General features: G+C 42.8%; 62 protein-coding genes, 5 tRNA genes and 1 pseudogene (2 of these 68 running past the window's edge). 6 read left to right on the forward strand and 62 right to left on the reverse strand.

Going from position 1 to position 57,671, the window contains the following annotated elements; translation table 11 throughout:
- The 32 genes from rpsC to A391_RS0112820 all read right to left on the reverse strand — a co-directional run.
- A protein-coding gene (rpsC, locus tag A391_RS0112665) for a 30S ribosomal protein S3 (protein ID WP_019899751.1) crosses the window boundary here: on the reverse strand, positions 1 to 629 show its 5' portion. It extends 94 nt beyond the left edge of the window; 629 of the gene's 723 nt are visible here — the first part of the coding sequence; its start codon is at positions 627 to 629; its stop codon lies beyond the left edge, outside the window.
- Between the two features lie 9 nt (positions 630 to 638).
- Positions 639 to 968 (reverse strand): 50S ribosomal protein L22, encoded by a 330-nt coding sequence (gene rplV, locus A391_RS0112670; RefSeq protein ID WP_013147044.1) that lies wholly within the window; start codon positions 966 to 968, stop codon positions 639 to 641.
- 10 nt (positions 969 to 978) lie between these two features.
- The gene (gene rpsS / locus A391_RS0112675; RefSeq protein ID WP_015831300.1) at positions 979 to 1,254 is read right to left on the reverse strand and encodes a 30S ribosomal protein S19; all 276 of its coding nucleotides are present in this window, start codon (positions 1,252 to 1,254) and stop codon (positions 979 to 981) included.
- A 4-nt stretch (positions 1,255 to 1,258) separates the two neighbouring features.
- Positions 1,259 to 2,092 (reverse strand): 50S ribosomal protein L2, encoded by an 834-nt coding sequence (gene rplB, locus A391_RS0112680; RefSeq protein WP_015831299.1) that lies wholly within the window; start codon positions 2,090 to 2,092, stop codon positions 1,259 to 1,261.
- An 11-nt stretch (positions 2,093 to 2,103) separates the two neighbouring features.
- Complete coding sequence (rplW, locus tag A391_RS0112685) at positions 2,104 to 2,418, reverse strand: 50S ribosomal protein L23 (RefSeq protein ID WP_019899752.1); 315 nt, start codon at positions 2,416 to 2,418, stop codon at positions 2,104 to 2,106.
- Entirely contained in the window at positions 2,415 to 3,041 is a 627-nt protein-coding gene (gene rplD, locus A391_RS0112690; protein WP_019899754.1) for a 50S ribosomal protein L4, read from the reverse strand. Before rplD ends, rplW begins: the two co-directional genes overlap by 4 nt.
- Positions 3,041 to 3,709 (reverse strand): 50S ribosomal protein L3, encoded by a 669-nt coding sequence (gene rplC, locus A391_RS0112695; protein WP_019899755.1) that lies wholly within the window; start codon positions 3,707 to 3,709, stop codon positions 3,041 to 3,043. The genes rplD and rplC overlap by 1 nt, the downstream gene beginning before the upstream one ends.
- A 117-nt stretch (positions 3,710 to 3,826) precedes the next feature.
- The gene (gene rpsJ, locus A391_RS0112700; RefSeq protein WP_015831295.1) at positions 3,827 to 4,135 is read right to left on the reverse strand and encodes a 30S ribosomal protein S10; all 309 of its coding nucleotides are present in this window, start codon (positions 4,133 to 4,135) and stop codon (positions 3,827 to 3,829) included.
- 64 nt (positions 4,136 to 4,199) lie between these two features.
- The gene (gene tuf / locus A391_RS0112705) at positions 4,200 to 5,390 is read right to left on the reverse strand and encodes an elongation factor Tu (protein ID WP_019899756.1); all 1,191 of its coding nucleotides are present in this window, start codon (positions 5,388 to 5,390) and stop codon (positions 4,200 to 4,202) included.
- Positions 5,391 to 5,434: 44 nt separating this feature from the next.
- A complete protein-coding gene (gene fusA, locus A391_RS0112710) occupies positions 5,435 to 7,525 on the reverse strand; it encodes an elongation factor G (protein WP_019899757.1) in 2,091 nt (696 codons plus the stop codon).
- 56 nt (positions 7,526 to 7,581) lie between these two features.
- On the reverse strand, positions 7,582 to 8,052 hold the full coding sequence (gene rpsG / locus A391_RS0112715; RefSeq protein ID WP_019899759.1) for a 30S ribosomal protein S7: 471 nt from the start codon (positions 8,050 to 8,052) through the stop codon (positions 7,582 to 7,584).
- 99 nt (positions 8,053 to 8,151) lie between these two features.
- The gene (gene rpsL, locus A391_RS0112720; RefSeq protein WP_015831292.1) at positions 8,152 to 8,538 is read right to left on the reverse strand and encodes a 30S ribosomal protein S12; all 387 of its coding nucleotides are present in this window, start codon (positions 8,536 to 8,538) and stop codon (positions 8,152 to 8,154) included.
- 147 nt (positions 8,539 to 8,685) lie between these two features.
- Complete coding sequence (rpoC, locus tag A391_RS0112725; protein WP_019899762.1) at positions 8,686 to 12,942, reverse strand: DNA-directed RNA polymerase subunit beta'; 4,257 nt, start codon at positions 12,940 to 12,942, stop codon at positions 8,686 to 8,688.
- A 17-nt stretch (positions 12,943 to 12,959) separates the two neighbouring features.
- Positions 12,960 to 17,132: a DNA-directed RNA polymerase subunit beta gene (gene rpoB, locus A391_RS0112730; protein ID WP_019899763.1), complete on the reverse strand. Its 4,173-nt coding sequence runs from the start codon at positions 17,130 to 17,132 to the stop codon at positions 12,960 to 12,962.
- A 214-nt stretch (positions 17,133 to 17,346) separates the two neighbouring features.
- Positions 17,347 to 17,721, reverse strand: a complete 375-nt coding sequence (rplL, locus tag A391_RS0112735) for a 50S ribosomal protein L7/L12 (RefSeq protein WP_019899764.1) — start codon at positions 17,719 to 17,721, stop codon at positions 17,347 to 17,349.
- Positions 17,722 to 17,774: 53 nt separating this feature from the next.
- A complete protein-coding gene (rplJ, locus tag A391_RS0112740) occupies positions 17,775 to 18,266 on the reverse strand; it encodes a 50S ribosomal protein L10 (protein ID WP_019899765.1) in 492 nt (163 codons plus the stop codon).
- A 315-nt stretch (positions 18,267 to 18,581) separates the two neighbouring features.
- Entirely contained in the window at positions 18,582 to 19,268 is a 687-nt protein-coding gene (rplA, locus tag A391_RS0112745; RefSeq protein WP_019899766.1) for a 50S ribosomal protein L1, read from the reverse strand.
- Between the two features lies 1 nt (position 19,269).
- The gene (gene rplK, locus A391_RS0112750; RefSeq protein WP_015831286.1) at positions 19,270 to 19,701 is read right to left on the reverse strand and encodes a 50S ribosomal protein L11; all 432 of its coding nucleotides are present in this window, start codon (positions 19,699 to 19,701) and stop codon (positions 19,270 to 19,272) included.
- A gap of 76 nt (positions 19,702 to 19,777) precedes the next feature.
- Complete coding sequence (gene nusG / locus A391_RS0112755) at positions 19,778 to 20,314, reverse strand: transcription termination/antitermination protein NusG (RefSeq protein ID WP_019899767.1); 537 nt, start codon at positions 20,312 to 20,314, stop codon at positions 19,778 to 19,780.
- Positions 20,314 to 20,661: a preprotein translocase subunit SecE gene (gene secE / locus A391_RS0112760; RefSeq protein ID WP_019899768.1), complete on the reverse strand. Its 348-nt coding sequence runs from the start codon at positions 20,659 to 20,661 to the stop codon at positions 20,314 to 20,316. Before secE ends, nusG begins: the two co-directional genes overlap by 1 nt.
- A gap of 125 nt (positions 20,662 to 20,786) precedes the next feature.
- A tRNA-Trp gene (locus A391_RS0112765) sits at positions 20,787 to 20,862 on the reverse strand.
- A 62-nt stretch (positions 20,863 to 20,924) separates the two neighbouring features.
- Positions 20,925 to 22,115 carry an elongation factor Tu gene (gene tuf / locus A391_RS0112770; RefSeq protein WP_019899756.1) on the reverse strand — a complete coding sequence of 397 codons (1,191 nt, stop codon included), beginning with the start codon at positions 22,113 to 22,115 and terminating at the stop codon, positions 20,925 to 20,927.
- Between the two features lie 171 nt (positions 22,116 to 22,286).
- Positions 22,287 to 22,361, reverse strand: a tRNA-Thr gene (locus tag A391_RS0112775).
- Positions 22,362 to 22,386: 25 nt separating this feature from the next.
- Positions 22,387 to 22,462: transfer RNA gene (locus A391_RS0112780), tRNA-Gly, on the reverse strand.
- A 61-nt stretch (positions 22,463 to 22,523) separates the two neighbouring features.
- Positions 22,524 to 22,608: transfer RNA gene (locus A391_RS0112785), tRNA-Tyr, on the reverse strand.
- 72 nt (positions 22,609 to 22,680) lie between these two features.
- Positions 22,681 to 22,756 (reverse strand) — tRNA-Thr (locus A391_RS0112790).
- 46 nt (positions 22,757 to 22,802) lie between these two features.
- Positions 22,803 to 23,231 carry a ClpXP protease specificity-enhancing factor gene (locus A391_RS0112795; RefSeq protein WP_019899769.1) on the reverse strand — a complete coding sequence of 143 codons (429 nt, stop codon included), beginning with the start codon at positions 23,229 to 23,231 and terminating at the stop codon, positions 22,803 to 22,805.
- A 105-nt stretch (positions 23,232 to 23,336) separates the two neighbouring features.
- Positions 23,337 to 23,936 carry a glutathione S-transferase N-terminal domain-containing protein gene (locus tag A391_RS0112800; protein ID WP_019899771.1) on the reverse strand — a complete coding sequence of 200 codons (600 nt, stop codon included), beginning with the start codon at positions 23,934 to 23,936 and terminating at the stop codon, positions 23,337 to 23,339.
- 3 nt (positions 23,937 to 23,939) lie between these two features.
- A complete protein-coding gene (locus A391_RS0112805) occupies positions 23,940 to 24,647 on the reverse strand; it encodes a cytochrome c1 (RefSeq protein ID WP_029144182.1) in 708 nt (235 codons plus the stop codon).
- A 5-nt stretch (positions 24,648 to 24,652) separates the two neighbouring features.
- The gene (locus A391_RS0112810; RefSeq protein ID WP_019899773.1) at positions 24,653 to 25,951 is read right to left on the reverse strand and encodes a cytochrome b; all 1,299 of its coding nucleotides are present in this window, start codon (positions 25,949 to 25,951) and stop codon (positions 24,653 to 24,655) included.
- A gap of 2 nt (positions 25,952 to 25,953) precedes the next feature.
- Entirely contained in the window at positions 25,954 to 26,592 is a 639-nt protein-coding gene (gene petA, locus A391_RS0112815; protein WP_029144183.1) for a ubiquinol-cytochrome c reductase iron-sulfur subunit, read from the reverse strand.
- 249 nt (positions 26,593 to 26,841) lie between these two features.
- Positions 26,842 to 27,591, reverse strand: a complete 750-nt coding sequence (locus tag A391_RS0112820) for a Nif3-like dinuclear metal center hexameric protein (protein ID WP_019899775.1) — start codon at positions 27,589 to 27,591, stop codon at positions 26,842 to 26,844.
- 138 nt (positions 27,592 to 27,729) lie between these two features.
- Here A391_RS0112820 and A391_RS0112825 point away from each other — a divergent pair, with 138 nt between their 5' ends.
- On the forward strand, positions 27,730 to 28,902 hold the full coding sequence (locus A391_RS0112825; RefSeq protein ID WP_019899776.1) for a Do family serine endopeptidase: 1,173 nt from the start codon (positions 27,730 to 27,732) through the stop codon (positions 28,900 to 28,902).
- Between the two features lie 8 nt (positions 28,903 to 28,910).
- On the opposite strand, the gene tatC is transcribed toward A391_RS0112825, so the two are convergent.
- The 25 genes from tatC to A391_RS0112950 all read right to left on the reverse strand — a co-directional run bounded on the left by tatC (position 28,911) and on the right by A391_RS0112950 (position 46,719).
- Positions 28,911 to 29,651 (reverse strand): twin-arginine translocase subunit TatC, encoded by a 741-nt coding sequence (tatC, locus tag A391_RS0112830; protein WP_019899777.1) that lies wholly within the window; start codon positions 29,649 to 29,651, stop codon positions 28,911 to 28,913.
- Between the two features lie 8 nt (positions 29,652 to 29,659).
- On the reverse strand, positions 29,660 to 30,016 hold the full coding sequence (tatB, locus tag A391_RS0112835) for a Sec-independent protein translocase protein TatB (protein ID WP_019899778.1): 357 nt from the start codon (positions 30,014 to 30,016) through the stop codon (positions 29,660 to 29,662).
- A gap of 51 nt (positions 30,017 to 30,067) precedes the next feature.
- Positions 30,068 to 30,418, reverse strand: coding sequence for a Sec-independent protein translocase subunit TatA (gene tatA / locus A391_RS14775; protein ID WP_019899782.1), 351 nt, complete (start codon positions 30,416 to 30,418; stop codon positions 30,068 to 30,070).
- Positions 30,419 to 30,446: 28 nt separating this feature from the next.
- Positions 30,447 to 30,785 carry a histidine triad nucleotide-binding protein gene (locus A391_RS0112845; protein WP_019899783.1) on the reverse strand — a complete coding sequence of 113 codons (339 nt, stop codon included), beginning with the start codon at positions 30,783 to 30,785 and terminating at the stop codon, positions 30,447 to 30,449.
- 80 nt (positions 30,786 to 30,865) lie between these two features.
- Entirely contained in the window at positions 30,866 to 31,189 is a 324-nt protein-coding gene (locus tag A391_RS0112850) for a phosphoribosyl-ATP diphosphatase (RefSeq protein ID WP_029144184.1), read from the reverse strand.
- 4 nt (positions 31,190 to 31,193) lie between these two features.
- Entirely contained in the window at positions 31,194 to 31,580 is a 387-nt protein-coding gene (hisI, locus tag A391_RS0112855) for a phosphoribosyl-AMP cyclohydrolase (RefSeq protein ID WP_019899785.1), read from the reverse strand.
- A gap of 92 nt (positions 31,581 to 31,672) precedes the next feature.
- Positions 31,673 to 32,440, reverse strand: a complete 768-nt coding sequence (hisF, locus tag A391_RS0112860) for an imidazole glycerol phosphate synthase subunit HisF (protein WP_019899786.1) — start codon at positions 32,438 to 32,440, stop codon at positions 31,673 to 31,675.
- A gap of 10 nt (positions 32,441 to 32,450) precedes the next feature.
- On the reverse strand, positions 32,451 to 33,191 hold the full coding sequence (hisA, locus tag A391_RS0112865) for a 1-(5-phosphoribosyl)-5-[(5-phosphoribosylamino)methylideneamino]imidazole-4-carboxamide isomerase (protein ID WP_019899787.1): 741 nt from the start codon (positions 33,189 to 33,191) through the stop codon (positions 32,451 to 32,453).
- Between the two features lie 79 nt (positions 33,192 to 33,270).
- The gene (hisH, locus tag A391_RS0112870; protein ID WP_019899788.1) at positions 33,271 to 33,933 is read right to left on the reverse strand and encodes an imidazole glycerol phosphate synthase subunit HisH; all 663 of its coding nucleotides are present in this window, start codon (positions 33,931 to 33,933) and stop codon (positions 33,271 to 33,273) included.
- Positions 33,934 to 33,982: 49 nt separating this feature from the next.
- Positions 33,983 to 34,570 (reverse strand): imidazoleglycerol-phosphate dehydratase HisB, encoded by a 588-nt coding sequence (hisB, locus tag A391_RS0112875; RefSeq protein WP_019899789.1) that lies wholly within the window; start codon positions 34,568 to 34,570, stop codon positions 33,983 to 33,985.
- A gap of 147 nt (positions 34,571 to 34,717) precedes the next feature.
- Positions 34,718 to 35,395, reverse strand: coding sequence for a 3-hexulose-6-phosphate synthase (gene hxlA / locus A391_RS0112880; RefSeq protein WP_019899791.1), 678 nt, complete (start codon positions 35,393 to 35,395; stop codon positions 34,718 to 34,720).
- A gap of 259 nt (positions 35,396 to 35,654) precedes the next feature.
- Positions 35,655 to 36,716: a histidinol-phosphate transaminase gene (hisC, locus tag A391_RS0112885; RefSeq protein ID WP_019899792.1), complete on the reverse strand. Its 1,062-nt coding sequence runs from the start codon at positions 36,714 to 36,716 to the stop codon at positions 35,655 to 35,657.
- A gap of 142 nt (positions 36,717 to 36,858) precedes the next feature.
- Positions 36,859 to 38,154, reverse strand: coding sequence for a histidinol dehydrogenase (hisD, locus tag A391_RS0112890; RefSeq protein ID WP_019899794.1), 1,296 nt, complete (start codon positions 38,152 to 38,154; stop codon positions 36,859 to 36,861).
- 24 nt (positions 38,155 to 38,178) lie between these two features.
- Positions 38,179 to 38,823 carry an ATP phosphoribosyltransferase gene (gene hisG / locus A391_RS0112895; protein ID WP_019899795.1) on the reverse strand — a complete coding sequence of 215 codons (645 nt, stop codon included), beginning with the start codon at positions 38,821 to 38,823 and terminating at the stop codon, positions 38,179 to 38,181.
- Positions 38,824 to 38,836: 13 nt separating this feature from the next.
- On the reverse strand, positions 38,837 to 40,102 hold the full coding sequence (murA, locus tag A391_RS0112900; RefSeq protein ID WP_019899796.1) for a UDP-N-acetylglucosamine 1-carboxyvinyltransferase: 1,266 nt from the start codon (positions 40,100 to 40,102) through the stop codon (positions 38,837 to 38,839).
- Positions 40,103 to 40,414 (reverse strand): Grx4 family monothiol glutaredoxin, encoded by a 312-nt coding sequence (grxD, locus tag A391_RS0112905; protein WP_019899797.1) that lies wholly within the window; start codon positions 40,412 to 40,414, stop codon positions 40,103 to 40,105.
- Positions 40,415 to 40,468: 54 nt separating this feature from the next.
- The gene (locus A391_RS0112910; protein WP_019899798.1) at positions 40,469 to 40,720 is read right to left on the reverse strand and encodes a BolA family protein; all 252 of its coding nucleotides are present in this window, start codon (positions 40,718 to 40,720) and stop codon (positions 40,469 to 40,471) included.
- 48 nt (positions 40,721 to 40,768) lie between these two features.
- On the reverse strand, positions 40,769 to 41,569 hold the full coding sequence (locus tag A391_RS0112915; RefSeq protein WP_019899799.1) for an ABC transporter permease: 801 nt from the start codon (positions 41,567 to 41,569) through the stop codon (positions 40,769 to 40,771).
- The gene (locus A391_RS0112920; protein WP_019899800.1) at positions 41,562 to 42,503 is read right to left on the reverse strand and encodes an ABC transporter ATP-binding protein; all 942 of its coding nucleotides are present in this window, start codon (positions 42,501 to 42,503) and stop codon (positions 41,562 to 41,564) included. Before A391_RS0112920 ends, A391_RS0112915 begins: the two co-directional genes overlap by 8 nt.
- A gap of 213 nt (positions 42,504 to 42,716) precedes the next feature.
- Positions 42,717 to 43,007, reverse strand: a complete 291-nt coding sequence (locus tag A391_RS0112925) for an STAS domain-containing protein (protein ID WP_019899801.1) — start codon at positions 43,005 to 43,007, stop codon at positions 42,717 to 42,719.
- Positions 43,004 to 43,621, reverse strand: a complete 618-nt coding sequence (locus tag A391_RS0112930) for an MlaC/ttg2D family ABC transporter substrate-binding protein (protein ID WP_019899802.1) — start codon at positions 43,619 to 43,621, stop codon at positions 43,004 to 43,006. The genes A391_RS0112925 and A391_RS0112930 overlap by 4 nt, the downstream gene beginning before the upstream one ends.
- Positions 43,622 to 43,692: 71 nt before the next feature.
- Positions 43,693 to 44,232, reverse strand: coding sequence for an outer membrane lipid asymmetry maintenance protein MlaD (gene mlaD / locus A391_RS0112935; protein ID WP_019899804.1), 540 nt, complete (start codon positions 44,230 to 44,232; stop codon positions 43,693 to 43,695).
- 31 nt (positions 44,233 to 44,263) lie between these two features.
- Positions 44,264 to 45,067 carry a lipid asymmetry maintenance ABC transporter permease subunit MlaE gene (gene mlaE, locus A391_RS0112940; protein WP_019899806.1) on the reverse strand — a complete coding sequence of 268 codons (804 nt, stop codon included), beginning with the start codon at positions 45,065 to 45,067 and terminating at the stop codon, positions 44,264 to 44,266.
- Positions 45,068 to 45,106: 39 nt separating this feature from the next.
- Positions 45,107 to 45,901 (reverse strand): ABC transporter ATP-binding protein, encoded by a 795-nt coding sequence (locus A391_RS0112945; RefSeq protein WP_019899808.1) that lies wholly within the window; start codon positions 45,899 to 45,901, stop codon positions 45,107 to 45,109.
- 170 nt (positions 45,902 to 46,071) lie between these two features.
- The gene (locus A391_RS0112950; protein ID WP_019899809.1) at positions 46,072 to 46,719 is read right to left on the reverse strand and encodes a prepilin-type N-terminal cleavage/methylation domain-containing protein; all 648 of its coding nucleotides are present in this window, start codon (positions 46,717 to 46,719) and stop codon (positions 46,072 to 46,074) included.
- A gap of 242 nt (positions 46,720 to 46,961) precedes the next feature.
- On the opposite strand from A391_RS0112950, the gene A391_RS0112955 reads away from it, so the two are divergent.
- Positions 46,962 to 48,686, forward strand: coding sequence for a sensor histidine kinase (locus A391_RS0112955; protein ID WP_036317316.1), 1,725 nt, complete (start codon positions 46,962 to 46,964; stop codon positions 48,684 to 48,686).
- Between the two features lie 93 nt (positions 48,687 to 48,779).
- On the opposite strand, the gene ccsB is transcribed toward A391_RS0112955, so the two are convergent.
- The 3 genes from ccsB to A391_RS0112970 all read right to left on the reverse strand — a co-directional run bounded on the left by ccsB (position 48,780) and on the right by A391_RS0112970 (position 52,676).
- Positions 48,780 to 49,922: a c-type cytochrome biogenesis protein CcsB gene (gene ccsB, locus A391_RS0112960; RefSeq protein WP_019899813.1), complete on the reverse strand. Its 1,143-nt coding sequence runs from the start codon at positions 49,920 to 49,922 to the stop codon at positions 48,780 to 48,782.
- Positions 49,923 to 49,932: 10 nt separating this feature from the next.
- A complete protein-coding gene (locus A391_RS0112965) occupies positions 49,933 to 51,846 on the reverse strand; it encodes a cytochrome c biogenesis protein ResB (protein WP_029144187.1) in 1,914 nt (637 codons plus the stop codon).
- A gap of 218 nt (positions 51,847 to 52,064) precedes the next feature.
- Complete coding sequence (locus tag A391_RS0112970) at positions 52,065 to 52,676, reverse strand: c-type cytochrome (protein WP_019899817.1); 612 nt, start codon at positions 52,674 to 52,676, stop codon at positions 52,065 to 52,067.
- 206 nt (positions 52,677 to 52,882) lie between these two features.
- Here A391_RS0112970 and yihA point away from each other — a divergent pair, with 206 nt between their 5' ends.
- The gene (gene yihA, locus A391_RS0112975; RefSeq protein WP_019899818.1) at positions 52,883 to 53,533 is read left to right on the forward strand and encodes a ribosome biogenesis GTP-binding protein YihA/YsxC; all 651 of its coding nucleotides are present in this window, start codon (positions 52,883 to 52,885) and stop codon (positions 53,531 to 53,533) included.
- Between the two features lie 84 nt (positions 53,534 to 53,617).
- On the opposite strand, the gene trmB is transcribed toward yihA, so the two are convergent.
- Both trmB and A391_RS0112985 read right to left on the reverse strand, forming a co-directional pair.
- The gene (gene trmB, locus A391_RS0112980) at positions 53,618 to 54,337 is read right to left on the reverse strand and encodes a tRNA (guanosine(46)-N7)-methyltransferase TrmB (protein ID WP_019899819.1); all 720 of its coding nucleotides are present in this window, start codon (positions 54,335 to 54,337) and stop codon (positions 53,618 to 53,620) included.
- Between the two features lie 96 nt (positions 54,338 to 54,433).
- The gene (locus tag A391_RS0112985) at positions 54,434 to 55,597 is read right to left on the reverse strand and encodes a class I SAM-dependent methyltransferase (RefSeq protein ID WP_019899820.1); all 1,164 of its coding nucleotides are present in this window, start codon (positions 55,595 to 55,597) and stop codon (positions 54,434 to 54,436) included.
- A gap of 40 nt (positions 55,598 to 55,637) precedes the next feature.
- On the opposite strand from A391_RS0112985, the gene A391_RS0112990 reads away from it, so the two are divergent.
- The 3 genes and pseudogenes from A391_RS0112990 to A391_RS0113000 form a co-directional block, all read left to right on the forward strand.
- Positions 55,638 to 56,387 carry a pteridine reductase gene (locus A391_RS0112990; RefSeq protein WP_019899821.1) on the forward strand — a complete coding sequence of 250 codons (750 nt, stop codon included), beginning with the start codon at positions 55,638 to 55,640 and terminating at the stop codon, positions 56,385 to 56,387.
- Positions 56,388 to 56,453: 66 nt separating this feature from the next.
- A pseudogene (locus tag A391_RS14475) lies at positions 56,454 to 56,600 on the forward strand (tRNA 2-thiocytidine(32) synthetase TtcA); the annotation flags it as partial.
- Positions 56,601 to 56,744: 144 nt separating this feature from the next.
- On the forward strand, positions 56,745 to 57,671 hold the 5' portion of the coding sequence (locus A391_RS0113000) for a site-specific integrase (RefSeq protein ID WP_019899823.1). The gene runs 366 nt beyond the window's last position; 927 of the gene's 1,293 nt are visible here — the first part of the coding sequence; it begins with the start codon at positions 56,745 to 56,747; its stop codon lies off the right edge, out of view.

Consider the following 57,671-nt stretch of genomic DNA (forward strand, 5'->3'; position numbering starts at 1 on the left):
CCTGCAAAAATTTCACCTTTGAATACCCATACTTTGATACCAATGATGCCGTATGTTGTTGAAGCTTCAGCTACACCGTAATCAATATCAGCACGCAATGTATGTAATGGCACACGACCTTCACGATACCACTCAGTACGTGCGATTTCGATACCATTCAAACGACCTGAACTCATGATTTTGATACCTTGTGCACCTAAGCGCATTGCATTTTGCATAGCACGCTTCATAGCACGACGGAACATCACACGTTTTTCAAGTTGTTGCGCAATTGATTGTGCAATCAAAGTAGCATCAAGCTCTGGCTTACGCACTTCTTCAATGTTCAAATGAACTGGAACGCCCATCAAACCTTGCAATGAAGCACGTAATGACTCAATGTCTTCACCTTTTTTACCGATAACAACGCCTGGGCGTGCACTGTAAATAGTGATCTTTGCATTTTTAGCTGGGCGCTCAATCATAATACGACTAACTGCAGCACTTGCTAGCTTCTTATTCAAAAACTCGCGCACTTTGATGTCGCTTTGCAACATCGCAGGGAAGTTCTTACTATTGGCATACCAACGTGAGGCCCAGTTCTTTTGAACGCTCAGACGGAAACCAATTGGATTAATTTTCTGACCCATGATTATCCCTTAGTTACCGACAGTCACATGAATGTGACAGGTTGGTTTAGTAATACGACCCGCACGACCTTTTGCACGCGGACGAATACGTTTAAGCACAATGCCTTTATCAACATAAATTGAAGTAACTTTCAATTCGTCGATATCAGCGCCATTGTTATGTTCAGCATTAGCGATTGCAGACTCAACAACTTTCTTGATGATCTCAGCACCTTTTTTAGGTGTGAAATTCAAAATGTTAAGTGCGTGATCCACTTTCTTGCCACGAACAAGGTCTGCCACCAATCTAGCTTTTTGCGGAGAGAGATGCACACCTTTTAATATTGCAGATACTTGCATAATTCAGCTCCTACTTCTTAGCTTTCTTGTCGGCTGCATGCCCTTTGAATGTACGTGTTAACGCAAATTCACCAAGCTTGTGACCTACCATGTTTTCAGAAATCAACACTGGAATGTGTTGCTTACCATTATGAATTGCAATAGTAAGACCGATAAAATCTGGGAAAATTGTAGAACGACGTGACCAAGTTTTAATTGGTTTACGATCGCGAGTTGCCGCAGCAACTTCTACTTTTTTCGCCAAATGACCATCAATAAATGGACCTTTTTTAAGTGAACGTGCCATATGATTACCTTACATTCCTTGGACGACGACTAACGCGCATATTATCCGTACGTTTGCTGCTACGTGTACGGTAACCCTTAGTTTTAACACCCCATGGGCTCACTGGATTCATACCAGCAGCTGTTTTACCTTCACCACCACCGTGAGGGTGATCAACCGGGTTCATTACCACACCGCGTACGGTTGGACGAACACCACGCCAGCGCATCGCACCAGCCTTACCGATTGAACGTAGTGAATGCTCTTCATTGCCCACTTCACCTAAAGTTGCTTTGCAATCTACGTGTACGCGGCGAACTTCACCAGAACGTAAACGTAATTGAGCGTAGCTACCTTCACGTGCAAGTAATTGCACAGAAGTACCAGCTGAACGCGCCAACTGCGCACCTTTACCAGGTTGCAACTCGATACAATGGATCGTGCTACCAACTGGAATGTTACGCAATGGCATTGCGTTACCCACTTTAATAGGTGCATCTGAACCACTGATTAATTGCGCGCCTGCAGCAATGCCGCGTGGTGCAATAATATAACGACGCTCACCATCAGCGTAACAAAGCAAAGCAATGTGTGCTGTACGATTTGGATCATATTCAATATGCTCCACTTTCGCCGGAATGCCATCTTTATTACGACGGAAGTCGATTAAACGGTAATGCTGTTTATGACCACCACCTTGATGACGCGTTGTAATATGACCGTTGTTATTACGGCCTGCGTTTTTGCTTTGACTTTCCAACAGCGGTGCGTGAGGTTTACCCTTGTACAAATCAGGTGTAACCACCTTTAGTACACCACGACGGCCGGGGGAAGTTGGTTTGACTTTAACTAATGCCATATCTTCTCTCCTTATTCGCCCGCTGCGAAGTTAATTTCTTGGCCTGGTTTCAAGCTCACATAAGCTTTTTTCCAGTCTTTACGCTTGCCCATATTTTTGCCAGCGCGTTTAGTTTTACCGCCAACATTAATAACAGCAACACTAGCAACTTCAACTTTAAAAACAAGCTCAACAGCCGCTTTGATTTCTGGTTTAGTTGCATCAGTACGCACTTTAAATGCGATTTGCTGATGCTTGTCAGCAATGTAAGTTGCCTTTTCGGTGATTTGCGGAGCTAAAATCACTTGCAATAAACGGTCTTGAGTTTTAGTAATAGCGCTCATCATGCTAGCATCTCCTCAAGTTTCTTCACTGCAGCTTCTGTAGCAACTACATTAGGGAAGCGAACCAAGCTAACTGGGTCAGCAAATTGCGCTTCAACCACCATTACGTTAGTTAAGTTACGTGAAGATAAATATAAGTTCTCATTAAAGCTATCAGTTAGCACTAACACGCCACCTGCATAACCCATACCCTTGATTTTCTCTGCCAACGCTTTTGTTTTTGGCGTATCAACAGAAAACTCTTCAACTACACTTAAACGCTCTTGACGAACAAGTTCAGACAAGATTGTTTGCATGCCAGCACGGTAAGCCTTACGGTTTACTTTATGGCTGAAGTTTTCATTAGGTGAATTAGGGAATGCACGACCACCTCCGCGCCAAATAGGACTTGAGCTCATACCTGCACGAGCATTACCAGTACCTTTTTGTGCATAAGGTTTATGTGTCGTATGCGCAACTGTGTCACGGCCCTTTTGAGCACGTGTAGCAGTACGAGCATTAGCCATGTAACCAACCACAACTTGATGAACCAACGCTTCATTAAATTCGCGACCAAATGTATCTTCAGATACAGTCACGCCTTTTTTAGCTGGCTTACCATTTTTATCTATTAGCTTAAGTTCCATTATTTAGAACCTCCCTGTGCTTTAGTAGCCTTCTCTTTAATGGCTGGACGTACAACAACGTCACCACCTTTAGAGCCAGGGATTGCACCTTTAATCAATAGCAAGTTACGCTCTACATCAACGCGAACGATTTCTAGATTCTGCGTAGTCACCTTAACAGCACCCAAATGACCAGGCATACGCTTACCTGGGAAAACACGACCAGGATCTTGCGCCATACCGATAGAACCAGGTACGTTATGTGAACGTGAGTTACCATGAGAAGCACGGTTAGAACTAAAGTGGTGACGCTTAATCGCCCCAGCAAAGCCCTTACCTAAAGATGTGCCAGTAACGTCAACTTTCTGACCCACTTGGAAAATATCAACTGTGATATTTGCACCAGGTGTGTAATTAGCTAGAACGTCGTCACCGACTGAGAATTCATGAATACCAGCACCTGCAGCAGAGCCTGACTTAGCATAATGCCCAGTCAAAGCTTTGTTGATACGGCTGGCACGACGTGTGCCGTAAGCTACTTGAAGGCCAGTATAGCCATCGCTTGCGGTCGTCTTGATCTGTGTCACGCGGTTAGGTACAACTTCCAACACGGTTACCGGAACGCTTGCGCCATCCTCAGTAAACACGCGGGTCATACCCACTTTGCGACCAATAAGCCCTAAGCTCATGATCGTTTCCTTATATTTTAGTTAAAAAGTCGATTACAATTGACCGACTTCTGTGAAAGAGGCCGGATTATACCGAACCTCAGTTTTTTTTACAACAAGATTTTACTACTTAAGTTTTTACAACTTAATTTCAACATCCACACCAGCAGGCAAATCTAACTTCATTAATGCATCTACTGTTTTATCAGTTGGATCCACAATGTCCATTAAACGTTGATGGGTACGAATTTCGAATTGGTCACGTGAAGTTTTGTTTACGTGTGGTGAACGTAAAATATCAAAACGCTCGATACGTGTTGGTAATGGCACTGGACCTTTTACAACAGCGCCAGTACGTTTGGCAGTTTCTACGATTTCTTGAGCTGACTGATCAATCAAACGATAATCAAAAGCTTTAAGACGGATACGGATTTTTTGGTTTGTCATTTTACTGCCTTTCAAAAGAGCGAAACGGCAGGGTTCACCCTGCCGTTTGATTTAACTACAAAAATTACTCGATAATCTTAGCTACCACACCAGCACCAACAGTACGACCACCTTCACGGATAGCGAAGCGTAAGCCTTCTTCCATCGCGATTGGGGCAATCAATGTTACTGTGATTGATACGTTGTCGCCTGGCATTACCATTTCTGTACCTTCTGGCAATTCAACTGCACCAGTAACGTCTGTGGTACGGAAGTAGAATTGTGGACGGTAACCTTGGAAGAATGGTGTGTGACGACCACCTTCATCTTTACCCAACACGTAGATTTCTGCTGTGAATTTTGTGTGTGGTTTGATAGAACCAGCTTTTGCCAATACTTGGCCACGTTCAACTTCTTCACGTTTTGTACCACGTAGCAATACGCCTACGTTGTCGCCTGCTTGACCTTGGTCTAGCAATTTGCGGAACATTTCCACGCCTGTACATGTTGTTTTTAGTGTGTCTTTGATACCTACGATTTCGATCTCGTCACCAACTTTAACGATACCGCGCTCGATACGACCTGTTACCACAGTACCACGGCCTGAGATAGAGAATACGTCTTCTACTGGCATTAGGAATGTGCCGTCGATTGCGCGCTCTGGCATTGGGATGTAGCTGTCTAATGCTTCTGCTAAGCGGAAGATTGCTGGTTCGCCGATTTCTGATTGGTCACCTTCAAGGGCTAGTTTTGCTGAGCCTTTGATGATTGGTGTGTCGTCGCCTGGGAAGTCGTATTTGCTTAGCAAGTCACGCACTTCCATTTCAACGAGTTCTAACAATTCAGGATCATCTACCATGTCTGCTTTGTTTAGGAACACTACGATGTATGGTACGCCAACTTGACGTGCTAACAAGATATGCTCACGCGTTTGTGGCATAGGGCCGTCAGCTGCTGAACATACCAAGATCGCGCCGTCCATTTGTGCTGCGCCTGTGATCATGTTTTTAACATAGTCAGCATGGCCTGGGCAGTCTACGTGTGCGTAGTGACGTGTTGCTGTTTCGTACTCAACGTGTGCTGTGTTAATGGTAATACCACGTGCTTTTTCTTCTGGTGCTGCGTCAATTTGGTCGTACGCTTTAGCTTCGCCGCCGTATTTTTTTGTCAATACAGTGGTGATCGCTGCTGTTAGTGTTGTCTTACCATGGTCAACGTGGCCAATCGTGCCTACGTTAACGTGCGGCTTGGTCCGCTCAAATTTACCTTTTGCCATGATTATTTCCTTTTATCTAAACTTTAAAATTAATTAGTGATGGACTATTTTTTATTAATAATGGCATCAGCCACGTTTCTTGGTGCTTCTGTGTAGTGCTTGAATTCCATGCTGTAACTAGCGCGACCTTGTGAAAGTGAACGCACAACAGTTGAGTAACCGAACATCTCTGCCAACGGCACTTCTGCACGAATCACTTTACCTGATGCAGTATCTTCCATGCCTTGAATCATACCGCGGCGTGAAGACAAGTCACCCATTACATCACCCATGTAGTCTTCAGGCGTTTCCACCTCAACAGCCATCATAGGCTCAAGCAAGATCGGGTCAGCTTTACGCATACCATCTTTGAAACCGATTGATGCAGCCATCTTAAACGCGTTCTCGTTAGAGTCAACGTCATGGTATGAACCATCAAACAAAGTAACCTTAACGTCAACCACTGGGAAGCCAGCCAAGATACCTGAAGGAATTGTCTCACGTAAACCTTTTTCAACCGCAGGGATGAATTCACGTGGCACAGTACCGCCTTTAATTTGGTCAATGAACTCAAAGCCTTTACCAGCTTCATTTGGTTCCATTTTCAACCAAACATGACCATACTGACCTTTACCGCCAGATTGTTTAACAAACTTACCTTCAACCTCAACAGATTTCTTAATCGCTTCACGATAAGCAACTTGTGGTGCACCAACGTTAGCTTCAACGTTGAACTCACGACGCATACGGTCAACCAAAATCTCCAAGTGCAACTCACCCATACCAGAAATAATGGTTTGGTTAGTTTCCTCATCAGTTTTAACACGGAATGAAGGATCTTCTTGTGCCAAACGGTTCAAAGCAACACCCATTTTTTCTTGGTCAGCTTTAGTTTTTGGCTCTACAGCAACGTGAATCACTGGCTCTGGGAAAATCATACGCTCTAGGATAATTTCAGTACCTAACGCACATAAAGTATCACCAGTCGTCGCTTCTTTCAAACCAACCGCAGCTGCAATGTCACCTGCGCGAACCTCTTCAATAGGCACACGGTTGTTAGCATGCATTTGCACGATACGGCCGATACGCTCTTTTTTACCTTTGAGTGGGTTGTACACTGTATCACCAGCATTAACCACACCTGAGTACACGCGGAAGAAGATCAATTGACCAACAAACGGGTCAGTCATGATTTTGAATGCTAATGCTGAGAATTTCTCATCATCTGAAGCCTTCAAACGGATTTCATTACCATCTTCGTCTTCTGCTTTTGTGTCTGGAATATCAGTTGGCGCAGGCATCAATTCGATCACCTTATCCAACATCGCTTGCACACCTTTGTTTTTGAATGCTGAACCACACATCATCGGTACGATTTCAGAAGCAATAGTACGTGTACGCAAACCTAACAGAATGTCAGCTTCAGACAACTCACCCTCTTCAAGGTATTTGTTCATCAGCTCTTCACTGGCTTCAGCCGCAGCTTCAACCATGTTTTCGCGCCATTTGTCGCAATCAGCCTGCAAATCAGCAGGGATATCACGGTAATCAAACTTCATACCTTGAGATGCTTCGTCCCAGAAGATAGCTTTCATTTTGATTAAGTCAACAACGCCTTCGAACTTTTCTTCAGCACCGATTGGCACTTGTAAAGGCACAGGGTTAGCTTTCAAACGTGCACGCATTTGATCATACACTTTGAAGAAGTTAGCACCAGCACGGTCCATTTTGTTAACGAACGCTAAGCGTGGCACCTTGTACTTGTTAGCTTGACGCCATACAGTCTCTGATTGTGGCTGCACACCACCTACCGCACAGTAAACCATACATGCACCATCAAGCACACGCATTGAACGCTCTACTTCAATCGTAAAGTCAACGTGGCCTGGGGTATCAATAATGTTGATGCGATGTTGATCAAATTGACCAGCCATACCTTTCCAGAAGCAGGTAGTAGCAGCAGAAGTAATGGTAATACCACGCTCTTGTTCTTGCTCCATCCAGTCCATGGTTGCAGCGCCATCATGCACTTCACCAATCTTATGATTAACGCCTGTATAAAATAAAATACGCTCTGTCGTAGTTGTTTTACCTGCATCGATGTGAGCAGAAATACCAATGTTACGATAGCGATTAATAGGGGTTTGACGAGCCACGTTTATTACCTTTACTTAATTTTCTTAAAGAGCGATTCTGTTAGTTAAATAACTAATTAGAAGCGGAAATGTGAGAACGCTTTGTTAGCTTCAGCCATACGGTGAACTTCTTCACGCTTCTTCATCGCTGAACCACGGCCCTCTGAAGCCTCAACCAATTCGGCTGCTAAACGCAAGCCCATTGACTTCTCACCACGCTTACGCGCTGCATCACGCAACCAACGCATCGCCAACGCGCTACGACGGCTAGGACGCACTTCTACTGGCACCTGGTAGTTTGCACCACCAACACGGCGACTCTTAACCTCAACCAATGGGCGTAGGTTAGATAACGCAAGCGTAAACACTTCTAAAGCATCTTTGCTTGTTTTGCTGGTCACTTGATCAAATGCACCATACAAAATACGCTCAGCAACAGATTTCTTACCACCTGTCATTAGTACATTTACAAATTTAGACACCTCTTGGCTACCAAATTTTGGATCTGGCAGAATGTGGCGTTTGGGGACTTCTCTACGTCTTGGCATAATCTTCTCTATTCTCTTTTATGTTTTGCTAGCAACTGCTCAGCAAGGCTTTTGGTTAGCCGCTACATTAACAAAACCGATGACCGGTTATAATTTATATTACTTAGCTTTAGCTTCTTTAGGACGCTTAGCACCGTATTTAGAACGTGATTGCTTACGATCTTTAACACCTGCAGTATCCAAGCTACCGCGCACCATATGGTAACGCACACCTGGTAAGTCTTTTACACGACCACCGCGTAACAATACCACGCTATGCTCTTGCAAGTTATGGCCTTCACCACCGATATAGCTAATTACTTCATAGCCATTGGTTAAGCGAACTTTAGCCACTTTACGCAAAGCTGAGTTTGGCTTTTTAGGTGTTGTAGTGTAAACGCGAGTGCAAACACCACGTTTCTGCGGACAAGCTTCAAGTGCAGGCACTTTGCTCTTCGTGACCACTTTAACGCGTGGTTTACGTACTAACTGATTGATGGTTGGCATTGCCTGTAACCTCTAATGATGTTCTCTAAAATTAATTTCAAAATCTACAAAATAGATTAGGATGGCGTTATAGACAATAACACCATCCTGAAAAACCCAACATTCTATTTAGCCTGACTTTTATTGTCAAGACTTAATTATTTGGTTCTATTCTGCATCTATCTCACTACTTACTTCTACTGTTGTATTTACTACCACTTCTTCTGCTTCTGCAACCGCTTCTACTACTGGAGTTTCATTTCTTGGAACTCCGCCAGCAACCGCAGCACGCTTACGCGCTTCGTGATATGCAAGACCGGTACCTGCTGGAATCAAGCGACCAACAATTACGTTTTCTTTCAGACCACGCAAGTCATCACGCTTACCTAAGATTGCTGCTTCTGTCAGTACGCGCGTTGTTTCTTGGAACGACGCTGCTGAGATGAATGAGTCTGTTGATAATGAAGCTTTAGTAATACCAAGCAATACATATTCAAACATTGCAGGACGTTTGTCTTGGGCAATCACCACTTCGTTTTCTGCTAACAAATCAGCACGTTCAACTTGCTCACCTAGAATGAAGCTTGTATCACCAGCATCCGTTACACGTACACGACGCAACATTTGACGTACGATGACTTCAATATGTTTGTCATTAATCTTAACGCCTTGCAAACGATAAACGTCTTGCACTTCGTCAATGATGTAACGCGCTAAAGATTCGCGACCTTGTAAACGTAAAATGTCTTGTGGATCAGCTGGGCCGTCAACAATTGTTTCACCTTTAGTCACCACTTGACCGTCATGCGCAGTCACGTGCTTATCTTTTGGAATCAAGTATTCATTTGAAATACCGTCCAAATCAGTAATCACTAAACGTTGTTTACCTTTAGTATCTTTACCGAATGAAACAGTACCCGTTACCTCAGCCAACATACCTGCATCTTTTGGTGAACGCGCTTCGAACAACTCAGCCACACGCGGCAGACCACCGGTAATATCACGTGTTTTAGATGACTCTTGTGGTACACGAGCCAATACTTCACCCACACCCACTTCTTGACCATCTTTCACGGTAATAATACAACCGATTTGGAACGTTACGTTAACTGATTGATCACCACCAGCAAGCTTCACTTCATTGCCATTTGCATCTAACAATTTAACTTGTGGACGCAAGCCTTTAGTTTGGCCAGCACGTTGTTTAGGATCAATAACCACCAATGATGACAAACCAGTTACGTCATCGATTTGTTTAGCAACGGTGATACCTTCTTCAACGTTTTCGAATTTAACGAAACCAGCGTACTCAGTAATGATTGGACGCGTATGCGGATCCCAAGTTGCAATTGCCTGACCTGCTTTGACAGTTTTACCATCAGTAATTTGCAAAGTAGCACCGTATGGCACTTTATGACGCTCACGCTCACGGCCATTTTCATCAGCAATAATCACTTCACCATTACGTGAAATCACCACTTGCTCATTACGTACGTTAGTTACGTAACGCATGGTTGATGTGAAGTTTAATACACCGTTAGATTTACTTTCAACTTGTGACACTGAAGCCGCACGTGATACCGCACCACCGATGTGGAACGTACGCATCGTTAACTGTGTACCAGGTTCACCAATAGATTGCGCAGCGATTACACCCACTGCCTCACCCATGCTAATGAGCTTGCCACGACCTAAGTCACGACCATAACATTTAGCACAAATGCCGTAGCGCGTGTCGCAAGTAAGTGCAGTACGCACTTTCACTTCATCGATACCTAAAGCGTCGATATGCTCTACTTCATCTTCTGTCAGCAATGTACCCGCTGGGTAAATCACTTCTTGTGTTTCTGGATTGATCACATCTAAAGCTGCTGTACGGCCCAAGATACGGTCGTGCAATGGCTCGATCACTTCACCACCCTTAACCAAGGCTTTAGTCACCAAACCGTCGCTAGTACCGCAATCGTGCTCAGTGACTACTAAGTCTTGTGTTACGTCCACTAAACGACGTGTCAGGTAACCTGAGTTCGCTGTTTTCAACGCAGTATCGGCTAGACCCTTACGAGCACCGTGGGTTGAAATAAAGTATTGCAACACGTTCAAACCATCACGGAAGTTAGCTTTAATCGGCGTTTCAATAATAGAACCATCCGGTTTCGCCATCAAGCCACGCATACCTGCCAACTGACGTACCTGCGCTGCAGAACCACGCGCACCTGAGTCGGCCATCATGTAAATCGCATTGAAAGATTCTTGACGGATTACTTTACCGTTAGCATCTTTCATTTGATTGCCATCAGCATCTAATACGTCTTCTTCTTTCAGCTGCTTCATCATCGCATCAGCGACTTTATCACCAGCACGACCCCAGATATCCACTACCTTGTTATAACGCTCGCCCTGAGTGACTAAACCAGAGACGTATTGGTCTTCAATTTCTTTCACTTCAGCATCAGCTGCAGCAATTAACTGCTCTTTTTCTGCAGGCACCAACATATCGTTAATGCTGATAGAGATACCCGCTTTAGTTGCATATGAGTAACCAGTATTCTTCAACTGGTCAGCAAAGATAACTGTTTCACGAATACCAACTTTACGGAACGAAGCATTGATTAGTTTTGAAAGCTCTTTCTTCTTCAAGGCTTTATCAATGTGGCTGAACGGCAAGCCCGCTGGTAAGATGTCTGACAGCAATGCACGGCCCACCGTTGTTTCGTAACGTGTTGTTTTCTCGGTTTTTACACCATCTAAATCAACGTCGTATTCTTTAATACGCACAGTCACTTTAGCGTGTAGATCAATCAATCCTTGATCAAACACACGTTGCACTTCTTTTACGTCTGAGAAGCGCATGCCAGTACCGCGTGCGTTAACTTTCTCACGTGTCATGTAGTACAGACCCAACACGATATCTTGTGAAGGCACGATGATTGGCTCACCGTTAGCTGGTGACAATACGTTGTTTGAAGCCAACATCAAGGTACGTGCTTCCATTTGCGCTTCTAAGCTCAATGGAACGTGAACCGCCATTTGGTCACCGTCAAAGTCGGCGTTGAATGCCGCACAAACTAACGGGTGTAACTGGATCGCTTTACCTTCGATTAAGATAGGTTCGAACGCTTGGATACCCAAACGGTGCAATGTAGGCGCACGGTTCAATAGTACTGGATGCTCGCGGATTACGTCCTCGAGGATATCCCATACTTCTGGTCCTTCTTCTTCTACTTTTTTCTTCGCCGCTTTAATGGTTGTCGCTAGACCTAACACTTCCAGTTTATGGAAAATGAATGGTTTGAACAATTCCAACGCCATTTTTTTCGGTAAACCGCATTGATGCAGTTTCAATTGCGGACCAACCACAATGACTGAACGACCTGAATAGTCGACACGCTTACCAAGCAAGTTTTGACGGAAACGACCGCCTTTACCCTTGATCATGTCAGCTAATGATTTCAATGGGCGCTTGTTAGCACCAGTCATCACCTTACCGCGACGACCGTTGTCTAATAATGAGTCCACTGCTTCTTGCAACATACGTTTTTCGTTACGTACGATGATTTCTGGCGCTTTCAACTCTAACAAGCGTTTCAAACGGTTGTTACGGTTAATGACGCGACGATATAGATCGTTCAAGTCAGACGTTGCGAAACGGCCGCCATCCAATGGTACCAATGGACGTAGCTCTGGTGGCAATACTGGCAAGATTTCAAGAATCATCCACTCTGGTTTAATGCCAGATTTTTGGAACGCTTCTAACACTTTTAAGCGTTTAGCGATTTTCTTGATTTTAGCTTCTGAACCCGTTGCGCCTAAGTCTTGACGTAGCGTTGTAATTTCACGCTCAATGTCCATTGTACGTAACAATTCGCGTACCGCTTCAGCACCCATCACCGCGTTGAATTCATCACCGTACTCTTCTACTTTTGCCAAGTAGTCATCTTCAGTCAACAACTGACCGCGTGTAAGCGGCGTCATGCCTGGGTCAACCACGATAAATGCTTCAAAGTACAATACACGCTCGATATCACGCAAAGCGATATCCAATACCATACCTAAACGGCTTGGTAATGATTTCAAGAACCAGATGTGTGCGACTGGTGATGCTAAGTCGATATGACCCATACGCTCACGACGTACTTTTGACAATGTCACTTCAACGCCGCATTTTTCACAAATCACACCACGGTGTTTTAAGCGTTTGTATTTACCGCATAAGCACTCGTAATCTTTGATAGGGCCAAAGATTTTTGCGCAGAACAAACCATCACGCTCAGGTTTGAAAGTACGGTAGTTAATGGTTTCTGGCTTTTTTACTTCGCCATATGACCATGAACGGATTTTTTCAGGTGAAGCTAACGCAATCTTAATTGCATCAAACTCTTCTTCTTGCGTTACCTGTTTAAATAAGTCTAATAGAGCTTTCATGTGAATTCTCTCCTGAATTAGTTGCGATCTAGGTCGATGTCGATAGCGAGTGAACGAATTTCTTTCACTAACACGTTAAATGACTCAGGCATGCCTGCATCAATTTTGTGTTCGCCTTTAACGATGTTTTCATACACTTTGGTACGGCCAGTTACGTCATCAGACTTCACTGTCAGCATCTCTTGCAAGGTATATGAAGCACCATAAGCCTCTAACGCCCAAACCTCCATCTCACCGAAACGCTGGCCACCGAATTGCGCTTTACCGCCTAATGGTTGTTGCGTTACTAATGAGTATGGACCTGTAGAACGAGCATGCATCTTGTCATCAACCAAGTGATGTAGTTTCAACACGTGCATATAACCTACAGTCACAGGACGCTCAAATTTGTCGCCAGTACGGCCGTCAAACAAGGTCACCTGTGTTTTACCTGCATGGAACTGCAATTGTTTAGTACGTGCATCATCATCTGGGAACGCCAAATCAAGCATCGCTCTAATATCAGATTCAGCTGCGCCATCGAACACTGGTGTTGCAAATGGCACACCTTGTTTAAGGTTTTGCGCTAAATCTAAAATCTCAACATCGGTGAAAGATTTAATATCTTCATGCTTACCAGTGCTATCGTTATAGATCTTTTCCAAGAACTTACGGATATCAGCTACTTTGGTTTCTTCACGTAACATTTCTTCGATACGTAAACCCAAACCTTTAGCAGCCCAACCTAAGTGCACTTCCAAAATCTGACCGATGTTCATACGTGACGGAACGCCTAGTGGGTTCAACACGATGTCCAATGGGGTACCGTCAGCCATATGCGGCATATCTTCTACTGGACAGATTTTTGAAATCACACCCTTGTTACCGTGACGACCAGCCATCTTATCGCCTGGTTGGATACGACGTTTAACAGCCAAGTAAACCTTAACCATTTTTTGTACGCCTGGTGGCAATTCGTCACCTTGCGTCAATTTACGTTTTTTCTCTTCAAAGCGATTATCAAACTCAATACGTGCTTGTGACAAGCTGTCTTTCAACTGTTCTAACTGACGTGCTGCTTCTTCATCTGACAAACGAATATCGAACCAATCGTAACGACCTACAGACTCTAAGTACTCAGCAGTCAATGCTTCGCCTTTTTTCAGTTTGTTAGGACCGCCAGTAGCCACTTTACCTTCAATCAAGCGACGGATACGACCGAATGCATCGTCTTCCACGATACGCATCTGATCAGCCAAATCTTGTTTGTAGTGTGCTAATTGGTCATCAATAATTTGTTGTGCACGTGCATCACGGTCAATACCTTCGCGCGTGAATACTTGTACGTCAATCACGGTACCACTCATGCCAGAAGGCACGCGCAATGAAGTATCTTTAACATCAGATGCTTTTTCACCGAAAATCGCACGTAACAATTTTTCTTCTGGTGTTAGTTGTGTTTCGCCTTTAGGCGTTACTTTACCAACCAATACGTCACCAGCTTCAACTTCAGCACCAATATGAATGATACCTACTTCATCCAGACGCGCTAACATGCGCTCACTCAAGTTTGAAATATCTTGTGTGATTTCTTCTGCACCAAGTTTTGTATCACGTGCAACCACTGACAACTCTTCAATATGAATAGAGGTGTAACGATCATCAGCCACTACGCGCTCAGAAATTAAGATCGAGTCTTCGTAGTTATAACCGTTCCATGGCATAAAGCCTACCAACATATTTTGGCCAAGCGCTAGCTCACCCATATCTGTTGACGCACCATCCGCAATCACATCGCCGCGTGATAATTTATCACCGACTTTTACCAATGGACGTTGGTTAATGTTCGTATTTTGGTTAGAACGCGTGTATTTAGTTAAGTTGTAAATATCCACACCAACTTCACCAGCTTGTGCTTCTTCATCGTTTACACGAATCACAATACGTGCAGAATCCACATAATCAACCAAACCACCACGACGTGCAGTTACGACAGTACCAGAGTCAACTGCCACTGTACGCTCAATACCTGTACCTACCACGGCTTTTTCAGCACGTAGACATGGCACTGCTTGACGCTGCATGTTTGCACCCATCAATGCACGGTTCGCATCATCGTGTTCCAAGAATGGAATCAATGATGCCGCCACAGATACAATCTGACCTGGTGCAACGTCCATATATTGAACGCGCTCTGGTTGTGTCATTGTAAACTCGTTGTGATGACGTGATGAAATCAAGTCATCCACAAATAAGTTCTTAGTATCTAAATCAGTGTTCGCTTGCGCGATCATGTACTGACTCTCTTCAATCGCAGATAGATAGTCAATCGTGTCTGATACTTTATTAGCTTCAACACGACGATATGGTGTTTCTAAGAATCCATATTCATTGGTACGTGCATATAAAGCTAAAGAGTTGATCAAACCAATGTTTGGACCCTCTGGCGTTTCAATCGGACACACACGACCATAGTGAGTTGAGTGCACATCTCGCACCTCAAAGCCAGCGCGCTCACGTGTCAAACCACCAGGGCCAAGTGCTGAAATACGGCGTTTATGCGTAATTTCAGACAAAGGATTCGTTTGGTCCATAAATTGTGACAATTGGCTTGAGCCAAAGAACTCACGAATCGCACTAGACACCGGCTTCGCATTAATCAAATCATGCGGCATCAAGTTGTCAGACTCAGCTTGTGATAGACGCTCTTTAACAGCGCGCTCTACACGAACTAAACCAGTACGGAATTGATTCTCTGCAAGCTCACCCACTGAACGGATACGACGATTACCTAAGTGGTCAATATCATCGATCTCGCCGCGGCCATTACGCAACTCTAGCAATACACCGATTACTGCCAAGATGTCATCATTGGATAGGATGTTTGCACCTTCGTCACCTTGAGGACCCACTGACTCGTAAAACTTACGAATCCAGTTAGATTGACGCTCTTCTGCTTTTTCAGGGAAGGCACGACGATTAAACTTCATACGACCTACACGTGATAAGTCATAACGATCTTCATTGAAGAACAAGCCTTGGAACAACGCTTCAACTGACTCTTCAGTTGGCGGCTCACCAGGACGCATCATGCGGTAAATAGCAACACGTGCACTATATTGATCTGGGATTTCATCAATACGCAATGTTTGTGAAATGTAGTCGCCATGATCCAAATCGTTTGAATACAATGTGCTTACTGTACGAATGTTTGCATCAACCAACTTATCTAATAAAGACTCAGTGATTTCGTCGTTTGCGTTGGCAACAACTTCGCCAGTTTCTTGATCAACGATTGTGTTTGCTAATGCGCGTCCAAGAATGAAATCTTGTGGTACTGCGATTTCGCTAACGCCAGCTTTTTCCATATCACGGATATGCTTAACGGTAATACGCTTATCTTTAGCAACAATGACTGATCCGTCTTTAGCAACGATATCAAATTTAGCCACTTCACCACGTAAGCGCTCAGGCACTACTGTAAATTCAACACCAGTTTTACTAATGTGGAATGTATCAAAATCATAGAATGTTGAAATGATTTGCTCTGGTGTATAACCAAGGGCTTTCAACAAAATAGTCACTGGCATTTTACGACGACGATCGATACGGAAATACAAGTAATCTTTTGGATCAAACTCAAAGTCCAACCATGAGCCACGGTAAGGAATAATACGAGCTGAGAATAATAATTTACCTGAGCTGTGTGTTTTACCACGATCATGCTCAAAGAACACGCCTGGACTACGGTGCAATTGAGACACGATCACGCGCTCAGTACCGTTAATCACAAACGAACCATTTTCAGTCATCAAAGGCAACTCGCCCATGTACACTTCTTGTTCTTTCACTTCTTTAACCGTCGGTTTTGAAGCTTCTTTGTCCATAATGGTTAAACGTACGCGCACACGCAAAGGTGCAGCATAAGTTAAACCACGTTGTTGACATTCTTTAACGTCAAATGGCTCAGCACCAAGTTGATAGCTCACGTAATCTAAACGTGCGTTACCTGAATGACTAACGATCGGAAAAACAGAACTGAATGTTGATTGCAGACCTGATTCTGTACGTTGATCAGCAGGTACATTAGACTGCAAAAATGCAGCATATGACTCTAATTGCATTGCCAGCAAATAGGGAATTTCTTGAACGCTTTCTCGCTTGGCAAAACTTTTACGAAGGCGTTTCTTTTCGGTGAAGGAATAGCTCATTGCATCTCCTAGATATTTTGAGGGCAGAAATTAAAATACTTTTTTGCACTACATCCATTACGTAAGTATTTTCACCTCTAACCTCAGTTACTGTTGAACTGAAGGCTTGTTGCAGCACTAACACGACAAATTACATTTTGTTACATCACATACCATTACAAATGGCGAAGGCTGACGGTCTCCCGTCAGCCTAATTTATACACTTAAAGATGTATTATTTGATTTCGCCAGTTGCACCAGCTTCGATCAATTTTTTCAACGCTGCATCAGCATCAGCTTTTGAAACGCCTTCTTTAATTGCTTTAGGTGCGCCGTCAACTAAGTCTTTAGCTTCTTTCAAGCCTAAACCTGTCAATTCACGAACCGCTTTAATTACAGCAACTTTTTGTTCACCAGCGCCTAAAAGCACAACGTTGAACTCAGTTTGCTCAGCTGCTGCAGCTGGAGCTGCACCACCTGCTGCTGACGCTACTGCAACTGCTGCAGCTGATACGCCAAATTTTTCTTCGATTTCTTTAATAAAAGCTGTCAAGTCTAAAACTGACATTGAACCAACTGCTTCTAAAATATCTGCATTTGAAATTGCCATTTGAATATTTCCTAAAATAAAATAATGTTGCTTTAAATAAGCGATCTGATGAATTAAGCTGCTTCTTTAGCGTCACGGATAGCCGCGATCGCACGAGCAAACTTAGTAGGCACTTCGTTAAGCGTACGCGCAAATTTAGCAAGTAACTCTTCACGACTTAATGTAGATGCCAACGCCTGAACACCAGCAACATCCATCAATTGATTTGGCACCGCACCTGCTTTAATAACGAACTTGTCGTTAGTTTTAGCAAAATTGTTCAGCACTTTAGCTGCCGCTACTGGATCAGCAGAAATGCCGAACACCAACGGACCAACCATTTCGTTTGCTAATGCTGCAAATGGTGTACCTTCAACCGCACGACGTACCAACGTGTTTTTCAACACGCGTAAGTACACGCCTGATTTTCTGGCATCTGCACGCAATACCGTCATATTGGCTACGCCCATACCACGGTACTCAGCAAGAACAATCGCTTGTGCTTGTGCAACTTGCGCACTTACTTCAGCAACAACCGCTTTTTTCTCTGTAAGATTTAGACTCAAGGTCTTTCTCCTTCCGTTAAAATCTCCGCTTTATTTCTAAAGCAGAATCAGCTCTTATAATTAATATTATAAAAACCACTTTTACGGCGACCTTTTATCAGGAATTAACCTGTTTTAGGGATGCGCCATCTGCGTAGGCATGATATTTATTACAACCATTAAAACCAAAGTTTTAAGACCTGCATAAAAATCACATTAAATCGAAACGACACCTACGGTCTTTGATAACCTCATATCTGCACAACCTTAGTTAGCCGATAATGAGCCCAAAGCACTATATGAGTGAGGTGAAAATTACCCCACTCATTATTCTAATTAAGCAACTAAACTTGCTTGATCAACACGCACACCTGCACCCATCGTACTAGATACAGATAATTTTTTCAGGTAAACACCTTTACTTGCAGCTGGTTTAGCTTTGTTTAAAGCATCAACTAATGCAGCCAAGTTACCTTGCAATTGTTCAACTGTGAAAGAAGCACGGCCGATTGTGCAATGAACAATACCACCTTTGTCTGTACGGTATTGCACTTGACCAGCTTTAGCATTTTTAACTGCAGTAGCAGCATCAGGAGTCACAGTACCCACTTTTGGGTTTGGCATCAAACCACGTGGGCCTAACACTTGACCTAAAGCACCAACGATACGCATTGCATCAGGTGTAGCGATCACAACATCAAAGTCCATCACACCAGCTTTAACTTGCTCAGCCAAGTCTTCAAAACCAACGATGTCTGCACCAGCAGCTTTAGCAGCTTCAGCTTGTGCGCCTTGTGCGAACACAGCAACACGTGTAGTTTTACCTGTACCGTTAGGCAACACAATAGCACCACGTACTAGTTGGTCAGATTTACGTGCATCAATACCTAAATTGATCACTGCATCCACAGATTCGTTAAATTTTGCAGTTGCGTTTTCTTTAACTAAAGTTAGACCTTCAGTTACAGGGTACAACTTATTACGGTCTACTTTTGCGCGTAGTGCGTTAATTCTTTTAGCCATGTTATACACCCTCCACTTCAATACCCATACTACGTGCGCTACCAGCGATAGTGCGAACCGCAGCATCCATATCAGCAGCAGACAAATCAGCTTGTTTAGTTTTCACAATATCTTCAGCTTGTGCACGAGTGATTTTGCCAACTTTATCAGTATGTGGACGCGGTGAGCCTTTAGTAATACCAGCTGCTTTTTTGATCAAAATAGTTGCTGGAGGAGATTTCATCACGAATGTGAAGCTCTTATCAGCAAATGCAGTAATTACTACTGGAATAGGTAATCCTGGCTCAACACCTTGTGTTGCAGCGTTAAACGCTTTACAGAATTCCATAATATTCAAACCACGTTGACCCAATGCTGGACCTACTGGTGGACTTGGATTAGCTTTACCTGCAGGAATCTGCAGCTTGATATAGCCAATAACTTTCTTTGCCATGCTATTACTCCTAATTTGGGTACTAACGCCTCAAACCAAATCAAAGCTCCCCGTTAATAAAAACGACTACTTACTACTAAACTTCTTTTTCTACCTGACTAAACTCCAACTCAACTGGTGTAGAGCGTCCAAAAATAACCACTGAAACACGCAATTTGCTTTTCTCGTAATTAATCTCTTCAACATTACCAGAGAAGTCTTTGAATGGACCGTCTGTAATACGAACAGACTCACCTTTTTCAAACGTAAGTTTTTGTGTAGGATTACTTTTACTATCATCGATACGCTGTAAGATAATATCGACTTCTTTATCTTTAATTGGTGTTGGCTTTTGTGCACTACCACCAATAAATGCCGTTACGCGCGGCGTGCTTTTCACCAAGTGCCACGTGTCGTCGGTCATATTCATCTGCACCAACACATAACCTGGGTAAAGCTTGCGCTCAGAAATAGTCTTTTGGCCGGCCTTCATCTCAATCACCTCTTCGATAGGGACCAAAATCTGACCAAACTGATCTTGCAGACCAGAACGCACAACGCGCTCTTCAATACCTTTTTGCACTGACTTTTCAAAACCTGAAAAAGCTTGCACCGCGTACCATTTCATACTCATTACGCGCCCCGTCCTAGTAACCACTTAACCATAAAAGCAAATCCGATATCAACCACCGCTAGAAATGCAGCCATTACAACCACCAATGCAAATACTACCAAAGTAGTTTGTATTGTTTCCTTACGTGTTGGCCAAACCACCTTACGTGACTCAGCAACAGCTTCACCAATAAAACTAAACGATTGCTGCCCGATAGGGGTAGTCCATAGAACAGCAACAGAAGCTGCCAAACCTGCAAGCACAGCCAATATACGCACTACAGTAGGCTTATCTGCCAAAAGGTAAAAACCAGCAATCCCTGCTACTAGCAACAGAATAGCCAATAGCAACTTAATTTTATTGAGCATAATTGTCTTAATTTAAGAACTTACTTAATGGTGACTAAAATAACTTCAGGTCTTACTAACGCGAATAACTAGAAATATTAATATTTCTAGTTATTCATCAGATTAATAAATCCATACTATAAATCTGGCAGGCCAAGAGGGTCTCGAACCCCCAACCCTCGGTTTTGGAGACCGATACTCTACCAATTGAGCTATTGGCCTGTACTTAAAACTTTTCAATAAGAACTGCGCAGGGTTGTTTGCACAGCTCTTAGATAACTATCTTACTCGATAATCTTAGCTACCACACCAGCACCAACAGTACGACCACCTTCACGGATAGCGAAGCGTAAGCCTTCTTCCATCGCGATTGGGGCAATCAATGTTACTGTGATTGATACGTTGTCGCCTGGCATTACCATTTCTGTACCTTCTGGCAATTCAACTGCACCAGTAACGTCTGTGGTACGGAAGTAGAATTGTGGACGGTAACCTTGGAAGAATGGTGTGTGACGACCACCTTCATCTTTACCCAACACGTAGATTTCTGCTGTGAATTTTGTGTGTGGTTTGATAGAACCAGCTTTTGCCAATACTTGGCCACGTTCAACTTCTTCACGTTTTGTACCACGTAGCAATACGCCTACGTTGTCGCCTGCTTGACCTTGGTCTAGCAATTTGCGGAACATTTCCACGCCTGTACATGTTGTTTTTAGTGTGTCTTTGATACCTACGATTTCGATCTCGTCACCAACTTTAACGATACCGCGCTCGATACGACCTGTTACCACAGTACCACGGCCTGAGATAGAGAATACGTCTTCTACTGGCATTAGGAATGTGCCGTCGATTGCGCGCTCTGGCATTGGGATGTAGCTGTCTAATGCTTCTGCTAAGCGGAAGATTGCTGGTTCGCCGATTTCTGATTGGTCACCTTCAAGGGCTAGTTTTGCTGAGCCTTTGATGATTGGTGTGTCGTCGCCTGGGAAGTCGTATTTGCTTAGCAAGTCACGCACTTCCATTTCAACGAGTTCTAACAATTCAGGATCATCTACCATGTCTGCTTTGTTTAGGAACACTACGATGTATGGTACGCCAACTTGACGTGCTAACAAGATATGCTCACGCGTTTGTGGCATAGGGCCGTCAGCTGCTGAACATACCAAGATCGCGCCGTCCATTTGTGCTGCGCCTGTGATCATGTTTTTAACATAGTCAGCATGGCCTGGGCAGTCTACGTGTGCGTAGTGACGTGTTGCTGTTTCGTACTCAACGTGTGCTGTGTTAATGGTAATACCACGTGCTTTTTCTTCTGGTGCTGCGTCAATTTGGTCGTACGCTTTAGCTTCGCCGCCGTATTTTTTTGTCAATACAGTGGTGATCGCTGCTGTTAGTGTTGTCTTACCATGGTCAACGTGGCCAATCGTGCCTACGTTAACGTGCGGCTTGGTCCGCTCAAATTTACCTTTTGCCATTGCTTCAGTCCTTTACAATATTTTATTAACCATAAGTTTTATTAGAATTAATAAAACTTGTTCAAATCATCATGCCCAACGCTTCACCAAACGGCTACACATTACTAAGCACACTATATTAACAACCTCTAACCGCCACAGCAACTTGCCATCAACTAGCACATAAGCCTATGGTGCCCATGGCGGGAATCGGACCCGCGACCTCTCCCTTACCAAGGGAGTGCTCTACCACTGAGCCACATGGGCGCTTAAATCCGCGACAGCCAACTGATGGAGCGGGCGACGAGGTTCGAACTCGCGACATCTTGCTTGGAAGGCAAGTGCTCTACCAACTGAGCTACACCCGCGTACATGTTATATAACGCCAACAAGCTCAAATTACCGCAACTTACTATATGTTTTACAAACTGGTGGAGGGGGAAGGATTCGAACCTTCGTACTCTGAGAGAACGGATTTACAGTCCGTCGCCTTTAACCACTCGGCCACCCCTCCTCACCGAACCCGCGATTATGCTGAAAATTTGACTTGCTGTCAAATGTATAAAAGGGAATTTGCTAAGAATTCTGGTGCCGGGTATCGGAATCGAACTGATGACCTTCGCATTACAAGTGCGCTGCTCTACCAACTGAGCTAACCCGGCGTTTTCGTGAGATGCGTATTATACGCAATTTTCGAAAAATGTTAAGTTATTTTACGATTTTTAATACAGGTTTTTTACTTTTTATTAATTCTTCTTTATTTTCAATGGGTTTTGCACTTTCTTCAACATCACCCTCTGAAACATCTACTTCTTGCCGCTCTGATTCAGCCTCAAAAAACATACCTTGACCATTTTCGCGTGCAAAAATACCACTTACCGCAGTCATTGGAACATATATATTTTGTGACACTCCACCGAAGCGCGCAGAGAATACCACAGAATCATTATCTATGTGTAAATCTTTTGTAGCACCGTAATTAATATTTAAAACTATTTCACCATTTTTAACATATGCCATTGGCACTCGTGTTTGCGCATTTACGGCAACAATCAAATGTGGCGTTAAATTGTTATCGACGCACCACTCATGAAGTGCACGTAACATATATGGTTTTGTTGGAATTAAGTCAGACATATTTAACGAACCTATTTAAGATAGCTTCAGTTACACACTATAAGAGTAATGGCGTTTGATTTTAGCAACTTTAATCAAACGCCACTAAGCACTACTTTAGATCATTTATTTACGCATTGCTTTTTCTGAAGGCGTCATTGCATCTGCATACAATGGCCTTGAAAATAAACGCTCTGCATATTTTAAAATTGGTGCAGCCTGATTAGGTAACTCAATACCATAATGTCCCAAGCGCCAAAGTAACGGCGTTACCGCAACATCTAACATAGAGTAATCATCACCTAGAAGATAATTCTGCTTAGAGAAAATAGGCACCAATTGGCTCAAGTTATCACGTATCGTTGCACGCGCTTTATCTGCCTTTTCTTGATCACCAGACTCAATATCAGCAATATGGCTGAACAAGTCTTTTTCAAAGCTATACAGAAACAATCTAGCGCGCGCACGCATCACTGGATCAGGCGGCATTAGTTGTGGGTGAGGAAAGCGCTCATCAATATATTCATTGATAATATTCGCCTCTGACAACACCAAATCACGCTCAACCAAGACAGGCACATGATTGTACGGATTAATAACAGCTAAATCTTCTGGTTTATTTGCCAAGTCGACATCAATTACCTGAAAATCCATGCCTTTTTCGAATAGTACAATACGGCAGCGGTGGCTATAGGGATCTGTTGTCCCCGAGTATAGAGTCATCATAATTTAATGTATTTCCTTCCAGTAAGCTTTTTTGAGTTTGCATGTCAGCACTAACAACACACCCAAAAATAGCAAGACAAACCAACCAAGTTGGTTTCTTTGATGCTTTGCTGGTTCAGCCATGTAAGCCATAAAGTTTGTTAAATCACCCACCAAAACATCGTATTCTTCGACGGACAGCTTGCCTGGCTTAACAAGTTTCAGCGTGTGAGTTTCGTGATTCAACTCCTGCTCACCCTGCAACTCATAAAGCACATGAGGCATACCCACCTTATCAAACACCGTGTTATTCCAACCCGTTGCTCTAGAGCTATCACGGTAGAATCCCCGCATATAGGTATACACCCAGTCCGCACCGCGAGCGCGCACCTCCACTGACAAGTCAGGCGGCGCTGCTCCAAACCACTTAGCCGCATCCTTCTTACTGATAGCAACCTTCATTGTGTCGCCAATCTTTTCACCAGCTAACATCAAATTGTCTTTGATCTGCTTTTCAGTTAAACCTATTTCCAACAATCTGTTGTAGCGCATGTAGTTAGCACTATGGCAGTTTAAGCAATAATTAACGAAAGTACGTGCACCACGTTGCAACGACTCATGATCCGCTGCATCAATCGGCGCTTTATCCAAACTAATACTTTCACTTGCGCTCACTACCAAAGGCGTCGCAAGGAAAGGCATCAACAACAAAGTTAACAATAATTTTTTCATGGTCATTATCCCGTTACCCTTTCTGGCATTGGTTTAGTCTTATCTTTTTTCGTATACCAAGGCATCAAAACAAAGAACAAGAAATAAACCACTGTAAAGATACGCGCAACTACTGTAGCGCGATCAGCACCACCCATCCATGCACCGAACTGCCCCCAAATATTTGATGGCACGGTTCCAAGATAGCCAAGCACCAAGAAACTGATGACAAATGCAACCAACCATTGTTTATACAGCATGCCGCGATAACGAATCGACTTCACTGGACTCTTATCCAACCATGGCAAGAAAGCAAACGCCACCACTGACAAGCCCATTGCAGCAACACCAGGGAATTGTGAGTTCAAAATAGGTGGAACAGCACGCAAGATAGAATAATATGGCGTGAAGTACCAAACTGGTGCAATATGCGCTGGCGTTTTAAGCGGATCAGCAGGTACAAAGTTATTTGCCTCTAGGAAATACCCTCCCATTTCAGGCGCAAAGAAAATAATGGCTGAGAATACAATCAGAAATACTGACACGCCAACCAAGTCCTTCACCGTATAGTAAGGGTGGAAAGGAATACCATCTAATGGAAACCCTGTTTTCTTATCTTTCAGCTTCTTAATTTCAATACCATCTGGGTTGTTTGAACCAACTTCATGCAACGCAATTAAGTGAGCAACAACCAAGCCAACCAACACAAATGGCAAAGCAATCACATGGAATGCAAAAAAACGATTCAACGTTGCATCAGACACCAAGTAGTCACCACGCAACCACTCTGAAACGTCAGGGCCAATAAATGGAATAGCTGAGAACAAGTTAACAATTACTTGCGCACCCCAATAAGACATTTGACCCCAAGGCAATAGATAACCGAAGAATGCTTCACCCATCAACACTAAGAAGATTGCAACACCGAACAACCAAATCAACTCACGCGGGGTTCTGTAAGATCCGTAGATGATGCCGCGGAACATGTGCAGATAAACCACAACAAAGAACATAGACGCGCCAGTTGAGTGCATGTAACGAATCAACCAACCCCATGGCACATCACGCATGATGTACTCAACAGATCCGAATGCTAGATCCGCATCTGGTTTGTAATGCATTGTCAGGAAAATACCTGTCAATATTTGCAGCACCAACACCAACAAAGCCAAAGAACCAAAAAAGTACCAGAAGTTAAAATTCTTTGGTGCGTAATACTCGGTTAAATGCGCTTTGACATTACTAGTCAACGGAAAACGTGCATCAACCCAATTTAAACCGTCATTTAAAGCGCTTGATAGCGCTGATTTATTTTTATCAGTCATGATTATGCTTTCTCTTCAGTATCAACACCAATCAGAAGTAGATTCTCACTCAAATATTTATGCGGCGGCACCACTAAATTGATAGGTGCAGGAGAGCCTTTAAATACGCGACCAGCTAGGTCGAACTTAGAACCATGGCAAGGACAGAAGAAGCCACCAGTCCAGCCTTCACCCATATCACCGCCACGTTGCAACTTCTCGCTTGGTGAACAACCCAAATGCGTACAAATACCAACCACTACAGCAAGATTAGGCTTAAGTGAACGGCTCTCATTTTTACAGTACTCAGGTTGTTGCGATGTGACTTCGGACGCAGGGTCTGATAACTGATCATCATGCTTAGCCAACTCTGCAGTCATCTCATCAGTACGATTAATAATCCAAACCGGCTGACCGCGCCATTCAGCCGTCATCATTGTACCTGGCTCTATCTTACTAATATCCACCTCTACAGGTGCGCCTGCTGCTTTTGCTCGCTCGCTTGGCGTCATGCTTTTTACAAAAGGCACTGCCACAGCAGCACAACCTAATGCACCCACCGCAGAAGTGGCTATTAAAAAGTTACGCTTATCTAAATCTACCTGAGAACACTCGCGCTTTTGCGAGTCAGCCTGCTGATTGTCATTTTGGTTGTCTGACATGTTTTCCTCTTGCTCGAAAGGATTGACTGGATATAGACGCCGCACCCACACTAGGTGATAGCGCCAACTTTTACTAAAACATTTAACATTAAGTATGTCCGAGCATTTTCTACAGTAGAAAATAGCCCGAGCACTCAACAGCAGCCAAAGCAATAAAATCTAGGCGTGGCTTCATGTTTAGGCCGCAGATTATACAATTTTTTGATTGCCAATTAAAGCTTTATTTATTAAGTTACTGAAATAAAACGATTAAACAGGATTGTGTATGTCAATAAATTGATGTTCTAGATTGAATTTTTGTGCCAAATGACATCCTAATGCCTGAACCCCATAACGCTCTGTCGCATGATGCCCTGCAGAAATATAGGCAACGCCTGACTCTATTGATTGATGTGTAGTCTGCTCTGAAATCTCCCCGCTTATGTAAAGATCAACTCCCGACGCTATCGCCTGCTCCATGTAGCCTTGTGCAGCTCCAGTGCACCAAGCTATTTTTTTAATTTTTTTCTCGTGATCTCCAATAACCATTACTCGACGGGCCAGACGAAGCTCGAGCATCGTTGCGACTTCTGACAAGGTCAACACGGCTTCAATCTCAGTATATGCAAGCAAACTATCAGCGCCAATGTAGGCTTGCGCCTTAAATCCCAACAAATTACCAAGCTGCACATTATTACCCAACTCGCCATGGGCATCCAATGGCAAATGGTATGCCATCAAGTTAATTCCGTGTGTTAGTAGAAACTTAATACGTCTTTGCTTAATACCCACAATCTCTGGCGCTTCATTTTTCCAGAAATATCCATGATGGACCAGTATCAAATCAGCACCAACCTTATGCGCCGCCTCCAATAACGCCATACTTGCCGTGACACCACTGACAATTTTACGAACTTCGGTGCGCCCCTCTACCTGAAGACCATTAGGGCAGTAATCTTTGAAACGCTCTACTTGCATCAGTTGTTGGGTATAATGATTTAACTCATTGATTTTTACCATAAGCTTGAACCCTTTAATAATGTTAGGCTATTGATTTTATAGAGTGTTGACCCTATATCAAAAACTAACACTCGATCTGTATTTAGATACAAAGTAACCATCACTAAATTTATTAATTACCATATTAAGAATTAAAAAATGAACAATTCTCTACATAAAAGATTATGGCTAATTTTTGCGCAAGCAGCCACTATATGCATGGCTTTAATATTTGCTTTACGCATCTTCTACCCCAATCTGCTTAATTTCAGAGAACCTGTTGTGGTAGTTAAGCAAGCAGACCCAATATCAGCCAGCAGTCCCGCTCACTCATACAGTCATGCAGCAAAAAAAGCGATGCCTGCTGTTGTCAATATTTTCACTAGTAAAAAACAGACAACCAGCCCCCATCAGGACTTTTTGGATGATCCCGCATTTCGCCACTTCTTTGGTGACCAACTAGACGAGCTTGAAATTCCATCACAACCTGAAAATAGCTTAGGCTCTGGTGTTATCGTCAGTGCTCAAGGGCTAATATTAACTAACAACCACGTCATTGCCACTGCAGACTCGATTGAAGTAGCTTTATCTGATGGTAGAAAAATGACCGCCACAGTGGTAGGCACTGACCCAGATACAGATCTTGCACTCATTAAAGTAGACGCCAATGATTTACCTGCCATCACTTTTGCCAGTTCAGACTCATTAAGTGTTGGCGACGTAGTGTTAGCTATTGGCAACCCGTTCGGTGTGGGTCAAACAGTCACACAAGGCATAGTGAGCGCACTCGGTCGCAGCCATCTAGGGATTAATATTTATGAAAACTTCATACAAACAGACGCCTCCATTAACCCTGGCAACTCAGGTGGCGCACTGATTGACACAGAGGGAAATCTAGTTGGCATCAACAGCGCCATCTATTCACGCAGTGGTGGCTCCATGGGTATCGGGTTTGCAATCCCAACTACTTTAGCGCAACAAGTGATGGAACAAATCGCGGCACAAGGCAACGTAACGCGCGGTTGGATTGGCATTGAAGCTCAAGACATCACGCCAGAACTAGCAGAGTCCTTCAGATTAAGCAAAGTGCAAGGCGCATTAATTGCTGGCGTACTTAGAAATAGCCCAGCAGACAGAGCTGGACTCCGCGCCGGGGATATATTAGTAGCAATTGAAGGCAAACCTGTTACAGATAGCGGCACCATGCTTAACTTAATAGCAGCCTTGAAACCAAATCAAAAGGCGACGGTGCAAATCATTCGTGCTGGCGCCATGGTTAATATTACAATCGTGATTGGCAAGCGTCCAAAACCTACCGTGGCGCTAGAGTAAAATATAGATCAAGCTGGTGGTAAGATGTTAGATTCACTTCCGTCCGAAGTGAACTTTGCCACAACAATACCCAGCTCATAAAGCAACCACATTGGCACTGCAAGCATGAATTGTGAAATAACATCAGGCGGTGTCACAACCGCCGCAATTACAAATGCTCCAACAACAACGTAGCCTCTAGCCTCTTTTAGCGCATCAATCGTGACCCATCCAAAGCGTACCGCCATCACCACAGCAATTGGCACTTCAAAGGCTAGCCCGAATGCAAAGAATAAGGTAATGACAAAATCCAAATAATTTCCTATATCGGTCATCACAGCCACACCTTCAGGCGCGGTGCCGACTATAAATCCGAATATCACAGGAAATACAAGGAAATAGGCAAAAGTCATCCCAGCAAGAAACAAAAAGCTACTTGCAACAATAATTGGAATCATGAATTTCTTTTCATGAGCGTACAGACCAGGTGCGACAAAAGACCAGATTTGATACAAGGTATGTGGCAATGACAACACAAAGGCTGTCATCATTGCTACCTTCATTGGCACGAAGAATGGTGTAGTAACTGCAGTAGCAATCATCTGACCACCTGTGGGTAGCTCACTTAATAATGGTGCCGCCAATAAAGCGTAAATCTCATTTGCAAATGGGAAAAGTATGATAAAAACTATGACAAAACCTATTACGATACGTAACAAACGGTTTCTTAATTCAATCAAGTGCGAGATGAAATTTTCTGTCGGTGTCACAGCGGGCGCTAATCTTTAACTGAGGAATGGGGTTCTTGAGGTTTTATAGTAGAGGATGCCGTGTCATCGACTTCCTGAATTGCATTCTGATTGGAAGTGCTAACTGCATCCGCCAAATAATTCGCGCCACTCTGCAAACCTGACTGTGCACTGTCCGTTGCTTGTTGAATCTCTTGCTGAAGCTTCTGCAACTCCGCAAACCGCGACTCACGATTCACTTCATCTTTAATCTGTGCCATATAACGCTGCATACGCCCCACCACGGTACCGATGGTACGGGCTACTTTAGGCAGTTTCTCAGGACCTATCACGATAAGTGCAACAATTGCAATCACAACCAATTCAGAAAATGCAATATCAAACATTCTGCCTAAATCCTATTCCCAATATGCCTAACAGCTCAGCATTCCATGCTGCTATTTAGCAGCAGTAGCCTTAGCTTTTGAAGGCGCCTTCTTTGTGGTAGTCGATTTAGCTTTAGTTGCTGTTTTGGTTGCTGTAGCTGGCTTAGCAGCGGCTCTTTTCCTAGCCGCAGACTTAGAAGAAACAATTTCAACAGAATCGCCTTCAATCAATACTGTTTTATCAGCAACTTCTGCTTGTTCTGGAGCACCCGCAGCCGCCTGCTTGCCTTCATTGACCGCATCTTTAAAGTTTTTTACTGCACCACCAACGTCTCCGCCAATGTTACGAAGTTTTTTTGTACCAAACACGAGTACTACAATGAGTAAAACTACTAACCAATGCCACCAAGCTCCGATTCCCATTGTCAATCTCCTCAATATATATTGTTAACTATGTTCTAGGTAGCGTATCGCCGCCACCAAACACATGCATGTGTATATGAAATACTTCCTGACCACCTTCACGCCCAGTATTAATCATTGTGCGGAATCCAACCAGTCCCTGTTGCTTAGCCAACTCTGGTGCTAGCAATAGCATCTTACCCAATAAAGTTTGATGTTGCGAGCTACAACTTGCCAAACTTTCAACATGCTGTTTAGGCACTATTAAAAAATGTACTTTAGTGATGGGATGTATGTCATGAAAGGCAATCACATCATCATCTTCATATATCTTCCTTGAAGGGATATCGCCTTGAACAATTTTACAAAAAATACAATCAGCACTCATTTTATATTCTTTCAACTTTCCGCTTTAAATCACCCAAGGATTGTAGAGGGTTATAAAAAAATTTAGCTATTAATAAACCATCAATCCTGTTTGCCGCGACTAGCCTTCTCTTCAATACCAGACAATCCTTCTCGCCTAGCTAACTCTAACAGTATATCTTGTGGCTTTAAATCAGCTTTGGCCAGCATAATCATTGTGTGGAACCACAAGTCTGCAGTTTCATAGATAATCTCATCCTTGTTACCGCCTTTGGCAGCAATGACAGTTTCAGTAGCTTCCTCACCTATTTTTTTAAGAATACTATCCATCCCTTTAGCATATAACTTCGCAACATAAGATGATGTCGGATCTGCAGACTTACGCTGCTCCAACAATTCTGAAAGTCGTGCTAACACATCATTCATATCATCACTCATGCTTATAAATTTCATCAGGGTTTTTAATAACGGGCTGATCTATCACCCAAGTATCTTCTTTTAGGATTTTAAAGAAGCAATTGTGCCGACCAGTATGACAGGCTATACCACCAATCTGCTCAACCTTAAGCAAGACCACATCCTCATCGCAATCCAAACGGATTTCATGTATTTTTTGAACGTGCCCAGACTCCTCACCTTTATGCCACAGCCTATTGCGCGATCTTGACCAATAGACGGCTCGATTTGTTTCGCTACTCAACTGCAGAGCTTCACGGTTCATCCATGCAAACATCAACACTCGTCCTGTGTCGTACTCTTGAGCAATAACAGGAACAAGACCATTGGCATCCCAAGTTACTTCATCTAACCAACTCATCCGATAACCTATCTATTGAAACTTCTGTTTAACTTACCACTTTACGCCAGTAAATGTAACGTCAACTCATCACTAGCATCTGCGTTAGGCAGTTACAACCTAACTTCAATCCCATGCTGTGCCATATACTCTTTTGCCTGCTTAACTGTATATTCCCCATAGTGAAAAATACTAGCCGCCAACACAGCATCAGCGCCACCCTCTTTCACTCCATCGACTAGATGCTGTAAGTTACCTACACCGCCTGATGCGATGATTGGCACTTCCACTGCATTACTAATGGCCTTATTAAGCGGATTATTAAATCCGATTTTGGTACCATCTCTGTCCATGCTAGTGATCAGCAACTCGCCTGCTCCAAGGCTGACCATATACTCTGCCCACTTAACTGCATCCAAACCAGTTGGTTTACGTCCGCCATGTGTAAAGACTTCCCATTCGAATGGCTGGTTATCTACTTTTTTGGCATCAATCGCAACTACAATACATTGCGAGCCAAACTTAGCAGTGGCATCTTGCACTACTTTAGGATTAAGCACTGCTGTTGTATTGATACTCACTTTGTCAGCACCTGCATTTAAAAGGCGACGCACATCTTCAACCTCGCGCACACCACCACCTACTGTTAGTGGGATAAATACCTGACTCGCCACTTCTTCAATGATATGCAGAATAAGGCCTCGGTTATCTGAGCTTGCTGTAATATCTAAGAAAGTGAGCTCATCTGCTCCCTGCTCATCATAACGCCTAGCAATCTCTACTGGATCGCCAGCGTCTCTCAGCTCAAGAAAGTTAACACCCTTGACTACACGACCGTTAGTGACATCCAAGCAAGGAATAATACGTTTGGCTAATCCCATCAGCTAAACCTTATGCACTTAACTCATCGGCAAGCTTCTGTGCTGCCGCAAAATCTAAAGTGCCTTCATAAATCGCACGACCTGTAATCGTGCCAATAATGCCTTCACTAGCTACTGCACAAAGTTTTTTAACATCTTCTAAATTTGTAACGCCACCAGAAGCAATCACTGGTATTGTCAATGCTTGCGCTAAGGCCACAGTGGCTTCGATATTGACACCAGTCAGCATGCCATCACGACCAATATCCGTGTATACAATCGACTCAACACCGTAATCTTCGAATTTTTTTGCCAAATCAATGACGTCATGACCAGTCAACTTAGACCAGCCATCAATCGCAACTTTACCATCCTTAGCATCTAGGCCTACCATAATCTGCCCAGGGAAAGCATAACAAGCCTCATGTAAGAAACCTGGTGTTTTGACTGCGGCAGTTCCAATAATCACGTAATCAATGCCGCTATCCAAATAACGCTCAATAGTATCTAGGTCTCGAATACCACCGCCTAATTGGATAGGTATATCACCACCGACAGCGCTGACAATAGATTTAATTGCGCCTTCATTCACAGGCTTACCTGCAAAAGCGCCATTTAAGTCCACAAGGTGTAATCGCTTACCGCCAAGATCAACCCAATGCCTAGCCATCGCGCCTGGGTCTTCCGAAAATACGGTTGATTCTTCCATCAAACCTTGCTTAAGTCTGACACAGTGACCATCTTTTAAATCAATTGCTGGGATAATTAACATAGTGAAAATTAATTTTATATACGAAAAAGTTAAAAAGGAGAAAAGCTGTTATACATTTAAGATAATCTACTGAGATAATCTATTTAGGCGTCCAACTAACAAAATTACTCAATAATTGTAAGCCCGCGTGAGCACTTTTTTCTGGGTGAAACTGTACTGCAAATAAATTATCTTTAGCAACAGCGCAAGTGAAGCGCTCAGGATAATTGGTAAAGCCCTCAATGATACCTTCATCTTCAGGCTGCACATAATAGCTATGTACATAATAGAATCTAGCACCATCTTCAATACCGTGCCAAAGAGGATGCGCATTAGCATCAGGACTGCGGTGCTGATAGACCTGATTCCAGCCCATATGAGGCACTTTTAGCTTCTCACCTTGGGCATCAACCATATTTTCAGTGACAAATCTTTTCACACTGCCTTTAAAGAACCCTAGACCCGCGGCATCACCTTCCTCAGAGTGCTCAAATAGCATCTGAAGGCCAATACAAATACCTAAAAACGGTTTGTTTTGAGCTGCATCCAACACCGCAGCTCGCAACCCTCTTGCATCTAACTCTTTGATGCAATCAGGCATCGCTCCCTGACCAGGGAATACAACACGTGACGCCTTTGCAACATCATCAGGACGACTCGTCACAACTACATTTTTTGTAGGTGCAACATGCTCCAATGCCTTAGACACCGAGCGTAAGTTACCCATACCATAATCAACTACTGCAATATCAATTGTACTCATATTTTAAATACGGCCTAAGGTCATTTCTCACGGTTGCTCGATGGCAGACTTACAAACTACCTTTGGTCGACGGCATAATACCAGCCATACGTGCATCTAGCTCAACTGCCATACGTAGTGCGCGCCCAAAAGCTTTAAATATGGTTTCTGCTTGATGGTGAGCATTATGACCCTTCAAGTTATCAATATGCAAAGTGACATTGGCATGATTCACAAAGCCCTGAAAAAACTCATGCACTAAATCCACATCAAAAGTACCAATAGCAGCACGCGTAAATGTACAGCCAAACTCTAATCCTGGACGCCCAGAAATATCTAGCACAACTCTTGATAGCGCCTCATCTAATGGCACATAGGCATGTCCATAACGGCGAATACCTTTTTTATCTCCTACCGCCTGTGCGAATGCCTGACCAAGCGTAATACCAATATCCTCAACTGTATGATGTGCATCAATATGTAAGTCACCCTTAGCATTCACTTCGATATCCATCATGCCATGACGGGCAATTTGGTCCAGCATATGATCCAAAAAGCCTAAGCCAGTGTTAAATTGAGAAACGCCAGTGCCATCTAAGTTGATGCTCACTGTAATTTGAGTTTCTAAAGTATTCCTAGTAATTTTAGCGTTACGCATAAGTCTAATGTTTTATATTATCAGCCTGCATTTTAACCCATTAAAAGGTTGTAACACATAGCTACATGATGAATTTAAAATCTAAAATAAAAAAACCCCAGTTTTAAGACTGGGGTTTTCATTTTACTACTTAGATATCAACAGATATTAACTAAATAATTTTTTGATCCAGCCGAACAAACCACCTGTAGAACCGCCATGAGCGATTGCAGTGATTTCTGCAGCAGCAGCAGCTGGGTCAGCAGCGCCGTAAATTGCAGCACCAGCAACAATGATTGTTGCGCCAGCGTCACGAACTTGTGCAGCTGTAGCAGCTTTAACGCCACCAGCCACTGAGATTTCAAGACCTAAGTTCAAACCAGCAACTAATGCCAAGTCAGCAAATGGTGTTTGACCAGCAGCTTGTTGATCCAAACCAGTATGCACGCCAATGATGTGCGCGCCTAATTTAGCAACTTCTTGTGTGCGTGCTTTTTTATCAGCAACGTTGATCAAATCAACTTGTGCTTTTTTACCGTATTTGTTAGCTACATCAATCACGCCTTTGATTGTACCGATGTCTGAAGTACCCAATACTGTACAGATATCTGCACCAGCTTTGTAGAATGGCTCAGCTTCGTAGAAACCAGCATCCATTGTTTTCAAGTCAACTAAGATTTTGTTGTTTGGGAACTTAGCACGCAATGTTTGAAGCAATTTGATACCGTTATGCTTAATGCATGGTGTACCAATTTCTAAAATATCCACGTGTGGAGCAACTTTAGCTGCTAAAGCAACTGTTGCGTCGAAATCTAATGAGTCTAATGCCATTTGGGTTTGTGCCACGATACATCCTCCAACTAATAATAAATCAAAATAATGACTTACCTAGGTTAAAAATACAGATTGAAAATAATTATTATATTGTGCACAAAACGCACATTTCGCTATCATAACCGCACTTCGTGTGAAAATTCAAACTTTTCGTGCTTAATTTGTATGTTTTATCAATCTGGCACCTTTAAATTGCTTAAATCATTCAAAAATCTCTCACAAAAAGCCAGTTCTAAGCATTATTCAAGCACTTATTAAAGTGATAACATCATCAACTTAGAATTGCTCTCAGCGCCTTGAGCAAGAGCTCTGACTGCGCATCAGTACCAATTGTGATGCGTAAATACGGCGCGATTCTACTAGGTGATTTAAAGTGACGCACAATAATATTGTGTTCACGTAATGCTGAACTTAATTCAGCACCATCACGTGTTTGATGTTTAGCAAATATAAAGTTTGCGCCTGACGGCAACACGTCAAAACCTAAGGACACTAAGTCTTTAATGAGCGCCTCACGCGTAGCAACGACCTTAGCACACGTTTCATCAAAGTAGTCAGCATCAAGCATGGCTGCGACAGCGCCTGCTGAAGCAAAACGATCGATAGGGTAAGAGTTAAAACTATCTTTCACACGTATCAAGGCTTCTATCAACTCAAATGAACCAAGCGCATAGCCAACGCGCAAACCCGCCAAAGAGCGTGCTTTAGATAAGGTATGCGTAACAAGCAAGTTAGGATATTGATTAACTAAAGTGACTGCAGACTCTGTACCAAAATCTACATACGCCTCATCTATCACCACTACTGATTCGGTATTGTTTTGCAATAGCCATTCGATTTTCGCAAGTGGCAACGGCATGCCAGTTGGTGCGTTAGGATTAGGAAATATGATGCCACCATTAGGCTTTTTATAGTCTTCTACGCAAATGCCAAAGTCTTCTGCCAGCGGAATCGTTTGATAGTTAATGTCATACAATCCGCAGTAGACTGGGTAAAAGCTGTAAGTAATATCAGGGAACAACAAGGGCAGGTCATGTTTTAATAATGCTTGAAACACATGGGCTAAAACCTCATCAGATCCGTTACCTACAAACACTTGACTGCTATCTAAATGATGTACTTTAGCAATTGCAGCTTTTAATGCGTCAGAATTGGGGTCTGGGTATAGACGCAATGTCTCTGCGGCCTCTAACTTTAGAGCCTCAATTACTTTTTGACTTGGCCCATAAGGGTTTTCATTGGTATTTAACTTCACCAAATTATTAATTTTTGGTTGTTCGCCTGGCACATAAGGGGTGAGCTTATGAACAACATCACTCCAATATTTACTCATACTAAAACCTCGGACATATTCTTTGTCATCACATTATCCAACGTGAAATTAATCAATAGGTGCGCACCATCAAATTGGTATACGCTTTATCGAACATTAACGTACCACCTGTGAACCCCGATGGTTAAAATGCCAATCAAGACTATTTAAGACGATACTCCGCAGAGCGCGCGTGTGCTTGCAGACCTTCACCGTAAGCTAACGTGGCAGCAACCTTACCTAACACTTGCGCACCTTCTGAAGACACCATAATCAAGCTTGAGCGCTTTTGGAAGTCGTAAACACCTAACGGTGATGAAAATCTTGCGGTACGCGAAGTAGGCAAGACGTGATTTGGTCCTGCGCAGTAATCACCCAGGGCCTCACAGGTATCACGTCCCATAAAAATAGCACCCGCGTGTTTAATTTTCTTACTAAAGGCTAATGGCTCTTCAACAGATAATTCCAAGTGCTCTGGCGCAATGTAGTTACTGATTTCTGCCGCCTCTTCCAAATCACGCACATGGATTAAAGCACCACGGTCTGTCAATGAAGTGGTAATAATATCTTTACGCGGCATTTCTTGTACCAATCTCTCGATACTAGCAGCCACTTTGTCTAAAAAGTCAGCATCAGGGCTCAGCAAAATAGATTGCGCTAGTTCATCATGCTCAGCTTGCGAGAACAAGTCCATTGCAATCCAGTCAGGATTAGTTTTCCCATCACAAATGACCAGAATCTCAGACGGGCCGGCCACCATATCAATACCTACTACGCCAAATACGCGACGTTTAGCAGCGGCAACATAAGCATTGCCAGGACCTACTATTTTATCAACTTGTGGGACTGTTTCTGTACCATACGCCAATGCACCAACTGCTTGAGCACCACCTAGACAGAATACACGGTCAACACCACACACGGCAGCAGCAGCCAAGACCAACTGATTTTTCTCACCGTTTGGCGTAGGTACAACCATAATCAACTCTTGAACGCCTGCCACTTTCGCAGGTATCGCATTCATCAATACAGAAGATGGATATGCAGCTTTCCCGCCTGGGACATACAAACCAACACGGTCAAGTGATGTTACTTGCTGGCCAAGCAAAGTGCCGTCAGCCTCTGTATAGCTCCATGAACTCATCAATTGCTTTTCATGATAACTTTTCACACGGTCCGCAGCAGTTTGTAATGCCGATCGCTGCTCTGCTGGTAAACCATTCAATGCCGCAACCAATTCAGACTGACTGATTTCAAGCTCACTGATTTTGCTAGCATTTGTTTTATCGAAACGATTCGTATATTCAAGCACTGCAGCATCACCACGATTTTTAACATCTTTTAAGATATTAGCTACTACCACATCAATGCTATCGTCTTGCGCTGTTTCAAATGCAAGCAATTGTTTTAAGTTGGCTTGGAAATCACTATCTGAAGTAGAAAAACGTCTAATTTTCATATGACTAAACCTATTTACCTAAATTTATTTATTCTTTGCAATGGCAGTTTGAAACGCATCCATAATCGGCTGCAACTTAGCCCTATTAAGCTTAAGTGACGCCTGATTGACAACAAGTCTTGAGCTAATATCACCGACTTCCTCTACGGCTTTAAGCTTGTTTGCACGCAGTGTGCCACCTGTGCTGACCAAATCAACGATCACATCAGCCAACCCAACCAATGGGCCAAGCTCCATAGAACCGTACAGTTTAATTAAATCAACATGCATGCCTTTTGCTGCAAAATGCTCGCGTGCAGTTTTTACGTATTTAGTCACTACTTTAAGGCGCGCACCACTGCGAATAGAGCCAAAGTAATCAAAATCTTCACGCACAGCCACCATCATTTTGCATTTTGCAATCTGCAAATCTATCGGCTGATACAAGCCATCGCCACCATGTTCATCTAACACGTCTTTACCAGCAATACCTAAATCAGCAGCGCCATATTGTACATAAGTAGGCACATCGGTCGCGCGCACGATAATCAAACGGACATCTGGTCGATTCGTTTCTATAATCAGCTTACGAGATGATTCTGGATCTTCAGCCGCATGAATCCCTGCTGCTGCCAGTAATGGTGCAGTTTCTTCAAAAATTCTGCCCTTTGATAGTGCTATCGTAATCATTTTTCAGTATTCTCTATGCTATTCGCTTTACGTTTGCGCCTAGGGCATTTAACTTAGCTTCTAAGTTTTCATAACCACGGTCTAAATGGTAGATACGTTCAATCACAGTATCCCCACGAGCGACCAACCCAGCCAACACCAAGCTGGCTGAAGCACGCAAATCAGTGGCCATGACGGTTGCGCCATCTAAGAACGACACGCCTTTGACCAAGGCTGTATTGCCATCAATATCAATATCGGCGCCCAAGCGTTGCATTTCCTGCACATGCATAAAGCGATTTTCGAAGATTGTTTCCGTCACTTTAGAAACGCCTGTCGCAATGGTATTAAGCGCCATAAACTGCGCCTGCATATCTGTTGGGAAAGCTGGATGAGGTGCGGTACGAATATTCACCGCTTTTAATTGACCATCACTTTTAACAGTAATGCTATCAGCATCGGATGTCACTGTTGCGCCAGCTTCGCGCAATTTCTCAATCACCGCATCCAATAGATGTGTTTGCACATTACGCAATGTCACTTCACCACCAGTCATTGCAACGGCTACCATGTAAGTACCAGCCTCAATACGATCACACACCACATTATGTGTAGCACCTGTTAATCGCTCTACACCCTCGATGGTAATCACGTCTGTACCAGCGCCCGTGATTTTGGCGCCCATTTTAATGAGACACTCCGCCATATCGACGACTTCAGGTTCTTTGGCTGCGTTTTCCAGCACAGTTGTACCGTTCGCCAATGCAGCTGCCATCATTAGATTTTCAGTACCAGTTACCGTGACTAAATCCATGTAATAGCGCGCGCCTTGCAATCGCTGATTAGGTAAATGCTTAGTCGTTGCTTCAATGTAACCATGCTCAATATGAATCTCAGCACCCATTGCCTGCAAGCCTTTAATATGCAGATCAACTGGGCGTGAACCAATGGCACAGCCACCAGGCAACGAAACCCTAGCATGTCCAAAACGCGCTAATAAAGGCCCTAATACCAAGATGGAGGCGCGCATGGTTTTAACCATCTCATACGGCGCTTCTTTTGTGTGGATGACACTTGCGTCTAAAGACACCTTATCGGCATTACGCTCAGCTTTTACGCCCATTTGCTCTAAAAGCTTAATGGTCGAACCGACATCTTTTAATGCAGGTACGCTGGAGAGATGTAACGGTGTTTCAGCAAGTAATGATGCGCACAATATCGGCAGTGCCGCATTTTTAGCACCTGAGACAACAACTTCACCATGAAGGCGATTACCGCCTGTAATCAGTAACTTATCCAATTACTTGGTCGCATTCAATAAAGTTTGAAGCTCACCACTTTCGTACATGGCACGCATAATGTCTGAACCGCCAACAAATTCGCCGTTAATATACAACTGCGGGATTGTTGGCCAATTTGCATAAGTCTTAATACCCTCACGGATATTTTGATCTGCCAATACATCAATAGCAAGGTACTCTACGTTGCATGCATTGAGAATTTGCGTTGCCAAGTTTGAAAATCCACATTGTGGAAATTTTGGACTACCCTTCATGTAAAGTACAACTGGGTTACCTGTTACCTGACTTTTAATTAATTCCTGCGTATCCATTATTTATCCTAATTACAAAACTTTTCACTAGTGTCTGTTAGACACACTTTAAACTTAATCGTTACCTTTTAATTTCAACCACGCCTCCGGCGTAAAGGTTTTCATCGATAAAGCATGTATTTCAGCTTTCATTCTTTCACCTAACGCGGCATATACAAGCTGATGTTGCTTCACCATGTTCTTACCTACGAACTCTGGACTCACGACAATCGCCTCAAAATGCGTACCATCGTCACCTAGTACTTTTATATAATCACACGCTAAATTTTGTGTAATGTATGCTTCTAATTGCTGGGCACTTAACACGTGTCACTCACCTTTTATTATCGAACTCATTTATTATCCAACTTGGCATTATGACCTAAGTTTGTAGCCTGATTTTAACATTTTTAATGTAATCAGTGCTAACACTAGAAATGACGCACCCACGATTAACAAACTGAGTACAGGGGACACATCACCCTTACCAAAAAAGCCATACCTAAACCCATCTATCATGTAGAAGAATGGGTTTAGATGAGATATTTTTTGCCAAAATGGCGGCAATGAATGAATTGAATAAAACACGCCGGACAAAAATGATAAAGGCATAATGATAAAGTTCTGGAAAGCCGCCATCTGATCAAATCGATCAGCCCATATCCCAGCAATGATGCCAAAAGTTCCGAGCAATGCACTGCCAAGTAAGCCAAATGCAATAATCATCCATGGGTTTGCTACTGTTAAATCAACAAACCACATTGCAACAAGATAAATACACAGACCGACAACTAAGCCACGAATAACTGCCGCAATCAAGAACGCCATAAAAAATTGCAAATGCGTCAATGGCGTTAATAAAACAAATACGATATTACCCATGACCTTTGATTGAATCAGGCTAGATGAACTGTTAGCAAAAGCGTTCTGCAACACAGACATCATAATCAAACCGGGGATTAAAAACTCAGTATAGGCAACACCATCATAAACTTGCACATGCTTATCTAGTACATGAGAAAAGATCAACAAATACAGCAGTGCGGTAATTACTGGCGCAGCTACGGTTTGAAAAGAGACGCGCCAAAAACGTAATAACTCTTTTTTAAGTAGCGTCCATGGGCCAACCCAGCCCGACCTGTTACTAAGTGCATCTATCATTTTTGAATCACTCATGATGGTTGGCCATTAATGGTTGCTCTACGGCGACGTTACCAACCAATGACAAAAAGACATCTTCCAAATCAGCTTCATTTAATTGCATATCAATTACCTTGATACCGCTAGCGCGCAGAGATGAAAGCACAAACTCAATCTGAATCATATCGGTTAAGGCAAAGGTATAAATACCATTTTCAGCATGGCGTACTAAACGCTCCACATCATGAGGCAAGCGCACATCACCTAATGTGAGGCGCAAATGCTTACCTGAAAACTTATTGAGCAGATTAGCCGTACTGTCCAAGGCCACCACTTTACCTTGCTTCATCATACCAACACGACTACACAAAGTTTCCGCCTCTTCCAAGTAATGCGTCGTTAAAATAATCGTATGGCCGTCTCGATTTAACTTTTTGATAAACTCCCAAAGCATCTGGCGCAACTCAACATCCACGCCAGCCGTAGGCTCATCTAACACAATCACAGGCGGCTTGTGAGCAAGCGCCTGTGCAATGAGTGCGCGTCGCTTCATCCCTCCAGACAACTTACGCATATTAGTATGTGCTTTATCAGCTAAACCAAGCCCCTCTAACACCTCATCAACCCAAGCGTCATTTTCACGACCTAAGCCAAAATAACCAGCTTGAAACCGCAACATTTCGCGGACGTTAAAAAATGGATCAAACACCAACTCTTGAGGCACGACACCTAACAGTTGACGAGCCTGCTGATATTGCTTTTGCACGTCAAACCCCATGACAGAGATACTGCCAGCGGTTGGCGCAATTAAGCCTGCGAGAATATTAATTAATGTGGACTTTCCAGCACCATTAGGTCCAAGTAACGCAAAGAACTCGCCTTGCTCGATGGCAAGGTCAATACCGTTAAGAGCATGAAGTGCACCAAAATTCTTATGCACACCTTGAATGTGAATTGCAGGATGATTCAAAAAATGACTTTCGATTGTCTATTAAAACCTATTTAAGTACTTAACTACAAAAAAGCCTTAACTTTCAAAAGCGATCATAAATATGCACCACTCATATTTAGTGGTCATTTGAAAATACCAGCTTACAAAAACTACTATTTTTCAATGAATAAGGCGGCGCCAAATTATGATGTGTATCTGAATCAAAATGCAGATTCCGACATCTACCTAGACTTAAGCACTTAGAGGAATAAAATCAGCAACCCCGTAAAGCGTCGCTAAACTACCAAGTCCTTCAGGTAAGCTTTTGAATGTGATTTTATGATGAGAAGCGATTGCTCTGCGTTGCCACTCCATAATCAGACTGATGGCGGCTGTATCTGTATTAGTGACAGCCGAGAAATCAATCTGAAGCCCGTCGTTCATCGGTAACGCGACACTCTCCACGAGCACAGAATTAGCGTTATCGACCAATATCTCGCCAGAGACTAACCATTTATTTTCTTGTGAATCGAAACTAATCATACGCCAGATGCTTTGTTTTTATCCGCAAGTTTCTTATTTAAACTATCAAGGCCATTTTGGCGAATTTCACTACTAAACTGGCTACGATAATTAGTCACCAAACTCACACTCTCAATCACAATATCATATACTTTCCAGCCATTTTCAGCCTTCACTAAACTGTAATCAACGGAGATTGGCTGACCGCCCGGCTGTAAAATCTGTGTTTTAACACTCACGTTTTTAGCACCAGCCTCAGCGCGCATAGGTTTATATTCAATCACCTGATCTTTATATTTACCAAGTGCAGTAGCATAGGTACGTAACAACAAAGTACGGAACTCTTTCTGGAAAGCGGCTTGCTGCTCTGGTGTCGCTGATCTCCAGTTTTTACCTAGCACCATGCGACATACACGATCAAAATCAAAATTTGGTAATATTTTCTCTTCAGCTAAGGCAAAAATCTTTTTCTGATCACCGGCCTGAATATCTTTATCGCTCTTGATAGTATTGAGCACATCATCTGCCGTACGCTTCACTAGCTCATCAGCAGAAAGCTCTGCAGCCAAGCTAACATTCACAAACATCGTGGTAATGAAAGCTACGTTCATTACTAATTTCAAAAACATTTTCATTGGAGCCCTTTTATATTTTCGTCAAAATGACCAAATAGTTAAATCAACATCAAGTCTGTTGCTAACCCTGACTAAAACGGTGCATCACCTAATTCGGTTGACTTGCCTTCTTTCGATGCAGCTGGCGCAGTTGCTTCCGCACCTTTATCAGCCTCTGTTTCAGAAGCTTTGCTATACAAGAATTGACTAATCATTTTTTCTAACACAATCGCATCTTGTGTCTGCGTAATCTTATCACCACTCTTTAATACATCGTCCTCACCACCAGCCTCTAAGCCAACATACTGCTCACCTAACAGACCTGCCGTGTAAATATTGGCAAATGTATCTTTTGGAAACTCATAACGCTTATCTATTTTGATGGTGACGATTGCTTCATATGTTTTAGGATCAAAACCAATTTCAGCAACGCGACCCACCACCACACCAGCACTTTTTACAGGTGCATTAGGTTTCAAGCCACCTATGTTTTCAAAAGCAGCACTTACATGGTAAGTCTCACCTATTGTATTTGAAGTTAAATTACCCACCTTCATGGCAAGACCAAGCAATGCTGCTGCGCCTAAAGCCACAAAAATCCCAACCCATAAATCTATTTTTGTTCTTTCCACTTCACTACCCTCTCAACTATGTTTTTATGGGCTAAACAACCAACATAAAAGACGTTAATACAAAATCTAAACCTAATACCGTTAGTGATGAAATCACTACTGTCCGAGTAGTCGCGTGACTGACCCCCTCTGCGGTTGGTGGTGCATCAAAGCCTTCAAATAACGCAATCATGGTACAAGCAACACCGAACACCACACTTTTAATCACGCCATTAATAATATCTGCACGCACATCTACATTGGCTTGCATTTGCGACCAAAATGCACCTTCGTCAACACCGATCAAAGGCACAGCAACCAAATAACCACCAAGCACACCCACCATTGAAAATAATGAAGCAAGGATAGGCATGGAAATCACACCTGCCCAAAATCTTGGTGCAACCACTCTTGCAATTGGGTTTACAGCCATCATCTCCATTGCAGATAATTGCTCAGTCGTTTTCATTAAGCCAATTTCAGCGGTGATCGCTGTGCCGGCACGGCCAGCAAATAGTAAGGCTGTTACTACAGGGCCCAACTCTCTCACCAACGCTAAAGCGACAAGCACGCCAATCGCTTCTGATGAGCCATATTTTTGCAAGGTATTATAGCCTTGCAAAGCTAACACCATACCCACAAAGAATGCAGAAACGATGATAATCAATAAAGACATCACACCGGTAAAGTAAATTTCACGCAATGTGAGATGAAAACGTTTAAAACTTTCACCCGAGTAAATAATTGCCAACATAAAAAGCCGCGCACCTGCACCTAAACGCCAGATACGCGCAATCATGCGATGCCCAATACCGCTTAAAAGCCGAGAAATTTTATTAATTATTAGATTGATCATTAAACTAAATCCATTGAACTGCTATTGTGAGCGACATGCTTAACCCAACAACTGGGCGCGATAATCAGGCGCGGCATAATGGAAAGGCACCGGACCATCTTTTTCGCCATGAACAAACTGGTGGACAAATGGAAGCGTAGATTGCATTAAATCTTCAGGTGTGCCCTCTGCCGTTACTTCACCATTTGCGACAAAGTACACATAATCAGCGATTAAGAAAGTTTCTTTGACATCGTGCGAAACAATGATGGAGGTCGCACCAAGCGCATCGTTCAAGCTACGAATCAAGCCACAGATGACGCCCATAGAAATAGGATCAAGGCCAGCGAATGGCTCATCATACATAATGATATTTGGATCTAAGGCAACCGCCCTTGCCAATGCCACGCGGCGCGCCATACCGCCAGACAATTCAGCTGGCATAAACTTATGCGCACCACGCAAGCCTACTGCATTAAGCTTCAATAACACCAAGTCTCGTATCATAGACTCAGGCAAATCTGTTAACTCTCGCATCGGAAAAGCAACGTTATCAAATACGCTTAAGTCGGTAAATAAAGCACCATGCTGAAACAACATGCCCATAGTACGGCGCAATTGATAAATGCCATCACGCGTTTGCTTATGCACCACATGCCCATCCACCCGCACTTCACCTTTAGTAGGCTTAATTTGTCCACCGATCAAACGTAGCAACGTGGTTTTGCCGCTACCGCTACCGCCCATAATGGCCACGACTTTCCTCTTAGGAAAAACCATGTTAATGCCCTTATGCAATAAGCGACCGTTGTACCCAAAGGAAAGATTATCGATTTCTACAATATTTGATGTCATTTAAAGCACAATTTTTCAGTTAGTTTTCTTGCTTTTACTCAAGTTGCCATTTTAGAACAATTAGGATTCTACGCAAGCTTAAATGTCACAAATGCAACATGGATAAGCCTAATGCCTAGTAATACAAATAAAAAAGCCCGCCTAGAGCGGGCCTTAAAACAAAACTCAACTTAGAAACTCATGCATACTGTGTAGGGATCACCCTCTGCTATGGCAGTAGTCGCTACTGGAGCTGGCGTACCACTAACAATTGCACGCAGAGAACCTGTCGCGGTATTGCCGTCGTCCATATTAATGTCGATCTGCTTAACTAGGCGACCCGCAATATTCTCTGAACACACGACATACAACCCAGTCATACCTGTAATTGTAGTAAATCCAGTCCCCATACTTTGCACACCGATTCGACCATTGTCTGAATTTCTAGGTAAGTAATTGGCATCACTTGTTAAGGTTGGGCCAGTTGCCAAACCAGCAAGACGCACATGCTGCCAAAACAAAGCAGACTCATCAGTTAGCGTAGTTGAGTTCCATGCGCCTTCAATACGTGCATTCCCTACTGTACCGCCAGTCGTCGCGGGATCAGCCGCATTACCTACGTGAGCTTCAACACCAGCATCATCACCTGGCAAGGCCTTAAACTTATCTTGATAGCCATAAATAAATATTTGCGCGTTTTTAAAATCACTCGCGATACTTTTCGCTTTAGCACTATTAATAAGCTCTTGCCCCTTGAGCACGCCTCCAAGCAATAAGCCAATAATTACCAGCACAATTGCTAACTCAATGAGTGTAAAGCCTGCTTGTGTTCTTTTCATTTAATTCCCCGAGCTGTGCACAATTGAATGCGCCATTTTAAACATGTAAGTTGAAACACTCAAAGTGTTAATTTTTAGCAAGCAAATAACATACCAGTTACGATTGATTGCACCTGCCACTTATTTGCTTGTATTCTACAAGATATAACATCTATTAAGCACGAATTATTGTCAAAGTTTAGACACTTATGTTCAAATTCTAACAGTATGTTAATTTTGTCAACTTGTGAATGATCCAAAATATGCGCACGCTTTATCAATTTTACCAATTAGCCCTCAACAACCATGATCGCTTGATGGCGCTCATGATGCTGTCTTTACATGCGCTTTTAATCTGGGGTGGCAACGGTCATTTACAAACCGCATTACTACTATGCCATTACGGCTTCTTTTTGTTATGGCAGCCAGTCATGCGCCAGAGCGATAAGTTATCTTGGAAAATGGTAGGGATTGTACTGATTGGCGCTTACCTCACCACTTTCCTTACCAACTGGTGGGTCACCGCGTTTTGGATTGCAGGTTTATTTTCATTGATTGGCGGACGTGTGCTTTCGAGCGAAGCTTCGCAGTCAAAAGTGCCGAACATTCTTGCTGCTTCATATCTGCTTGCCATTCTCTTACTGTGGGTTGTGCCTAAACTGCTAGATGCAAATAATGACTTGCTCGCTGCAGAACTACTCCTTATTTATGTATTACCAATACTTCCGCTCACTATTTTATTTTTATCCGCCAAAAAGAACAGCCCCGCATATACGCCCAATATTGACTTCTTTTATACATTACTTATTTTCTTACTGACAATAATTGTCATATTAAGCAGCTTTACGATTGGCATTATTTGGCAAATTCACTATGTAAAACTGCTTATTTTTACTGTTTTTGGCCTTGCAACTACACTAATAGCAATTAGTTGGCTTTGGAATCCTAGCGCAACATTCTCAGGCTTGGAACTGCTGATGTCGCGCTATTTGTTAAGCATAGGCTTGCCGTTTGAGCAGTGGATTAGGAAGATTGCAGCATTTGCTGAAAACGAAACTTCTGCAGAGGGGTTTTTGCAAGCATCAATGCGTGAGCTAGCAGCTCTAAATTGGGTTAGTGGGGTGTCATGGCACTCTAACAACGCTCATCAAGAGATTGGCGAAACCACTCACTTTATTTCCACCTTCAGTTTTCAACAACTTCATTTAACGCTTTATTCGCGCTGGCAATTTACACCTGCAATGTACCTCCACGTGCAGCTACTCACGCAGATTTTAGGCGAGTTTTACGAAGCAAAACGCCGTGAAGAAACGATTAGCCAAAACGCTTATATGCAAAGCCTTTATGAAACTGGCTCTCGACTAACGCATGACATTAAGAACATTTTACAATCATTAGGCACGTTGTCTGCCGCTGCGGAGCAGAGCAATCATGCAGATGATGACGCCAGACTAGTTGACCTTATCAAAAAGCAACTTCCGAGATTAAGCCAGCGCCTTTCAAGCACACTGAACAAACTTGAAGAGCCGGGTGTAGAGAAAAAAAATCAGGCTAAAGTTAGCCATTGGTGGAAAAACTTTAAACAACTTAATGCACATTACCAAGTGCAGTTTGAAGCGCCTGCGCACTTACCAAAAACTGACATAGATCCAGATGTATTGGATAGCGTAGTCGATAACTTGATACAAAACGCCCTGGAGAAGGCCAGACTTGAACCTGGGATTAGTATCAATGTCGCATTAATGCCATCCAATCACTTTTGCATTGAAGTCACCGATACTGGCTCAGCCATACCTAGGGAGATTGCTGACAAGCTTTTTAAATCCCATGTCAGCTCAAAAAGTGGCTTAGGTGTTGGGTTGTATCACGCTGCGCAGCAAGCTGAAAACGCAGGCTATCTATTAAGCCTGATGGACAATGCTGATGGTGAGGTAAGATTTAGACTGGAGAAAACAACAGAACAAGCATCTACTGTAGCGAATGATTGATGAGGTTAATAAAGATAAAGCATTGTAATTAATCACAATGCTTTATCTTTTAACGAATGGTAGCTGTATTAAACCAACAGAAGAGACTCTAAGCTAGAGCGTGCCATATGAGTGCAAACCACTCAGGAACATATTCACACCTAAGAATGCGAAAGTCGTAATAATCAAACCAATCAATGACCACCAAGCCAACAACGGGCCACGCAACCCTTTAACCATACGCAAATGTAGCCAGGCTGCGTAATTCAGCCAGACGATCAACGCCCAAGTTTCTTTAGGGTCCCAGCTCCAATAACCACCCCAAGCCTCAGCTGCCCACATTGCACCCAAAATGGTTGCAATCGTGAAAAACGCAAATCCGACCGCAATTGATTTGTACATCAAATCATCTAGCACTTCTAGGCTAGGCAAACGAGAAGTAAGCACACCTTTGCTAGAGAGCAGGTAGGCCAACGCGACCATTGCAGCAAGTGAAAACGCGCCATATCCTACGAAATTAGCTGGGACATGAATTTTCATCCAGTAACTTTGTAACGCTGGCACCAGCGGCTGAATATTATGTGCCTCACGATCAAAGGTATACCACAAGATAAAACCAACCGCGGCATTAATGACCAATAGCACAAACCCACCTAGCTGCTTAGTATTTAGCTTTTGCTCGTAATGCAAATACAACAAAGCGGTAATGAGACAGAACAACACAAAAACTTCATACAAATTACTCACTGGAATATGGCCGACATCTACGCCAATAAGATAAGACTCATACCAGCGCACCATCAAACCAACGAACCCGAACAGCACCGCTACCCATGTTAAAGCTGAAGCCACATTCGCGCTAAAAGCACTGCGCTTATATAGCGCAAACCAATACGTCACCATTGCAAGCACGAATAAAACATTCATCCACATAATGGCAGACTGGCTTGAAATTAAAAATTTAAGGAAAAACACTTCCGTTGCGCGCGTCTGATCCCCTTGATATAAGGCGATGGAGGCAAGGCTGATGACCCCTACACCTATCACCAATTTACCCAGCGACTTCCACTGCCATCCTAAATAACTAAATAGCAGTGCAGCTCCAAATAAGAAAGTAACCTCATACGCATCCATATAATGTGCGTATTTAATAAAGGCAAATATTGAACCAGCCAGAACAATTAAGGCATAAAGCCAATCTTGCCAATTTAACCTTTGTAACAATGTTTTTTGTTGATAATTCAATGTATTGTTCATTTCTATATCCTTAGCTAACAATGCCAGCAAGTTGTTCTCGGTACAAACTAAACTCTTTTTCAAAATCCAGATTCTTACGATTTGAAGCCATTGCAAAGTGCACCTCATTAGCACTTGGCTTGAGGTACAACCAAATTCTTCTTTCTCGGATATACATCATGGAAAAAATACCCAATACCAAAATCACCGAGCCTAAATAAACCCACTTTTGCCCTGGTGACTTAGTTAACTGCAAGCCACTCGCTTCTTTATGTTCGAACTGGTTAAGCTGCAAATAATAGGGTGCCCCATAAAAGAACATATCACTAAATGCATTGAGACTATCACGCATCAACGCTTCTGTTTCAGGCGTATTTTTAAGCAGAGGTTTATTGCTCAATTCCAAACCCATGTTATAAGCTTCATAAGCTGCGATATTCACCATCTTAATATAAGTTGTTGCTGAGGCTTCACGCTCTTTTTCAGGCACACTTTGCTCAATGACTTTAGCAACCTCACTATAACCACCCTGCGCAAAGATTGTTAGCAAACGCACTAAGCTTAACTCAAACTGTTTTTTGACTTCAGGATTATCACTAACACCTAATGATTTTTTGGCGATGCGCTTCGCTATTTCCTGATATTTAGACTGGTCTAGCATCACCGCCCTAAAACCCATAAAGCCATTGATACTGAGATCTTCATCGGCAGGGATTCTTAAATAACGAAAATCTTCCTGCACTGTTTCACGCATACCAGACAAGAAATAAAACTTGCCGTCAATTTGCATCGGCTGCATATAGGTAACGTACTCAATCGCCTGACCACGGCTATCGCGTAGTTTATATGTCACATTAGGTCCTACGTTATGCGGCTTACCCTTACCGTCAGGTGACATATTAATAATATTAAACTTACGGAAGTCATTATATTCAACACGCAAAAGGTCATCGCCGTCACCTAATGCACCCTCATCAAAAATTGCACCAGTCAACTCACGTGATTTATCGCTTGGAGAAAACAGGTCCCACACATTGAATTTAAGACCAGTTCCGCCATCTTGGAAGTCTGATTGATAAATCGCGATGCCTTTGTAGGTTAATGGATGATTAACGCTGATTGTTTTAGTGATTGGCTCTTTTAACTCTGGGTCAAAAATCACCAAGTCACTCTCAAATGACTTTGGCTGACCTGTGGCATAATGTTCTATACGAAAATCTTTCAAACCCACAGCGAATGGTAGCTCTTGAACCAAGTATCCATCGCGCACGCGTAAAAAAGCCACATTGTGCGTTGCACCCTCTGACAAGGTCATATTGCCACGGAACGAAGGATTGCTGACAGACATACGGCTTTCTGCCGGCACTTTTGAAACAGGCAGATCTAAGGTTTCGATACGTTTATAACCCAACATTTCCTGCACTTTAAACGGCAAGTTCCCGTCTAATAAACCGCCAAACAAAATCACCACCATCGCCACATGGGTGAATATATAACCCCAGCGCTGATGAGTACCCGCTTTAGCAGCAATCAACTCACTGCCATCTTCTTGTGCTTTGATTTTATATTTAAAACCTTTTGCATTTAAAAAATGTAAAAGATTTTGCTTAGTAGCAGCATAATCCGCAGTTAAATTAAACGTAGCTTGATGACTAAAAGCGCGCAGTGATTTTTCAGTAGCATGATCTTTAAATGTGCGCCATTCTTTGAGCATTGCAGGTGTGTTTCGATAAATACACAAGCTGGTAGATATTACCAAAAACAACAGAATCACTAAAAACCAAACGCTATGATAAACATCATACAAGCCAAGATATTCAAACAGAGCGAACCAAAACTGCCCAAATTTTACAATGTAGTTCTCATATGGCTCATTTTGCTTAAGCACAGTACCAATAACAGAAGCAACACCTAGAACACTCAGCAAACTCACAGCAAAACGCATAGAGCTAAGCAAATCTAAGAAGTTTTTAGTAAATGATAATTTAGGATTCAAAATACGGCACTCTGAGGGTAAATTTAGGTTAATGCTCGTGGACGCTATTGTAACTTATGACTTTAGCTGAGCAGTGATAGTTGCTAACCTTAACAAAAAAGGAGGTTTTCCCAGACATTTAGCGTTAAAAAGGGTAGCATTGCCACCCTTTTTTAATTCACACTAATTTAACGTAAACCTTGAATATAATCTGCTACAGCAGCCATTTCTGCATCAGACATCTTAGCTGCAATTGCCATCATCATTGGCGCATTTGCACGCTCACCTGAACGGAAAGCTTTCAATTGTGCAAGTGTGTAATCAGCATGCTGACCGCTTAAGCGTGGAAACTGTTTTGGTAAACCTGCACCATTTGGACTGTGGCATGCCGCACAAGCTGGCACATTAGTCGCTGCATTGCCTGCACGGTAGATTTTTTCACCTACAGAACCGACACCATTTGACTTTGCTTTGGCTAATGTAGTTGGTTTAGCCGCAAAATAAGCCGCTAACTCTTTCATTTCAACATCAGTCAATCCAGCAGCCATGCCTGACATAACAGCGTTCGCACGCTTACCAGACTTAAACTCCATTAATTGCTTCTCTAAATACTCTGGGTGCTGACCTGCCAATTTAGGATTAAGGCTAATCGCGCTATTTCCATCTGCTGCGTGGCATGCGGCGCAGACATTGTTTACTGTTTGCTGTGCAGATTTTGTCGCAGAATCTTCTGCCTGTGCATTAATAGAAATCCCCAACATTAAACCAGATATTAACCAAGCTAGATGACGAAATTGCATTACCGCTCCTAAATCTAAATTATTCAACCAATTAACGCGCTATTTTAGCGAAAAACAACTATTCGTGATAGCATTTTTCACCATTACATCAATTCCTTTAATAATTCAAAAAAACTGTCACTATCTGTCATGCAAAATTCATGACATCGATTTGAAAAACATATTGAATTACATAGGGAGCTTGCTTTACCAAAATCAGGATCAATATGCCTTTATTTCAAAATGCCGCTTTCTTTATCTCCGCCCACCACCTGCGTGATTTACCGCCAGCCAGTGGTATTGAAGTTGCCTTTGCTGGCCGTTCAAATGCTGGAAAATCTAGCGCACTTAACACGTTGGCTAACCACAACCGCTTGGCATTTGTCAGTAAACAACCTGGGCGTACTCAGCTTATCAACTTTTTCACACTAGGCAACGATAGACACCTTGTAGATTTACCCGGCTATGGCTACGCTAAAGTACCTGAAGCAATGCGCGCGCACTGGCAAAACGTGTTGGCACGCTACTTGGGTGAGCGTACTAGCTTAGGAGGCTTAGTGTTAGTGATGGATAGTCGTCATCCACTCACTCCACTGGACCGTCAAATGCTCGATTGGTTCTGTCCTAGCGGCAAACCTGTCCACGTTTTACTGACAAAATCAGATAAGTTATCACGCGGGGAAGCCTCTTTGACGCTAAACCGAGTCCGCAAGGAGTTGATAGAAACGTGGGGCAATCACTATCACAGCGAGTGCACGATTCAATTATTTTCTAGCTTAAAGAAACAAGGCGTAGAAGAAGCTGAGAAAGTGATTGGTAAATGGTTATTTGCTGAAGAAGAGGAAGACGACAACAACGCAACAACTGAGACTATTTAACCTATAGATTAAATAGTCTTTAAATACCTTGAATCACTTTACAACCTAGCAGGCCGACCACTTAAGTCAGTCAAGGTAGAGCAATTATTTACGCGTAAACACCATATCCCAGACACCATGACCAAGCTTCAGTCCACGATTCTCAAACTTGGTAAGCGGACGATAACTCGGCTTGACGGCATAATCTTTTGCCGTGTTTTCCAATTGCGCTTCTGCGTTGAGTACTTCTAACACCCATTCTGCATATTCTTGCCAATCCGTTGCCACATGTAGATAGCCACCAGCCTTTAGCTTAGTGCATAACAAATTGACAAACTCAGCCTGAATCAACCGGCGTTTGTGATGGCGTTTTTTATGCCAAGGATCAGGGAAAAAGATATGCACGCCATCTAAGCTAGCATCCGCCAACATGTGATGTAACACTTCAACCACATCATGCTGAATCACACGAATGTTTGTTAGCGCATTTTCCTGAATCAGTTTAAGCAGTGCGCCCACACCTGGGGTATGTACCTCGGCGGCTAAAAAATCACAATCAGGTAGCACTTGAGCGATTTTGGCGGTCGTCTCACCCATACCAAAACCAATCTCCAGAATCTTTTTACTATCTGCTCGATTAAATACTGCATTTAGATCTAATAATTCAGGTGTGTAATTCACCCCAAATTGTGGAAGACCTGTTTCTAATGCACGCGCCTGACCTTTAGTTAAACGCCCCTGGCGTAACACGAAACTGCGAATACGGCGCTGACTTAGCGCTTCGGTTTCATTTTCAACTTGTTCTGTTTGATTTAATGTATTCATAAGCCCGAATTATACTTCAGGTACAACAACTCGTCAGTGACAACAACTCGTCAAGCACAACAATTCAGCACGGCCATATTACTGACATGATTATTTTTAAAGCGTGTGTGACTTATCACCAGACGAAAAACCGATTAACGCTTGATTTAGTCCTTTACCTAAGGCGATTACTTTAAATAAATCTCCCATTTCCGCAGGAGACAATAACTTTTGTGCAGCAGCGGCCAGCGGTGCATAGCGCGCCATATCATGAGAAGAAACTTGACTCATGATCTCTAAAATTCCGCAGTTCATTAAAAATTGTGCTTGTGAACAAAAGCCCATCAATTCAAGACCATTGTGCTCACCAGCATCAGCAACACTAGTAAAGTCCACATGCGCAGTAATATCCTGCAAACCAACATAAACTAGCGGATCAATGTGTGCGTAATGCTGATAATGACACATCAACGTCCCAAGATTACGCTGTGGATGATAGTACTCTCGTGCAGAAAAACCATAATCAACCATCATGATGGCGCCATGCTTTAATGAACAACCCAAGCTACTAACAAGGCCAATTGCCGCAGGGCTGATTTCAGTCAGATAATCATCAGGCAACTCATGTGCATTCGCTAAATCAAAAATCTCACCAGAAGCTAATGGCTGATCTTGCCAATAAAAACTGCCGTTAAACGATACACCTCGCTCATACAATAATTGTGAATCAGCAGGGATTGGCTTGTATACCAAATGTACGGGAACAGCATCCAGCACTTCATTGCCCAACATAACGCCAACGAAATCGACTGGCAAGGTATCCAGCCAAACAACTCGTTCAAACAATGCTTCAGGAAGACTTTTCTGCATCGTTTCAAGCTGAACCTGGCGCAAGTAAGCACTAACTTCAAGGATGTAATAATGAGACGGCAGTTGGTTAAGTGCCTGTAAGCTTAGCAACAAATCAACGGCGAGCTTACCAGAACCTGCACCTAGCTCAAGCACATCTCCCTGCGCTTCAATTAACACCTGTGCCACTTGGTTAGCAAACGCTTGTGCAAACAAAGGCGAAATTTCAGGTGCGGTGACAAAATCTCCGCCTACACCGAACTTTTTAGCGCCGCCGCTGTAATAACCTAGGCTAGGTGTGTAAAGCGCCATCTGCATAAAGTCCGCAAATGATAGCCAACCGCCATGCTGACTGATTCTATCTTGAATTAACAATGCAAGCTGTTGACTATGCGCTTGTGCATCAGCGTTAGGAATAGGTAATGAACTCATAAGCCATTATAATATTTTAGAAGAAAGAAATGAGTAAACTGTGGATACAAACAAAGATAAAGTTATTTTAATCACGGGCGGTGCCAAGCGCGTTGGTGCATCCATGTGCCGTGAACTGCATAAGCATGGTGCCAGGCTAATGATTCATTACAACACCAGCATATCAGAGGCTCGCGCGCTTCAAGCAGAACTGAATTTACTACGCGCAAATTCAGTCGCTATTATCCAAGGTGATTTGCTTAACAATAACGTATTACCTACGCTGGTAAGTGAAACTGTGAATCAGTTTGGTAAATTAGACGTGCTCATCAATAATGCATCAACTTACTACCCAACAGACTTAGGGCAAATTAACGAAGAAAATTGGCAAGACTTAATCGGTAGCAATTTAAAAGCACCTGTATTTCTAGCACAAGCGGCAGCACCTGAGTTGCGTAAAAACCACGGCTGCATTATTAATATCACTGATATGCATATTGAACGCCCGAAAAAAGGCTATATTATTTACAGCGTGGCAAAGGCTGGCTTAGTAACACTCACCAAATCACTCGCACATGAGCTTAGCCCAGAAGTGAGAGTCAATGCTGTAGCGCCAGGTCCTGTACAATGGCCTGAAAGCAACCCACAATTTGATGAAGTCTATCGCCAACGCGTCATCAACCAAACATTACTCAAACGCGTAGGTGAGGCTGAAGACGTTGCCAAAGCAGTTAAGTTCTTAATTTACGACGCACCATTTATTACAGGTCACGTATTAGCAGTTGACGGCGGCCGCTCTTTAAACCTGTAACGGCACTTAACCAACACCCCATCAAACATGATGCCAACTTGTAATATATTTTAGATTTAAAAGACTATGATTAAACACCTACCAGACAACCATTCGAACAATTTCATCAAACTACGCAATAGTTTGATTAGCGCCACAGGCAAAGCCATTGGCGACTACAACATGATTGAAGAAGGCGACACCGTACTGGTATGTATGAGCGGCGGCAAAGATATTAGCACAACAACAACAATGTAATCTTTAATATAAATAAATATAATATAATCATGATGTTAAGTTTAAATAAAATTTATATTAAAAAAAATAAAATTATGCCTTATAATATATTTGAGCATATGTATTTTATGTAAACATTTAATGATTGAAAACCTTACAGCGCAAACAAGAATTATTATCGAAGATATCGGCTCTGGAGTTAACAAACGTTCAGTCAGAAGAGCCGTACTTTTAGATACTCGCAGCGGTCTACTATGTGAGTTGCCCACTTTATATGTCTATCGAAATTTAGGCCAAAAAAGCCATAATACTCACCTTGCAATCCTTAGAGATTTGGCATTCTACTTAGAATGGTCACTAATAAAAAAATCAAGAAACCCTAATTGGATAGCACCAGAAACACGGGTGAAGAATAATTCACTTGCATTAACAAGAAGAGAAATTGATGAATTCAGTGGTTGGTGCGACTTCTCTTCTAAAGAGTTAGCCAGAATTCGTTCAATTGACAACCCTAAGCTTCATAGCATTCCATCTGGTATTTTAGTAGACATTTCCACATCTAACGCTCGTTTACGAAATTTATGCAACTATTTAATATGGCTTACTCAAGACTTTATTGAAGGTGCGCTGAATGTAGATGACAAATCTCTTATTAAAAGTGAAAAATATAAAAATATAATTTACGAAGCCTTTGAAAAAAACTATAAGTCAGATAAAAAACCTGCACCAGTGTATTCTTTGGATTCAAATCAAACAGCGACTTTTTTACAAGCAATTAGCTCTAACAGTATTTTTCCTAATACCAATCATGGTAATAGGGATAAATTAATTGCCAGATTTCTTTATGAAACTGGACTGAGAGCAGGCGAATGCCTTAAAGTAACTTGCGCAGACATTAAGTATAACTACGAGATACGTCCTGGCAAATTTATAAACATAATAAGAGTTAGACATAAACCAAATGATAATGCAGATCCGAGGACTAAAGAGCCTTTATCTAAGACTCTTTCTGGGGATCTAGCCGTTAGCAAGAACTTAACCGCGGATTTAATCAAATATATTACAAAT

This window comes from Methylotenera mobilis 13 (assembly GCF_000384255.1).
In the GTDB taxonomy this organism is placed as follows: domain Bacteria; phylum Pseudomonadota; class Gammaproteobacteria; order Burkholderiales; family Methylophilaceae; genus Methylotenera; species Methylotenera mobilis_B.

Excerpts from the sequence above, each read along its gene's own strand:
- rplV (WP_013147044.1), bottom strand. The coding sequence starts at position 968 with ATGCAAGTATCTGCAATATTAAAAGGTGTGCATCTCTCTCCGCAAAAA.
- rpsS (WP_015831300.1), bottom strand. The coding sequence starts at position 1,254 with ATGGCACGTTCACTTAAAAAAGGTCCATTTATTGATGGTCATTTGGCG.
- rplB (WP_015831299.1), bottom strand. The coding sequence starts at position 2,092 with ATGGCATTAGTTAAAGTCAAACCAACTTCCCCCGGCCGTCGTGGTGTA.
- rplW (WP_019899752.1), bottom strand. The coding sequence starts at position 2,418 with ATGATGAGCGCTATTACTAAAACTCAAGACCGTTTATTGCAAGTGATT.
- rplD (WP_019899754.1), bottom strand. The coding sequence starts at position 3,041 with ATGGAACTTAAGCTAATAGATAAAAATGGTAAGCCAGCTAAAAAAGGC.
- rplC (WP_019899755.1), bottom strand. The coding sequence starts at position 3,709 with ATGAGCTTAGGGCTTATTGGTCGCAAAGTGGGTATGACCCGCGTGTTT.
- rpsJ (WP_015831295.1), bottom strand. The coding sequence starts at position 4,135 with ATGACAAACCAAAAAATCCGTATCCGTCTTAAAGCTTTTGATTATCGT.
- tuf (WP_019899756.1), bottom strand. The coding sequence starts at position 5,390 with ATGGCAAAAGGTAAATTTGAGCGGACCAAGCCGCACGTTAACGTAGGC.
- rpsG (WP_019899759.1), bottom strand. The coding sequence starts at position 8,052 with ATGCCAAGACGTAGAGAAGTCCCCAAACGCCACATTCTGCCAGATCCA.
- rpsL (WP_015831292.1), bottom strand. The coding sequence starts at position 8,538 with ATGCCAACCATCAATCAGTTAGTACGTAAACCACGCGTTAAAGTGGTC.
- rpoC (WP_019899762.1), bottom strand. The coding sequence starts at position 12,942 with ATGAAAGCTCTATTAGACTTATTTAAACAGGTAACGCAAGAAGAAGAG.
- rpoB (WP_019899763.1), bottom strand. The coding sequence starts at position 17,132 with ATGAGCTATTCCTTCACCGAAAAGAAACGCCTTCGTAAAAGTTTTGCC.
- rplL (WP_019899764.1), bottom strand. The coding sequence starts at position 17,721 with ATGGCAATTTCAAATGCAGATATTTTAGAAGCAGTTGGTTCAATGTCA.
- rplA (WP_019899766.1), bottom strand. The coding sequence starts at position 19,268 with ATGGCTAAAAGAATTAACGCACTACGCGCAAAAGTAGACCGTAATAAG.
- rplK (WP_015831286.1), bottom strand. The coding sequence starts at position 19,701 with ATGGCAAAGAAAGTTATTGGCTATATCAAGCTGCAGATTCCTGCAGGT.
- nusG (WP_019899767.1), bottom strand. The coding sequence starts at position 20,314 with ATGAGTATGAAATGGTACGCGGTGCAAGCTTTTTCAGGTTTTGAAAAG.
- secE (WP_019899768.1), bottom strand. The coding sequence starts at position 20,661 with ATGCTCAATAAAATTAAGTTGCTATTGGCTATTCTGTTGCTAGTAGCA.
- tuf (WP_019899756.1), bottom strand. The coding sequence starts at position 22,115 with ATGGCAAAAGGTAAATTTGAGCGGACCAAGCCGCACGTTAACGTAGGC.
- A391_RS0112795 (WP_019899769.1), bottom strand. The coding sequence starts at position 23,231 with ATGTCTGACTTAATTCCAACAAAACCATATATGTTACGTGCACTTCAT.
- A391_RS0112800 (WP_019899771.1), bottom strand. The coding sequence starts at position 23,936 with ATGATGACTCTATACTCGGGGACAACAGATCCCTATAGCCACCGCTGC.
- A391_RS0112805 (WP_029144182.1), bottom strand. The coding sequence starts at position 24,647 with ATGAAAAAATTATTGTTAACTTTGTTGTTGATGCCTTTCCTTGCGACG.
- A391_RS0112810 (WP_019899773.1), bottom strand. The coding sequence starts at position 25,951 with ATGACTGATAAAAATAAATCAGCGCTATCAAGCGCTTTAAATGACGGT.
- petA (WP_029144183.1), bottom strand. The coding sequence starts at position 26,592 with ATGTCAGACAACCAAAATGACAATCAGCAGGCTGACTCGCAAAAGCGC.
- A391_RS0112820 (WP_019899775.1), bottom strand. The coding sequence starts at position 27,591 with ATGGTAAAAATCAATGAGTTAAATCATTATACCCAACAACTGATGCAA.
- A391_RS0112825 (WP_019899776.1), top strand. The coding sequence starts at position 27,730 with ATGAACAATTCTCTACATAAAAGATTATGGCTAATTTTTGCGCAAGCA.
- tatB (WP_019899778.1), bottom strand. The coding sequence starts at position 30,016 with ATGTTTGATATTGCATTTTCTGAATTGGTTGTGATTGCAATTGTTGCA.
- tatA (WP_019899782.1), bottom strand. The coding sequence starts at position 30,418 with ATGGGAATCGGAGCTTGGTGGCATTGGTTAGTAGTTTTACTCATTGTA.
- A391_RS0112845 (WP_019899783.1), bottom strand. The coding sequence starts at position 30,785 with ATGAGTGCTGATTGTATTTTTTGTAAAATTGTTCAAGGCGATATCCCT.
- A391_RS0112850 (WP_029144184.1), bottom strand. The coding sequence starts at position 31,189 with ATGAATGATGTGTTAGCACGACTTTCAGAATTGTTGGAGCAGCGTAAG.
- hisI (WP_019899785.1), bottom strand. The coding sequence starts at position 31,580 with ATGAGTTGGTTAGATGAAGTAACTTGGGATGCCAATGGTCTTGTTCCT.
- hisF (WP_019899786.1), bottom strand. The coding sequence starts at position 32,440 with ATGGGATTAGCCAAACGTATTATTCCTTGCTTGGATGTCACTAACGGT.
- hisA (WP_019899787.1), bottom strand. The coding sequence starts at position 33,191 with ATGTTAATTATCCCAGCAATTGATTTAAAAGATGGTCACTGTGTCAGA.
- hisH (WP_019899788.1), bottom strand. The coding sequence starts at position 33,933 with ATGAGTACAATTGATATTGCAGTAGTTGATTATGGTATGGGTAACTTA.
- hisB (WP_019899789.1), bottom strand. The coding sequence starts at position 34,570 with ATGCGTAACGCTAAAATTACTAGGAATACTTTAGAAACTCAAATTACA.
- hisC (WP_019899792.1), bottom strand. The coding sequence starts at position 36,716 with ATGAGTAAATATTGGAGTGATGTTGTTCATAAGCTCACCCCTTATGTG.
- hisD (WP_019899794.1), bottom strand. The coding sequence starts at position 38,154 with ATGAAAATTAGACGTTTTTCTACTTCAGATAGTGATTTCCAAGCCAAC.
- hisG (WP_019899795.1), bottom strand. The coding sequence starts at position 38,823 with ATGATTACGATAGCACTATCAAAGGGCAGAATTTTTGAAGAAACTGCA.
- grxD (WP_019899797.1), bottom strand. The coding sequence starts at position 40,414 with ATGGATACGCAGGAATTAATTAAAAGTCAGGTAACAGGTAACCCAGTT.
- A391_RS0112915 (WP_019899799.1), bottom strand. The coding sequence starts at position 41,569 with ATGAGTGATTCAAAAATGATAGATGCACTTAGTAACAGGTCGGGCTGG.
- A391_RS0112925 (WP_019899801.1), bottom strand. The coding sequence starts at position 43,007 with ATGATTAGTTTCGATTCACAAGAAAATAAATGGTTAGTCTCTGGCGAG.
- A391_RS0112930 (WP_019899802.1), bottom strand. The coding sequence starts at position 43,621 with ATGAAAATGTTTTTGAAATTAGTAATGAACGTAGCTTTCATTACCACG.
- mlaE (WP_019899806.1), bottom strand. The coding sequence starts at position 45,067 with ATGATCAATCTAATAATTAATAAAATTTCTCGGCTTTTAAGCGGTATT.
- A391_RS0112945 (WP_019899808.1), bottom strand. The coding sequence starts at position 45,901 with ATGACATCAAATATTGTAGAAATCGATAATCTTTCCTTTGGGTACAAC.
- A391_RS0112950 (WP_019899809.1), bottom strand. The coding sequence starts at position 46,719 with ATGAAAAGAACACAAGCAGGCTTTACACTCATTGAGTTAGCAATTGTG.
- A391_RS0112955 (WP_036317316.1), top strand. The coding sequence starts at position 46,962 with ATGCGCACGCTTTATCAATTTTACCAATTAGCCCTCAACAACCATGAT.
- ccsB (WP_019899813.1), bottom strand. The coding sequence starts at position 49,922 with ATGAACAATACATTGAATTATCAACAAAAAACATTGTTACAAAGGTTA.
- A391_RS0112965 (WP_029144187.1), bottom strand. The coding sequence starts at position 51,846 with ATGCGTTTTGCTGTGAGTTTGCTGAGTGTTCTAGGTGTTGCTTCTGTT.
- A391_RS0112970 (WP_019899817.1), bottom strand. The coding sequence starts at position 52,676 with ATGCAATTTCGTCATCTAGCTTGGTTAATATCTGGTTTAATGTTGGGG.
- yihA (WP_019899818.1), top strand. The coding sequence starts at position 52,883 with ATGCCTTTATTTCAAAATGCCGCTTTCTTTATCTCCGCCCACCACCTG.
- trmB (WP_019899819.1), bottom strand. The coding sequence starts at position 54,337 with ATGAATACATTAAATCAAACAGAACAAGTTGAAAATGAAACCGAAGCG.
- A391_RS0112985 (WP_019899820.1), bottom strand. The coding sequence starts at position 55,597 with ATGAGTTCATTACCTATTCCTAACGCTGATGCACAAGCGCATAGTCAA.